The 55,327-nt window shown below is 57.6% G+C and carries 57 protein-coding genes (2 of these 57 cut by a window edge); 26 read left to right on the plus strand and 31 right to left on the minus strand.

All coding sequences use genetic code 11. The features are described from left to right. The 3 genes from ACR0LY_RS07355 to ACR0LY_RS07365 form a co-directional block, all read left to right on the plus strand. Positions 1-187, plus strand: partial view of a Gfo/Idh/MocA family protein gene (locus ACR0LY_RS07355; protein WP_170347913.1) — the end only. 848 nt of this gene lie to the left of the window's left edge; only the last 187 of its 1,035 coding nucleotides appear in the window; its start codon lies beyond the left edge, outside the window; it ends in the stop codon at positions 185-187. Next, the gene (locus tag ACR0LY_RS07360) at positions 184-1,179 is read left to right on the plus strand and encodes an ABC transporter ATP-binding protein (RefSeq protein WP_170347912.1); all 996 of its coding nucleotides are present in this window, start codon (positions 184-186) and stop codon (positions 1,177-1,179) included. Before ACR0LY_RS07355 ends, ACR0LY_RS07360 begins: the two co-directional genes overlap by 4 nt. A 203-nt stretch (positions 1,180-1,382) precedes the next feature. Then, positions 1,383-3,272 (plus strand): PhoX family protein, encoded by a 1,890-nt coding sequence (locus tag ACR0LY_RS07365; RefSeq protein ID WP_170347911.1) that lies wholly within the window; start codon positions 1,383-1,385, stop codon positions 3,270-3,272. Positions 3,273-3,311: 39 nt separating this feature from the next. On the opposite strand, the gene ACR0LY_RS07370 is transcribed toward ACR0LY_RS07365, so the two are convergent. Further along, positions 3,312-3,875 (minus strand): tetratricopeptide repeat protein, encoded by a 564-nt coding sequence (locus ACR0LY_RS07370; RefSeq protein ID WP_170347910.1) that lies wholly within the window; start codon positions 3,873-3,875, stop codon positions 3,312-3,314. A 30-nt stretch (positions 3,876-3,905) separates the two neighbouring features. Further along, the gene (locus tag ACR0LY_RS07375; RefSeq protein WP_170347909.1) at positions 3,906-4,394 is read right to left on the minus strand and encodes an Lrp/AsnC family transcriptional regulator; all 489 of its coding nucleotides are present in this window, start codon (positions 4,392-4,394) and stop codon (positions 3,906-3,908) included. A 102-nt stretch (positions 4,395-4,496) separates the two neighbouring features. Here ACR0LY_RS07375 and putA point away from each other — a divergent pair, with 102 nt between their 5' ends. Together putA and ACR0LY_RS07385 are read left to right on the plus strand one after the other, a co-directional pair. After that, entirely contained in the window at positions 4,497-7,898 is a 3,402-nt protein-coding gene (gene putA, locus ACR0LY_RS07380) for a bifunctional proline dehydrogenase/L-glutamate gamma-semialdehyde dehydrogenase PutA (RefSeq protein WP_170347908.1), read from the plus strand. A gap of 42 nt (positions 7,899-7,940) precedes the next feature. After that, entirely contained in the window at positions 7,941-8,684 is a 744-nt protein-coding gene (locus tag ACR0LY_RS07385; RefSeq protein ID WP_170347907.1) for a rhomboid family intramembrane serine protease, read from the plus strand. 3 nt (positions 8,685-8,687) lie between these two features. On the opposite strand, the gene ACR0LY_RS07390 is transcribed toward ACR0LY_RS07385, so the two are convergent. Then, a complete protein-coding gene (locus tag ACR0LY_RS07390) occupies positions 8,688-9,518 on the minus strand; it encodes an IclR family transcriptional regulator (protein ID WP_170347906.1) in 831 nt (276 codons plus the stop codon). Between the two features lie 186 nt (positions 9,519-9,704). Here ACR0LY_RS07390 and bhcA point away from each other — a divergent pair, with 186 nt between their 5' ends. From bhcA to bhcD, 4 genes are all read left to right on the plus strand, one after another. Beyond that, on the plus strand, positions 9,705-10,895 hold the full coding sequence (gene bhcA / locus ACR0LY_RS07395; protein ID WP_170347905.1) for an L-aspartate--glyoxylate aminotransferase BhcA: 1,191 nt from the start codon (positions 9,705-9,707) through the stop codon (positions 10,893-10,895). A gap of 11 nt (positions 10,896-10,906) precedes the next feature. Further along, on the plus strand, positions 10,907-11,881 hold the full coding sequence (gene bhcB / locus ACR0LY_RS07400) for a beta-hydroxyaspartate dehydratase BhcB (protein WP_170347904.1): 975 nt from the start codon (positions 10,907-10,909) through the stop codon (positions 11,879-11,881). A gap of 12 nt (positions 11,882-11,893) precedes the next feature. Continuing rightward, positions 11,894-13,057, plus strand: a complete 1,164-nt coding sequence (gene bhcC / locus ACR0LY_RS07405; RefSeq protein ID WP_170347903.1) for a 3-hydroxy-D-aspartate aldolase BhcC — start codon at positions 11,894-11,896, stop codon at positions 13,055-13,057. Between the two features lie 77 nt (positions 13,058-13,134). Next, the gene (gene bhcD, locus ACR0LY_RS07410) at positions 13,135-14,124 is read left to right on the plus strand and encodes an iminosuccinate reductase BhcD (RefSeq protein ID WP_170347902.1); all 990 of its coding nucleotides are present in this window, start codon (positions 13,135-13,137) and stop codon (positions 14,122-14,124) included. A 71-nt stretch (positions 14,125-14,195) separates the two neighbouring features. Here bhcD and ACR0LY_RS07415 read toward each other — a convergent pair whose 3' ends face one another. Both ACR0LY_RS07415 and ACR0LY_RS07420 read right to left on the minus strand, forming a co-directional pair. Beyond that, on the minus strand, positions 14,196-14,981 hold the full coding sequence (locus tag ACR0LY_RS07415; protein ID WP_170347901.1) for an inositol monophosphatase family protein: 786 nt from the start codon (positions 14,979-14,981) through the stop codon (positions 14,196-14,198). Between the two features lie 96 nt (positions 14,982-15,077). Then, positions 15,078-15,983 (minus strand): LysR family transcriptional regulator, encoded by a 906-nt coding sequence (locus ACR0LY_RS07420; RefSeq protein ID WP_170349338.1) that lies wholly within the window; start codon positions 15,981-15,983, stop codon positions 15,078-15,080. A 94-nt stretch (positions 15,984-16,077) separates the two neighbouring features. Between ACR0LY_RS07420 and metF the strand changes: the two genes are divergently transcribed. Both metF and ACR0LY_RS07430 read left to right on the plus strand, forming a co-directional pair. After that, the gene (gene metF / locus ACR0LY_RS07425) at positions 16,078-16,944 is read left to right on the plus strand and encodes a methylenetetrahydrofolate reductase [NAD(P)H] (RefSeq protein WP_170347900.1); all 867 of its coding nucleotides are present in this window, start codon (positions 16,078-16,080) and stop codon (positions 16,942-16,944) included. A 189-nt stretch (positions 16,945-17,133) separates the two neighbouring features. Beyond that, positions 17,134-17,796 carry a DnaJ domain-containing protein gene (locus tag ACR0LY_RS07430; protein ID WP_480567080.1) on the plus strand — a complete coding sequence of 221 codons (663 nt, stop codon included), beginning with the start codon at positions 17,134-17,136 and terminating at the stop codon, positions 17,794-17,796. Between the two features lie 52 nt (positions 17,797-17,848). Here ACR0LY_RS07430 and ACR0LY_RS07435 read toward each other — a convergent pair whose 3' ends face one another. Beyond that, positions 17,849-18,367, minus strand: a complete 519-nt coding sequence (locus tag ACR0LY_RS07435; protein ID WP_170347898.1) for a YHS domain-containing (seleno)protein — start codon at positions 18,365-18,367, stop codon at positions 17,849-17,851. 231 nt (positions 18,368-18,598) lie between these two features. On the opposite strand from ACR0LY_RS07435, the gene yghU reads away from it, so the two are divergent. Then, entirely contained in the window at positions 18,599-19,477 is an 879-nt protein-coding gene (gene yghU, locus ACR0LY_RS07440) for a glutathione-dependent disulfide-bond oxidoreductase (RefSeq protein ID WP_170347897.1), read from the plus strand. Between the two features lie 46 nt (positions 19,478-19,523). On the opposite strand, the gene ACR0LY_RS07445 is transcribed toward yghU, so the two are convergent. Further along, entirely contained in the window at positions 19,524-20,312 is a 789-nt protein-coding gene (locus ACR0LY_RS07445; RefSeq protein WP_170347896.1) for an SseB family protein, read from the minus strand. After that, positions 20,305-20,892 carry a uracil-DNA glycosylase family protein gene (locus ACR0LY_RS07450; protein ID WP_170347895.1) on the minus strand — a complete coding sequence of 196 codons (588 nt, stop codon included), beginning with the start codon at positions 20,890-20,892 and terminating at the stop codon, positions 20,305-20,307. Before ACR0LY_RS07450 ends, ACR0LY_RS07445 begins: the two co-directional genes overlap by 8 nt. Before the next feature lie 233 nt (positions 20,893-21,125). Here ACR0LY_RS07450 and ACR0LY_RS07455 point away from each other — a divergent pair, with 233 nt between their 5' ends. Genes ACR0LY_RS07455 through ACR0LY_RS07470 form a run of 4 tightly spaced genes read left to right on the plus strand, consistent with a single transcriptional unit; the run spans position 21,126 to position 25,687 of the window. After that, the gene (locus ACR0LY_RS07455) at positions 21,126-21,785 is read left to right on the plus strand and encodes an ABC transporter ATP-binding protein (protein WP_170347894.1); all 660 of its coding nucleotides are present in this window, start codon (positions 21,126-21,128) and stop codon (positions 21,783-21,785) included. Beyond that, positions 21,763-23,337 carry a KpsE/RkpR family capsule polysaccharide export protein gene (locus ACR0LY_RS07460; RefSeq protein WP_170347893.1) on the plus strand — a complete coding sequence of 525 codons (1,575 nt, stop codon included), beginning with the start codon at positions 21,763-21,765 and terminating at the stop codon, positions 23,335-23,337. Before ACR0LY_RS07455 ends, ACR0LY_RS07460 begins: the two co-directional genes overlap by 23 nt. Before the next feature lie 5 nt (positions 23,338-23,342). Beyond that, a complete protein-coding gene (gene kdsA, locus ACR0LY_RS07465; protein WP_170347892.1) occupies positions 23,343-24,176 on the plus strand; it encodes a 3-deoxy-8-phosphooctulonate synthase in 834 nt (277 codons plus the stop codon). Between the two features lie 14 nt (positions 24,177-24,190). Beyond that, positions 24,191-25,687 carry a phosphomannomutase/phosphoglucomutase gene (locus tag ACR0LY_RS07470; protein WP_170347891.1) on the plus strand — a complete coding sequence of 499 codons (1,497 nt, stop codon included), beginning with the start codon at positions 24,191-24,193 and terminating at the stop codon, positions 25,685-25,687. 33 nt (positions 25,688-25,720) lie between these two features. Here ACR0LY_RS07470 and ACR0LY_RS07475 read toward each other — a convergent pair whose 3' ends face one another. Continuing rightward, complete coding sequence (locus ACR0LY_RS07475; RefSeq protein ID WP_170347890.1) at positions 25,721-27,679, minus strand: AsmA family protein; 1,959 nt, start codon at positions 27,677-27,679, stop codon at positions 25,721-25,723. 96 nt (positions 27,680-27,775) lie between these two features. Between ACR0LY_RS07475 and rimO the strand changes: the two genes are divergently transcribed. Continuing rightward, positions 27,776-29,164 (plus strand): 30S ribosomal protein S12 methylthiotransferase RimO, encoded by a 1,389-nt coding sequence (rimO, locus tag ACR0LY_RS07480; protein ID WP_170347889.1) that lies wholly within the window; start codon positions 27,776-27,778, stop codon positions 29,162-29,164. A gap of 113 nt (positions 29,165-29,277) precedes the next feature. On the opposite strand, the gene ACR0LY_RS07485 is transcribed toward rimO, so the two are convergent. The 3 genes from ACR0LY_RS07485 to ACR0LY_RS07495 all read right to left on the minus strand — a co-directional run bounded on the left by ACR0LY_RS07485 (position 29,278) and on the right by ACR0LY_RS07495 (position 30,350). Next, positions 29,278-29,529, minus strand: coding sequence for a hypothetical protein (locus ACR0LY_RS07485; protein WP_480640703.1), 252 nt, complete (start codon positions 29,527-29,529; stop codon positions 29,278-29,280). A gap of 143 nt (positions 29,530-29,672) precedes the next feature. Then, positions 29,673-30,029: a diacylglycerol kinase gene (locus tag ACR0LY_RS07490; protein ID WP_170347887.1), complete on the minus strand. Its 357-nt coding sequence runs from the start codon at positions 30,027-30,029 to the stop codon at positions 29,673-29,675. A 132-nt stretch (positions 30,030-30,161) separates the two neighbouring features. Continuing rightward, positions 30,162-30,350 (minus strand): hypothetical protein, encoded by a 189-nt coding sequence (locus tag ACR0LY_RS07495; RefSeq protein WP_170347886.1) that lies wholly within the window; start codon positions 30,348-30,350, stop codon positions 30,162-30,164. Between the two features lie 229 nt (positions 30,351-30,579). Between ACR0LY_RS07495 and ACR0LY_RS07500 the strand changes: the two genes are divergently transcribed. Continuing rightward, the gene (locus ACR0LY_RS07500; protein ID WP_170347885.1) at positions 30,580-30,822 is read left to right on the plus strand and encodes a CDGSH iron-sulfur domain-containing protein; all 243 of its coding nucleotides are present in this window, start codon (positions 30,580-30,582) and stop codon (positions 30,820-30,822) included. On the opposite strand, the gene ACR0LY_RS07505 is transcribed toward ACR0LY_RS07500, so the two are convergent. The 4 genes from ACR0LY_RS07505 to ACR0LY_RS07520 form a co-directional block, all read right to left on the minus strand. Next, a complete protein-coding gene (locus tag ACR0LY_RS07505) occupies positions 30,823-31,104 on the minus strand; it encodes a DUF6455 family protein (RefSeq protein ID WP_254443020.1) in 282 nt (93 codons plus the stop codon). A gap of 97 nt (positions 31,105-31,201) precedes the next feature. Next, positions 31,202-31,453, minus strand: coding sequence for a DUF6455 family protein (locus tag ACR0LY_RS07510; protein ID WP_170347883.1), 252 nt, complete (start codon positions 31,451-31,453; stop codon positions 31,202-31,204). A 69-nt stretch (positions 31,454-31,522) separates the two neighbouring features. Then, the gene (locus tag ACR0LY_RS07515; protein WP_170347882.1) at positions 31,523-31,891 is read right to left on the minus strand and encodes a YigZ family protein; all 369 of its coding nucleotides are present in this window, start codon (positions 31,889-31,891) and stop codon (positions 31,523-31,525) included. Further along, positions 31,888-32,595, minus strand: a complete 708-nt coding sequence (locus ACR0LY_RS07520; RefSeq protein ID WP_170347881.1) for a M48 family metallopeptidase — start codon at positions 32,593-32,595, stop codon at positions 31,888-31,890. Before ACR0LY_RS07520 ends, ACR0LY_RS07515 begins: the two co-directional genes overlap by 4 nt. Positions 32,596-32,717: 122 nt before the next feature. Here ACR0LY_RS07520 and ACR0LY_RS07525 point away from each other — a divergent pair, with 122 nt between their 5' ends. Next, a complete protein-coding gene (locus ACR0LY_RS07525; RefSeq protein WP_170347880.1) occupies positions 32,718-32,966 on the plus strand; it encodes a hypothetical protein in 249 nt (82 codons plus the stop codon). On the opposite strand, the gene ACR0LY_RS07530 is transcribed toward ACR0LY_RS07525, so the two are convergent. Next, positions 32,954-33,229 (minus strand): DUF167 domain-containing protein, encoded by a 276-nt coding sequence (locus tag ACR0LY_RS07530; protein WP_170347879.1) that lies wholly within the window; start codon positions 33,227-33,229, stop codon positions 32,954-32,956. The two genes, ACR0LY_RS07525 and ACR0LY_RS07530, sit on opposite strands and share 13 nt — an antisense overlap. Before the next feature lie 138 nt (positions 33,230-33,367). On the opposite strand from ACR0LY_RS07530, the gene ACR0LY_RS07535 reads away from it, so the two are divergent. Beyond that, the gene (locus ACR0LY_RS07535) at positions 33,368-33,946 is read left to right on the plus strand and encodes a nitroreductase family protein (protein WP_170347878.1); all 579 of its coding nucleotides are present in this window, start codon (positions 33,368-33,370) and stop codon (positions 33,944-33,946) included. Then, a complete protein-coding gene (locus ACR0LY_RS07540) occupies positions 33,946-34,641 on the plus strand; it encodes an EI24 domain-containing protein (protein ID WP_170349336.1) in 696 nt (231 codons plus the stop codon). The genes ACR0LY_RS07535 and ACR0LY_RS07540 overlap by 1 nt, the downstream gene beginning before the upstream one ends. Positions 34,642-34,644: 3 nt before the next feature. On the opposite strand, the gene ACR0LY_RS07545 is transcribed toward ACR0LY_RS07540, so the two are convergent. Both ACR0LY_RS07545 and mce read right to left on the minus strand, forming a co-directional pair. Continuing rightward, positions 34,645-34,920, minus strand: coding sequence for a DUF1467 family protein (locus tag ACR0LY_RS07545; protein ID WP_170347877.1), 276 nt, complete (start codon positions 34,918-34,920; stop codon positions 34,645-34,647). A 15-nt stretch (positions 34,921-34,935) separates the two neighbouring features. Further along, positions 34,936-35,340: a methylmalonyl-CoA epimerase gene (mce, locus tag ACR0LY_RS07550; RefSeq protein ID WP_170347876.1), complete on the minus strand. Its 405-nt coding sequence runs from the start codon at positions 35,338-35,340 to the stop codon at positions 34,936-34,938. Positions 35,341-35,474: 134 nt separating this feature from the next. Between mce and ACR0LY_RS07555 the strand changes: the two genes are divergently transcribed. Beyond that, positions 35,475-36,191, plus strand: coding sequence for a response regulator (locus ACR0LY_RS07555; protein WP_170347875.1), 717 nt, complete (start codon positions 35,475-35,477; stop codon positions 36,189-36,191). A gap of 220 nt (positions 36,192-36,411) precedes the next feature. Here the strand turns inward: ACR0LY_RS07555 and aspS are convergent, their stop codons facing one another. From aspS to ACR0LY_RS07575, 4 genes are all read right to left on the minus strand, one after another. After that, entirely contained in the window at positions 36,412-38,187 is a 1,776-nt protein-coding gene (gene aspS, locus ACR0LY_RS07560) for an aspartate--tRNA ligase (protein ID WP_170347874.1), read from the minus strand. A gap of 78 nt (positions 38,188-38,265) precedes the next feature. Next, positions 38,266-38,937 carry a CPBP family intramembrane glutamic endopeptidase gene (locus ACR0LY_RS07565; RefSeq protein ID WP_170347873.1) on the minus strand — a complete coding sequence of 224 codons (672 nt, stop codon included), beginning with the start codon at positions 38,935-38,937 and terminating at the stop codon, positions 38,266-38,268. Then, positions 38,934-39,581, minus strand: a complete 648-nt coding sequence (locus ACR0LY_RS07570; protein WP_170347872.1) for an aminotransferase class IV family protein — start codon at positions 39,579-39,581, stop codon at positions 38,934-38,936. Before ACR0LY_RS07570 ends, ACR0LY_RS07565 begins: the two co-directional genes overlap by 4 nt. Next, a complete protein-coding gene (locus ACR0LY_RS07575) occupies positions 39,536-40,663 on the minus strand; it encodes an aminodeoxychorismate synthase component I (RefSeq protein ID WP_170347871.1) in 1,128 nt (375 codons plus the stop codon). Before ACR0LY_RS07575 ends, ACR0LY_RS07570 begins: the two co-directional genes overlap by 46 nt. Before the next feature lie 176 nt (positions 40,664-40,839). On the opposite strand from ACR0LY_RS07575, the gene carB reads away from it, so the two are divergent. Both carB and ACR0LY_RS07585 read left to right on the plus strand, forming a co-directional pair. Further along, the gene (gene carB / locus ACR0LY_RS07580; RefSeq protein WP_170347870.1) at positions 40,840-44,184 is read left to right on the plus strand and encodes a carbamoyl-phosphate synthase large subunit; all 3,345 of its coding nucleotides are present in this window, start codon (positions 40,840-40,842) and stop codon (positions 44,182-44,184) included. 258 nt (positions 44,185-44,442) lie between these two features. Continuing rightward, complete coding sequence (locus ACR0LY_RS07585) at positions 44,443-44,853, plus strand: VOC family protein (protein WP_170347869.1); 411 nt, start codon at positions 44,443-44,445, stop codon at positions 44,851-44,853. A gap of 18 nt (positions 44,854-44,871) precedes the next feature. Here ACR0LY_RS07585 and ACR0LY_RS07590 read toward each other — a convergent pair whose 3' ends face one another. From ACR0LY_RS07590 to ACR0LY_RS07600, 3 genes are read right to left on the minus strand one after another with little or no spacing between them, the layout of a single operon-like run. Beyond that, complete coding sequence (locus tag ACR0LY_RS07590; protein WP_170347868.1) at positions 44,872-47,913, minus strand: efflux RND transporter permease subunit; 3,042 nt, start codon at positions 47,911-47,913, stop codon at positions 44,872-44,874. A 10-nt stretch (positions 47,914-47,923) separates the two neighbouring features. Beyond that, a complete protein-coding gene (locus tag ACR0LY_RS07595; protein WP_170347867.1) occupies positions 47,924-48,961 on the minus strand; it encodes an efflux RND transporter periplasmic adaptor subunit in 1,038 nt (345 codons plus the stop codon). Beyond that, on the minus strand, positions 48,958-49,425 hold the full coding sequence (locus tag ACR0LY_RS07600; protein WP_170347866.1) for a MarR family winged helix-turn-helix transcriptional regulator: 468 nt from the start codon (positions 49,423-49,425) through the stop codon (positions 48,958-48,960). Before ACR0LY_RS07600 ends, ACR0LY_RS07595 begins: the two co-directional genes overlap by 4 nt. 165 nt (positions 49,426-49,590) lie before the next feature. On the opposite strand from ACR0LY_RS07600, the gene ACR0LY_RS07605 reads away from it, so the two are divergent. Next, positions 49,591-50,715 (plus strand): beta-ketoacyl-ACP synthase III, encoded by a 1,125-nt coding sequence (locus ACR0LY_RS07605; RefSeq protein ID WP_170347865.1) that lies wholly within the window; start codon positions 49,591-49,593, stop codon positions 50,713-50,715. 90 nt (positions 50,716-50,805) lie between these two features. On the opposite strand, the gene ACR0LY_RS07610 is transcribed toward ACR0LY_RS07605, so the two are convergent. Beyond that, positions 50,806-51,927 carry an aminotransferase class V-fold PLP-dependent enzyme gene (locus tag ACR0LY_RS07610; RefSeq protein ID WP_170347864.1) on the minus strand — a complete coding sequence of 374 codons (1,122 nt, stop codon included), beginning with the start codon at positions 51,925-51,927 and terminating at the stop codon, positions 50,806-50,808. 142 nt (positions 51,928-52,069) lie between these two features. Beyond that, a complete protein-coding gene (locus ACR0LY_RS07615; RefSeq protein ID WP_170347863.1) occupies positions 52,070-52,531 on the minus strand; it encodes a hypothetical protein in 462 nt (153 codons plus the stop codon). 356 nt (positions 52,532-52,887) lie between these two features. Between ACR0LY_RS07615 and ACR0LY_RS07620 the strand changes: the two genes are divergently transcribed. After that, entirely contained in the window at positions 52,888-53,466 is a 579-nt protein-coding gene (locus ACR0LY_RS07620) for a thymidine kinase (protein WP_170347862.1), read from the plus strand. On the opposite strand, the gene ACR0LY_RS07625 is transcribed toward ACR0LY_RS07620, so the two are convergent. The 3 genes in view from ACR0LY_RS07625 to proC are tightly spaced (each overlapping or abutting the next) and all read right to left on the minus strand, a layout consistent with a single transcriptional unit that may run on beyond the window. Further along, positions 53,463-54,413, minus strand: coding sequence for a 2-hydroxyacid dehydrogenase (locus ACR0LY_RS07625; RefSeq protein WP_170347861.1), 951 nt, complete (start codon positions 54,411-54,413; stop codon positions 53,463-53,465). The genes ACR0LY_RS07620 and ACR0LY_RS07625 overlap by 4 nt on opposite strands. Beyond that, positions 54,413-54,751: a tRNA-binding protein gene (locus ACR0LY_RS07630; protein ID WP_170347860.1), complete on the minus strand. Its 339-nt coding sequence runs from the start codon at positions 54,749-54,751 to the stop codon at positions 54,413-54,415. The genes ACR0LY_RS07625 and ACR0LY_RS07630 overlap by 1 nt, the downstream gene beginning before the upstream one ends. Then, positions 54,744-55,327, minus strand: the 3' portion of a protein-coding gene (gene proC, locus ACR0LY_RS07635) for a pyrroline-5-carboxylate reductase (RefSeq protein ID WP_170347859.1). The gene runs 232 nt beyond the window's last position; 584 of the gene's 816 nt are visible here — the last part of the coding sequence; its start codon lies off the right edge, out of view; it ends in the stop codon at positions 54,744-54,746. Before proC ends, ACR0LY_RS07630 begins: the two co-directional genes overlap by 8 nt.

Consider the following 55,327-nt stretch of genomic DNA (forward strand, 5'->3'; position numbering starts at 1 on the left):
GCCCGATGAACCCGGCCATCAGGAACTCTGCGATGCCGAACAAGCCTATATGCTGCGCGCAATCGCCGAAGACATCGACCTGACCCGTCATATGAATGACGCCGTTCAATCCCTCGCCATTTGTCTGGCCGCGGATGAAAGCATCCGCACCGGCCAGCCCGTTTCCCTTGAGGAGCCCGCAAAATGACCGCCCTGACGCTGAGCAATGTGAACAAATCCTTCGGCAATGTGCATGTCCTCAAGGACATCACGCTTGAGGTTGAAGAAGGCGAGTTTGTTGTCTTCGTCGGCCCCTCGGGTTGCGGCAAGTCCACCCTGCTACGTGTGATTGCGGGGCTCGAAGATGCCTCCTCGGGCGAAATCAATATCGGTGGTCAACAGGTCAATCTGGTGCCGCCATCCAAGCGTGGCATAGCTATGGTGTTTCAAAGCTATGCACTTTACCCGCACCTCAGCGTGCGCGGGAACATGACACTGGCGCTGAAGCAGGAAAAGCAGTCCAAAGCGGTGATAGAGGAACGCGTTGCCAATGCCAGCCGGATGCTGAACCTCGAGCCCTATCTGGATCGCTATCCGTCTGAATTGTCGGGTGGTCAACGCCAGCGGGTCGCTATCGGCCGCGCCATTGTACGGGAACCCAAGCTGTTCCTGTTTGACGAACCGCTGTCCAATCTGGACGCCGCCTTACGGATGAACACACGGATCGAGATTGCGAACCTGCACCGGGCACTGGACGCCTCGATGATCTATGTTACCCATGACCAGACCGAGGCGATGACGCTGGCCGACAAGATCGTCGTTTTGCGTGACGGGCGGGTGGAACAGATCGGCAGCCCGATGGAGCTGTACAACAACCCTGCAAACCAGTTCGTTGCCGGATTTCTAGGCTCACCGTCTATGAATTTCCTACCCGAAAGCCTGTTGGGGGATAGCGGCCAGAACATCATTGGAATCCGCCCCGAAGACCTGTTTCTGTCCGACGACGGCCCGCTGACAGCTCAGGTCAGCCACGTTGAAAAACTGGGTGGGGACACAAACGTCATCGCCAAAATACACGACCAATCCGTGACCGCGCGGCTATTCGGTCAGCACGCCATTTCCGAAGGTCAGGAATTGCGGCTCGCCTATACCGCTGACAAGGCCTATCGGTTCGACGCAGCTGGTCAGCGTTTGCGCTAAATGTCGCAGGCACGTGTGTTTTTCTGCGGAACAATCGCGCACCAGAACGCGCGGATTCCCGCAGAGAAAAGGCCTTTTCCCTTTTCATTGCACGCAAAATTCTGAAAGATCAGGCCTCTCCCTTAATGGGGTTGTTATCAAGCTGTCACAAAGAAATTCTAATTGCCTTTCATCTGCTATTTTCTGACAGCCAGGAGCTATCCATGAAAGACATTGATCCTACCACCCTGTCCGCCGACGATTGGGACGAGCTGCATTTCCCCCGCCCCGAAGAAAACGACTTTGACCGTGTTGTAGAAAGCGCCATTTCGCGCCGAGGTTTTCTGGGTGGTGTGCTAGCATTTGGATCAGGCGCTGCCGCTATGGGCGCGGGTCTGATGGGGTCGACTGCCGCTCATGCCGTCACCACGTCGCGCTTTGCATTCACGCCGATTGCTGCGCAGACCGATGGCACCGTGCATGTGCCCGAAGGGTATGAGTGGAAAATTCTGATGCGTTGGGGCGATCCACTGTTTTCCGATGCCGACGGCTATGACCTGACGGATGGCGGCCCATTGGACAAATCAGACCGTATCTTCGGTGAAAACACTGATGGGATGGAGACATTTTCGTTTCGGGGTCATGAGCTGATCGCCATCAACCACGAATACCCGAACCGCAAGATCAACATGCCAGCTGCGCAGGAAGGCGTGCCCGCCAACGCGGACGATGTTTTGAAGCTGCAGAACCTTCAGGGTGTGACCGTGATGGAGATCGCCGAAGGCCCCAACGGCTGGTCGGTTGTCAAAGACAGCCCATTCAATCGCCGTATCCACCACAATACGCCGATGAAGATCGTAGGCCCCGCTGCAGGTCACGATCTGCTGAAGACGCAGGCCGACCCAACCGGCACGGCGTCTCTGGGCACCATGAACAACTGTGGCGCAGGTAAAACGCCATGGGGCACATACCTGACCTGCGAAGAGAACTTTAACGGCTACTTCGGATCGTCCGATGAAAACGCCAGCTACGACCAGAAGGTGGCAGACGGCTTCAAGCGTTACGGTGTCAAAGCCGAAAGCTGGAACGGGTATGAGCTTTTCGATCCGCGTTTCGACACGTCAAAAAACCCAAACGAACCGCACCGCGCGGGTTGGATCGTGGAAATCGACCCAACTAAGCCGAACAGCACGCCGGTCAAACACACCGGCTTGGGCCGCTTCAAACACGAAAACGCCGAGGTGACACTGGCCGCAGATGGCCGTGTGGTTGTCTATATGGGCGATGACGAGCGCGGCGAGTACTTGTACAAGTTCGTCTCGAACGGCACCTATCAGCCGGGTGGCGAAACCGAGAGCTTGCTGAATGACGGAACGCTGTACGTTGCCAAGTTCAACGACGATGCGACCGGCGAATGGCTGCCACTGACGCCGGAAACGACTGGCATGGATGATGCTGAAATCCGGATCTTTACCCGCATGGCAGCGTCGGCCGTAGGTGGCACCACTATGGACCGCCCAGAATGGGTGGCGTCGAGCCCGGTTGCGGTCGAGGCCTATTGCTGCCTGACCAACAACAAAAACCGTGGTGTCAAACCGAACGCCGGTGGTGACGACACGTCGGTCAATGCCGCCAACCCACGTGAGGCCAACAAGTACGGTCAGATCGTCCGCTGGCGACCCTCGAATGACGATCACGCCGCAGACACCTTTGACTGGGATCTCTATGTCATGGCGGGCAACCCGACGGTGCATTCCGACGACCGCGCTGGCTCGCCGAATGTGAATGAGGGTAACCTGTTCAACTCGCCCGATGGCATGGTCATCGACTCGACGGGCCTGATCTGGATTCAGACCGACGGTAAGGACAACAACGAGGGTGACTTTGCTGGCAATGGCAATAACCAGATGCTGGTTGGCGACCCGGTGACCGGCGAAATCGTACGGTTCATGACGGGCCCCAATGGTTGCGAGGTCACCGGCCTGACCTGGTCCAACGACCTGCGCACCATGTTTGTGGGCATTCAGCATCCGGGCAGCAACTGGCCCGATGGCGGTACACCGCGATCATCGGTCATCGCCATCAAGCGCTCCGACAACGGTTTGGTTGGCTAAACGTCGAAAAAGCCCCCACTCTATAGTTGGGGCGTTTTGTCAGATATCCTCACCCGGAGGCGCCAGTGGCCCTCCGGGTGCCAGAAGATGACGCTCCGAAAGCCACGGGTTCAGTTCCAGCGCTTGGTTCAAAGCTTCGCGCGCCTCGTCGATCCTTTGCAATCCCAACAGGGTCAGGGCGCGCCCGCTGATGGCCGCCACATGGTTAGGCGACAGTTCGATCGCCTTGTCCAAATCGGGCAATGCGGCCTGAAAATCCTGCCGCAAGTAATGCGCAAAGGCGCGCTGGTTGTACCCTTCGGCATATGACGGGCAATAGGCGACCAGCTTGTTGAAATCCTCGATCGCGCCCAGCAGGTCCCATGCGTTTCGGCGCGTCATGCCTCGGTCCAGAACCGCCTGCGCGCTTTCATCAGGTGCGTCCGTCCAAAACTCCCACAATTGGTTCGACAAGAGACGGGCGGCCTGTTCGTTTTCGGCCTGTTGTATCTGGGCGATTACGCCACTGACATCGGCGCTGTGATCCGGCGCAACAGGGCATTCATCGGCATGCGCTGTTGTGGATGTTATTAACAGGATGGTGGCATAGGTGATCTGTTTCATGACCCAATGGTGACGCGTGCGGGGTTTTCGTCAACCCATCCCGTCAATGGCACCGGACACGCCCGTCTCTTTCACCGCTTCCATCGCGACGAAGGTCGATGTGTTGGCCACATGCGGCAGGGATGAGATTTTCTCGGCCAGCACCGCGCGGTATTCCGACATCGAGCCGGTACGAATTTTCAACAAATAGTCAAAATTTGACGCAATCATATGGGCTTGCTCGATCTCGGCCACCCTACGCACTGCCGCGTTGAACTCGGCCAGGGCCTTCTCGCGCGTGTCGGTCAGGCGCACCTCGACAAAGGCGACGTGATCCAGACCAAGACGGATCGGGTCCAGCAGGGCACGGTATCCGGTGATGATACCCTCGGCCTCAAGTCTTTTCACACGTGCTTGAGTTGGAGATTTCGACAACCCGATCCGCCGCGCAAGGTCGGCAACCGAAATGCGCCCGTCCTCGGCCAGAATCGCCAGGATCGACCGGTCGAACCGATCCAGATCGGGATTGCCTTTTTGCATCGCTGAACCTCGAAATTTCAGATCATTCGCCTACCATTTTCTGAACTTAAGGCGATTGTCCTGAAAAATCGACTGTATACTCCCCAAAAGCCCGGAGGATACATGACACACAGCCTGCGCACCCATATCGACGGCCCGACCTATGCTGACCAGTCTGCAGTATTGGATCAGTTGGTCGAACAGACCAACCTGCCCCAAGCCGACCGCTCGGCGATCTGTGCAGCAGCGGCTCAGTTGGTGCGTGACATCCGGTCCAGTACTTCGCCCGGCATGATGGAAGTGTTTCTGGCCGAATACGGCCTGTCCACCGACGAGGGCATCGCGCTGATGTGTCTGGCCGAGGCGCTGCTGCGCGTCCCTGATGCCGACACCATCGACGCGTTGATCGAGGATAAGATCGCACCGTCGGATTGGGGCAAACATTTGGGGCAGTCCTCGTCTTCGCTGGTGAACGCGTCAACCTGGGCGCTGATGCTGACCGGAAAGGTTCTGGACGAGGGCAAAGCGTCGCCCGTCGGCGCCCTGCGCGGGGCCATCAAACGATTGGGCGAACCGGTGATCCGTACGGCCGTTGGCCGCGCGATGAAAGAAATGGGCCGACAATTCGTACTGGGTGAGACTATCCAGTCCGCCATGGACCGGGCCGCCGGGATGGAGGCAAAAGGTTACACCTATTCCTACGACATGCTGGGCGAGGCGGCGCGCACCGAAGCTGACGCCGCCCGTTATCACCTGTCTTATTCCCGCGCTATCGCGGCCATTGCCGATGCCTGCACCCATGACGATATCCGGGCCAATCCGGGGATATCGGTAAAGCTGTCAGCCCTGCATCCGCGCTATGAGTTGGCGCAGGAACAACGGGTGATGGAAGAGCTTGTCCCTCGCCTGCGCGCCCTGTGTCTGTTGGCCAAAGCCGCCGGTATGGGCCTGAATATAGACGCCGAGGAAGCCGACCGCCTGTCGCTTTCCCTACAAGTGATCGAAGCCGTTATGGGCGAGCCCGCATTGGCCGGTTGGGATGGTTTCGGCATTGTCGTGCAAGCCTATGGTCCGCGTGCGGGGCTTGTTCTGGACACGCTCTATGACATGGCAGAACGTCATGACCGCAAACTGATGGTCCGGCTGGTCAAAGGGGCCTATTGGGATACCGAGGTCAAGCGAGCGCAGGTCGAGGGTGTCGACGGTTTCCCGGTTTTCACGCGCAAGGCGGCGACCGATATCTCGTACATCGCCAATGCCCGCAAGCTGTTGGGTATGACCGACCGAATTTACCCGCAATTTGCCACCCATAACGCCCATACGGTCAGCGCAATCCTGCATATGGCCGACGCGCAACCGTTCGAGTTTCAGCGTTTGCATGGCATGGGCGAAACTTTGCATCAGATCGTTCGCGATCAAAGCAACACTCGCTGCCGAATTTACGCTCCGGTCGGAGCACATCGCGATCTTTTGGCCTATCTGGTGCGGCGTTTGCTTGAAAACGGTGCGAACTCATCCTTCGTGAACCAGATCGTCGATGAAAATGTGCCACCCGAGGAGGTCGCCTCGGACCCGTTCGACACCATTGCAGATCCAAAATCACCGCTGCCAACCGGCCCTGAACTGTTTCAACCCGAACGGCCCAATTCTAAAGGGTTCGATCTGCAACACACACCGACGCTCGATCGGATTGACGCCGCCCGCGATGCGTTTCGCGCACATCACTGGTACGCGCAGCCGCTTCTGTCGCAAGACGCGCATCCCGACGCTGACGAAGCCGTCGTCAATCCGGCGCATCCACAGGACCGACCGGGCGCGGTCGCCCCGGCCAGCGCTCAGGATGTCGAACTTGCGTTGGCCACGGCGGCTCCGTGGAATGCTCCGGCTGAACAACGGGCGCAGGTATTGAATACAGCAGCTGATCTGTACGAAGCACATTATGGTGAGCTTTTCGCTCTGCTGGCGCGAGAGGCTGGCAAATCGATTCCCGATGCGGTCGCTGAACTGCGCGAGGCTGTCGATTTCCTTCGTTATTATGCTGCTAATATCCCGGCGGCTGAACCGGCGGGCACGTTTACTTGCATCAGCCCCTGGAACTTTCCGCTGGCAATCTTTACCGGGCAGATTTCGGCGGCTTTGGCCACCGGCAACGCCGTTCTAGCCAAGCCTGCGCCGCAAACGCCGTTGGTCGCGCACCGGGCTGTCCAACTGCTGCACGAGGCCGGAGTACCGCGCGACGTTCTGCAACTGCTGCCCGGTGGGCCGTCCGTCGGGGCGGCGTTGACGTCAGACCCGCGCGTTTCTGGGGTCGCCTTTACAGGCTCGACCGCCACCGCATTGAAAATTCGTTCAGCAATGGCAGAGAACCTGAAACCTGGCACGCCTTTGATCGCGGAAACCGGCGGATTGAACGCCATGATTGTGGACAGCACCGCACTGCCTGAACAAGCCGTGCAATCCATCATCGAAAGCGCATTTCAATCTGCGGGTCAGAGATGCTCGGCCCTGCGCTGCCTCTATGTGCAGGAAGATATCGCCGACGACTTGCTGACCATGCTGACCGGCGCGATGGAGGCTTTGCAGGTCGGTGACCCATGGCTTTTGTCGACCGACTGCGGCCCGGTCATTGATCAGGACGCGCTGCAAGGCATTGCGGACCACATCGCGCAAGCGCGCGCAGAAGGCCGGGTGGTGAAGGAACTGAACACGCCCCCCGAAGGGACTTTCATCGCCCCTACCCTGATCGAAATCCCCGGTATCAGCGCACTGGAGCGTGAAGTGTTTGGCCCGGTCCTGCATGTCGTCCGCTTCAAGGCTGCTGAGATTGATCAGGTCATCGCCGACATCAATGCCACGGGTTATGGGCTGACTTTCGGCCTGCACACCCGCATCGATGACCGGGTGCAGCACATCACCGAGGCCGTTCACGCGGGCAACATTTATGTCAACCGCAACCAGATTGGTGCGATCGTGGGATCTCAGCCCTTTGGCGGCGAAGGTCTGTCGGGCACCGGACCCAAGGCGGGTGGGCCGAACTACATGGCACGCTTCTGTGCTCCGGATCGTCAACACAGCACGGCGAATTGGAAAAACACGATGGGCGATCTACCCGATCCGCAAGGCCAGCCTGCTGCCGTACGCACGCAATCCCTGCCCGGCCCGACCGGCGAATCCAACCGACTGAGTGAATTCCCCCGCGCGCCATTGTTGTGCATGGGGCCAGGACCCGAGGCCGCACAAGCGCAGGTCGAAGCAGTCGCAGCCCTGGGCGGCACCGCCATTCTAGCGACCGGCATGGTGGACCTGCACAGGCTAGAGAACATCGTCAATATCTCAGGAGTTCTGTGGTGGGGAGATGACGAAACCGCGCGCGAGATCGAACTCCACCTGGCCCGCCGTGATGGCCCGATCCTGCCGCTGATCCCCGGTCGGCCTGACCGGGCGCGGGTTCTGGGCGAGCGTCACGTCTGCGTCGACACCACCGCCGCCGGAGGCAATGCGGCCTTGTTGGGAGGTGCGGCGTAACCGTACCTTGACGCTGGGCCGGGAAAAGCCCAGCGTCCCCCCATGTTTCCGATCCGTGACCACAATCCGTCGGGGCGCACGCCCTATGTCGTTTACCTACTGATGGCAGCCAATATCCTGATTTTCTTCAGCTATGTGGGGATTATGGATAATGCACCGCTGATCAACAGGCTGTATTTCGACTATGCTATAATCCCGGCGCGGATCACCGATGGATTTGCGTTCGAAACCCTTGTGACGTCGATGTTTCTGCATGGTGGTTGGATGCATCTGGCCGGGAACATGCTGTTTCTCTGGATTTTCGGGGACAATCTTGAGGATGAGATGGGCCACCTGCCCTTCCTGCTGTTCTATTTGCTGGCTGGTGTCGGCGCAGGCCTGATCCACGTTGCCACCGCGCCGGATTCGGTGGTGCCGACCATTGGAGCCTCGGGTGCGATTGCCGGGGTGATGGGCGGCTATCTTTTGCTGTTCCCCAAAGCGCGCGTGGACGTTCTGCTGATTCTGATCGTCTATTTTCGGATTTTCACCATCCCGGCTTTCATCATGCTGGGCATCTGGTTGGGCCTTCAATTCATGGGCAGCCTTGCAAGCAACCCAGACGAAGGTGGAGTTGCCTATTGGGCGCACACGGGGGGCTTTTTTGTCGGCCTGGTCCTGTGCCTCCCGCTTTGGCTTAAACGAGGTGGCCCCGCGTATTGGGGCCGCACCCACGGCCACCCGCCCCACCCCGAACACAAATACAAATTATCGCAATCCCGCATTCCACGGGTCCCGCGAAAATAGGCGCTAGTCCTCAGGCGGCTTCGGTAATCGACCACCGCTGAGGTGAGTGATCTCTTCTGCGGCGTCCCGAACCAACGTACCCAGTTCTGTTGCCCGGTCGGCAACGAACCGGACAGACGGCCCAGACACGGAAATCCCGGCACAGGGTTCGCCCCGGTCATTGTAGATGGCGGCACCGATACAGGACATGCCTTCGTACCGTTCCTCATGATCATGCGACCAGCCGCGGGCATGGGTTTTAGCCAAATCCGCCTCTAACCCTTCGTTCGGCAGCAACGTATGTGAGGTGAAACGAACAGCGTCAGCCGTCAATGCTTTGCTGACCGCAGACTCGCTCATCGCGGCCAATATCGCTTTGCCTGTGCCGGACGCGTACATCGGCGTCCGCGCACCCGGTGGGAAAAACGCCCGGATCGGGTTCGGCGTTTCAACCTGTCCGACAAAAACCACTTCGGACCCGTCTGGCACGGCCAAATTCGCGGTTTCGCCACTTTCTTGCATCAAACGCCGCAAGATCGGTCGCCCGATTTCAATCACGCTGTTTCGACGCAGGAACGAAGCGCCGGTGCGATACGCTTCAATCCCGATCATCCATTCCTGCCGCTCGTCATCGAAGGCGACAAACCCATGTTTCTGCAACGTCGCCAGAATACGGTGCGTAGTGGCTGTAGGTACATCCACTTCGCGCGCAAGATCGCTTAGCGCAGAGCGTTCCATTCGTGCCACTGCGGTCAGAACAACCAGCGCCCGATCCAGTGATTGCATGGTCCCGGCCGAGCTTTCCTTGAACAGCGATTTGGGCCTGCCGCGCGGCCTTTTGGGGGTGTCCGTCACTGATTTCTCCTTTCAGCCCGGCAAAGTTTTTTTCATCCCGCTTTCTGAAACTCAAAAATGAAAAACGGAAAATCACATCTATTCAATGGATTATTTATTTAATTGCAAAAATGAAAATATTTTTCAAGAAAATTGCACCAAGAAGCGATTTCTACAACACTCTTCTTCAAATCGGAGGATCTAGAAATGTCCAATCAAAACCCGGTATTCATTCCCGGCCCCACCAATATCCCGGATCGGTTGCGCCTAGCGATGCAGGTCCAGACACAGGACCACCGCGCGCCTGATTTTGTCGAAACCTTTGCCCCTGTGCTGGAAGACACCAAAAAGGTGTTTGGAACCAAAGAAGGGAACATCATCACCTTCCCGGCCAGCGGAACAGGCGGCTGGGAGGCATCGGTGACCAATACGCTCAGCCCCGGCGACAGCGTACTGGTTGCGCGCTATGGCATGTTCAGCCATCGCTGGATCGACCTGTGCCAACGGCACGGCCTGGATGTCCGCATTATCGAATGCCCCTGGGGCAGCGGCGCGCCCGCCGATAAGTTTGCCGAAGCTCTTGCCGCAGACAAAGAGCATAAGATCAAAGCAGTTCTGGTAACGCATAACGAAACGGCGACCGGCGTACGCTCGGATATCGGAGCGGTGCGCAAGGCAATGGATGCCAGCGACCACCCGGCGATGCTGTTTGTGGATTGCGTCAGTTCACTGGCCTCGATGCCGTTCGAGTTTGATGGCTGGGGCGTCGATATCGCGGTGTCGGGTTCGCAAAAGGGCTTCATGCTGGCAACCGGTATGGCGATCCTGTGTGTCAGCCCCAAGGCGCTGGCTGCGATGGAAACGGCCCAACTGCCGCGCACCTTCTTTGATTTCCGCGACATGATGAACGCAAATGCGTCGGGCGGGTTTCCCTATACCCCACCACTGCAGCTGATCTATGGTATGCGCGAAAGCCTGAAGATGCTGTTCGAGGAAGGGCTGGACAACGTATATGCCCGCCATTTCCGTCTGGCCGAAGGGGTCCGCAAGGCAACTGCCGCCTGGAGGCTGGAGTTGGTGGCGCAATCGCCCGACCTGTATTCCGATACCGTCAGTGCGATTTACGTACCTGAAGGCTTTGACAGCAATGCGCTGACCGATCACGCCTTTAATGCCTATGGCGTAAGCTTTGGCATCGGGTTGGGCGAAATGAACGGCAAAGCCTTCCGTATCGGCCATCTGGGCAGCCTGACGGATGTAATGGTTCTGTCCGGTCTGGCCACGATTGAAATGGCGATGGCTGATCTGGACTATCCGATCACGTTGGGCAGCGGTGTTGCAGCAGCGCAGGAGTACTTCCGCAGCGGTAGCGCCACACCGATGCAATCCGCAGCTTAAGGAGGAGCTTGATGTTGGACGCACTCACCACAGCTGAAAGCCTGACGCTGGCCGACATGCGCGAAGCGCACGAGCGGATTCGGCCACATATCAACCGCACCCCAGTGATGCGTTCGGACTATCTGGACGAACTGACCGGCGCACAGCTGTTCTTTAAATGCGAAAACTTCCAAGAAGCCGGGGCCTTCAAAGTGCGCGGGGCATGCAATGCGGTTTTTGGGCTGGATGACGACGCTGCAAAGCGCGGCGTGGCCACCCACTCTTCGGGCAACCATGCGCTCAGTTTGTCATATGCAGCCGGACGGCGGGGTATTCCCTGTAACGTCGTGATGCCGCGCACGGCACCGCAAGCCAAGAAAGACGCGGTGCGCCGTTATGGCGGGATCATCACCGAGTGTGAACCTTCGACCACCTCGCGTGAGGCGGTGTTTGCCGAAGTGCAAGGCCGGACGGGCGGTGAGTTCGTTCACCCCTACAACGACCCGCGCGTAATTGCAGGGCAGGCAACCTGTTCGGCCGAACTGCTTGAGCAAACCGACGGTGTGGACGCTGTAGTCGCACCCATTGGTGGCGGCGGCATGATCTCGGGCACGTGCCTGACCCTGTCGAACGCGGCCCCCGAGGTAAAGATATACGCCGCCGAACCGGAACAAGCCGACGACGCCTATCGCAGCTTCAAGGCCGGGCACATCATCGCCGACGACGCGCCAGTCACTGTCGCCGACGGTCTGAAAGTGCCGCTGAAGGAAAACACCTGGCACTTCGTGTCCCGCTTTGTCACCGACATTCAAACCGCCAGTGAAGACGAAATCGTCGAGGCGATGAAGATCACCTGGAAATACCTGCGTGTTGTGATGGAACCAAGCAGCGCCGTGCCATTGGCCACCATCCTGAAACACCCCGAAGTGTTCAATGGCAAACGCGTCGGCGTGATCATCACTGGCGGCAACGTGGATTTGGATAAATTGCCCTGGATCAAGGGCTGAGGAGGAAGAAGTATGAACAAGCCTGTGAATATCGATCAGCTTGAAGTTGGCTTTGACATTCCTGCCGCGATTGGCACGGACGAGGCCGAAATTCAGACGCCAAGCCTGGTGCTTGATCTGGACGCCTTGGAGCGAAATATCAAAAAGATGGGTGACTATGCCAAGGCCCATGGGATGCGTCACCGGGTGCATGGCAAGATGCATAAATCCGTCGATGTGGCAAAGCTGCAGGTCGAACTAGGTGGGGCCTGTGGGGTATGCTGCCAGAAGGTTTCAGAGGCCGAGGTCTTTGCCCGCGGCGGTATCAAAGACGTTCTGGTCTCGAACCAAGTGCGCGACCCGGCCAAGATCGACCGCCTTGCGCGCATGCCCAAGCTGGGCGCACGGACGATCTGCTGTGTCGACGACATCGACAATGTCGCCGATCTGTCCGAGGCGGCACAACGCCATGGCACCCAGATCGAATGTCTGGTCGAGATTGACTGCGGCGCAGGTCGCTGCGGCGTGACGACGACACCCGAGGTAATCGCCATCGCCAAAGCCATCGACGCGGCTCCGGGGCTGAAGTTCTCTGGCATTCAGGCTTACCAGGGCGCGATGCAGCACATGGACCTTTATGAGGACCGCAAGGCCAAGATCGACGTTGCCGTGGCACAGGTCAAAGACGCAGTGGACGGGTTGGCCGCAGAAGGTCTGGAGTGTGACATTGTCGGCGGTGGCGGCACCGGGTCCTACTATTTTGAAAGCACTTCGGGCGTATACAACGAACTGCAGTGCGGTTCCTACGCCTTCATGGACGCCGATTATGGTCGTATCCTTGATCAGGACGGCAACCGCATCGACCGTGGAGAATGGGAGAACGCGTTCTTCATCCTCACCAGCGTCATGAGCCACGCCAAGGCCGACAAGGCCATTGTCGATGCAGGCCTCAAGGCGCAGTCGGTGGACAGTGGCTTGCCGGTGATTTTTGGGCGCACCGATGTGGAATACATCAAGTGTTCGGACGAACACGGTGTTGTCGCTGATCCCGACGGTGCGTTGAAGGTGAACGACAAACTGCGTCTGGTGCCGGGTCACTGCGATCCCACCGCCAACGTCCATGATTGGTATGTTGGCGTGCGCAACGGCAAGGTCGAAACCCTCTGGCCAGTATCCGCTCGCGGTAAGGCGTATTAAGCCGAACCGCATTGATCCGGGCGGCGGTTCTTCCCTTCCCTGCCGCCCGGACCTGTCCTCAAGCTAAGGAAAAGGTCATGAAAGATATGTCGGAAAAACCCTTGCTGATCGTCGGAGAAGATCTGTGCCAGCAACTGGTTGGCCGCAGCGACGCGTTTGACGCGGTGCAGGACGTGTTCGCCGCAATGGCGCGCGGAGATGCTTACAACTTTCCGGTCATCCGTGAAGCGATTGGCTATGCCGATGCGCTTTATGGATTCAAATCCGGCTTTGACCGGGCCGGTCAGGTGCTGGGTGTCAAATCTGGCGGCTACTGGCCGGGCAATCTGGACAAAGGGTTGACCAACCACCAATCCACTGTCTTCCTGTTCGACCCGGACACCGGGCGTCTATCCGCACTGGTCGGCGGCAACTACCTGACCGCCGTGCGCACGGCGGCATCGTCTGCCGTTTCCATCGCCCATCTGGCCCGAAAGGACTCCAAGGTTCTGGGCATGGTTGGCGCTGGCCATCAATCCGCCTTCCAACTGCGCGCCGCAGCCGAGCAACGCGACTTTGAAAAAGTCGTTGCCTGGAACCCCCACCCCGAGATGCTTCCGCGTCTGGGTGAGGTCGCGAAAGAAATCGGCCTCGACTTCGAAGCTGTTAGTCAAGAAGAGCTGGGCGCACAGGCGGATGTCATCATCACCATCACGTCGGCGTTTGAACCTTTGCTGATGAAAGACTGGATCAAACCGGGCACCCATCTGGCCTGCATGGGCACCGATACGGTAGGCAAACAAGAAGTCGATGCCGCTCTGGTTGCCAGTGCAACGGTTTACACTGACGAAGTAGCCCAATCGGTCACCCTTGGCGAAGCTCAGCATGCCATCGCAAACGGCTCGTTGACCGAAGATCAGATCACCCCAATCGGTGCCGTCATCAATGGCGACCATTCGGGGCGGGCAAGCGCGGATGAAATCACCTTGTTCGACGGAACCGGTGTTGGGCTACAGGACCTGGCGGTTGCATCTGTTGCTGCACGGCTGGCGGATGAAGCCGGGCTGGCGCAGCGCGCAACCCTCTGAATCCAGGCTCTTTGAAACAACAAAGCGCGCCTGTAACAGGGCGCGCTTTTCTTAATGGATTTGCAGGAAGCTTAGCCCCGGATCACCTTGGCGAACTGGTCAAAGATCGGCTCATTGGCGCAGATCACCTCGCCATCCTCAAGCACGTTGCCTTCGGGGTTCAGGGCTTGCACAAAGCCACCGGCCTCTTTCACGATGATGATCCCAGCGGCCACGTCCCAAGCGTTCAGGCGACGCTCCCAGAACCCTTCATAGCGGCCTGCGGCCACATAGGCCATGTCCAGCGCCGCAGCGCCCCAGCGGCGCACACCAGCGCAGGCAGGCATCAGCCGGGCCAGATCCTGCAACGTGGCAGGCAGGTCCGAGCGGCCCCCGAATGGCAAGCCGGTCGAAAAGATGGACTCGATCATGCGATGACGGCCCGAGACACGGATGCGGGTATCGTTCATCCATGCGCCTTCACCTTTTTCGGCAAAGAACATCTCATCCTTGGCGGCGTCATAGATCACTCCGGCCACGATCTTGCCCTTGTGTTCCAGCGCAATCGACACCGCCCAGTGCGGCAGGCCGTGCAGGAAGTTGGTTGTGCCGTCCAACGGGTCTACAATCCAACGGCGGGTTGGGTCCTCACCATCAATCGCGCCGCCCTCTTCGGCCAACCAGCCATAGGTTGGGCGCGCACCCAGCAGTTCCTCTTTCAGGATTGCCTCGGCGGCAATATCGGCCTTGGAGACAAAGTCGCCCGCGCCTTTCATCGACACCTGAAGGTTCTCGACTTCACGAAAATCCTTGACCAAAGAACGCCCCGCCTTGCGCGCGGCTTTGATCATGATGTTGAGGTTTGCACTGCCAACCATTGTCCAAAGGCTCCTGTCCGGTCAAACCGCGCGTATACTGGTGCAACGCGCCCTTGCCAAGAGGAATGATGCGCATAGCAGACCCGCGTTTATTACCTATTGCTCTTGCAGCTTGCGCGCCTCGGTTCCCGCCAGTTCGATCAGTTCCTGCACGTAGGGTTTTTCAAGGTCTTCCGAGCGCACTGCCGCGTACAATGTGCGGGTAATTCCGTTTTCCGTCAGCGGGCGGGTGACATAGTCCGAGTTGTATTTTACCTCGCGCACGACCCAGTCAGGCAACGCAGCAACGCCCCGGTTCGAGGCCACAAGCAACAGGATCACTGCCGTCAATTCCACCTGCCGGATTGCGGCCGGTTCAACGCGTGCCGGGATCAGCAATTGGCTGAACACATCCAAACGTGTGCGTTCGACCGGGTATGTAATCAGGGTTTGCCCTCGGAAATCCTCGGCCTCGATGAACTCTTTCTGCGCCAAGGGGTGCGAGGACGACGCGACAAAGACCGCGTCATAGTCAAACAGTTCGATGAATTCTATACCCGGCAGCTCCTCAGGGTCGGACGACACCACCAGATCGACCTCTTCCTTCTGCAGGGCAGGCAAAGCGTCAAAGGCCAGACCCGGGCGGATATCGACATCTACATCGCCCCAGGATTTGCGGAAAGATTCCAGCACCGGGAACAGCCATTCGAAACAGGCGTGACATTCGATGGCGATATGCATCCGCCCCGTGCGCCCGTCCCGCAGAGAGGAAAATTCCTGTTGCGTCGCCTCAAGTTGCGGCAGAATCTGCTCAGCCAGCCGTAACAGACGCAAGCCCGCCGCCGACAGTTTCATCGGCTTGGACCGGCGCAGGAACAATTCGACCCCCGCCTGATCCTCCAACCCCTTGATCTGATGGCTCAGCGCGGATTGCGTGATGTTCAGCTGATCCGCCGCACGGGCCAAGCCGCCGCATTCATGGATGGCCTTAATCGTACGCAGGTGTCGGAATTCGATGTGCATTGTAGTGTGACTCATGTTGTTCTTGAGTAATATGAGTTTGTCTCACAATGCGCAAACTGGCACAAGAGCCACAGATAGGACCAGTGAGGCAGCCATGACGAAACCAGAAATTTCATTCGAGTTTTTCCCGCCGCAAACGCTCGAGGCCTCATTCCGCCTGTGGGATACGGTTCAGACGCTGGCCCCGCTTGAGCCGCGCTTTGTCTCGGTCACCTATGGGGCGGGCGGCACAACCCGCGAACTAACCCGCGATGCCGTGGCCACCCTGCACAAATCATCCGGCCTTCCTGTGGCAGCGCACCTGACCTGCGTGGACGCCTCGCGCCAGGAAACGCTGGAGATCGCCGATACATTCGCGCGTGCCGGGGTTCAGGACATTGTCGCCCTGCGGGGTGATCCGCCGAAAGGTCAGGTTCGGTTCCTGCCGCATCCCGATGGGTTCGCAAACTCGGTCGAGTTGATCGAAGCCCTGGCTGAAACCGAAATGTTCAGCATCCGCGTCGGCGCCTATCCCGACAAGCACCCCGAGGCACAGGATTTTTCGGCTGATGTCGACTGGCTCAAGGCCAAGCTGGATGCCGGTGCGGACGAAGCCCTGACGCAGTTCTTCTTTGAGGCCGAGACCTTTTTCCGCTTCCGCGATGCCTGCGAAAAAGCCGGGATCGACAAGCCCATCGTGCCCGGCATCCTGCCCATCGAGAACTGGAAAGGTGCCCGCAATTTTGCCCGCCGCTGTGGTGCGCATATCCCTGACTGGGTCGAAAACGCCTTTGAAAAGGCGATTCGCGATAATCGAGAGGATCTGCTGGCCACAGCACTATGCACCGAACTGTGTTCGGACCTGATCGACGAAGGCGTGGACAAGCTACATTTCTATACCCTGAACCGGCCTGAACTGACGCGCGACGTGTGTTTTGCACTGGGTATTACTCCAAAGGCCGAATTGCAAAACGTCGCCTGATTTGATCCCTGTTGATTACTTTGCCCGGACTCTACCAAGGCTCCGGGCTTTTTTGCGGGATCACAAGTGCAACCGGGATGTGAACAATAGCGCGACCCCTTTCGAACTGTCCCCCAAATAGCGATAAATTTTTGATAAAGTTTGACAAATTCGTGAGCCTCCACACACTGAGTTCGTAGTGTTTGTTTAATGAGTGTTTTGGCTATGGAGCCTGTTGAAAAGATAAATGCACGCGTTGACGCGCTCGAAGCTTTGGGCTTGGACCAGAATGCAGGGTCCGACGATATCCGAGATGCTTGGCGCCACATCGCATTTCACGCACATCCAGACCACAGAAACGGCGATTGCACACATTTCGCGCGCGCCAAAGAGGCGTATGATTTTTTACGCCGCGAAGGGCTGACCGTCAAAGGACGTGCCACCGGCATGCCGCGCCGGCCGAAGCTACGCAAACGTGTCATTGAATTGGAAAGCGCTGATATCGACGCCTGCCGCGTGTTGCTGAACACAGCTCTGGCGCACAGCCCGGATGGCGCAAACCCGGATTCTCAGACCTCAATCGAAGCAGACCATGTCCCCGAAGCCGTTGGGTTCTATGGCCGTCATCTGACTTATTTTGTTCCAACACCGGTTTGTGAGGGGTCCAACCGGGTGGCGCTGCCAACCTCGGTTCTTGCCTCGGCCCGGCGGACGGAAACCGAAGTTCTGAGCTTTCAGTCGAACGATGCAGGCGCCGGTGAAGTCGTGGTTCCCGACACGATCACCGAACGAAAGTTTCCCGGCGCGAAAAGCGTTCGCATCAAGTTCGACGCGGGTCAACAAATGCGCGACGACTTCTGGCTGGCTGGCTAACAGCAAAAACCCGGCCTAGTGTGGACCGGGTTTAGCTTCGGTGAGTAGCGTATTAGTTTGCGACCGGACCTTCCGAGGTGAATTTCGGAATAACGCTGGTCGATGCGTCATCACCTTCGATCCCCGGCCAGTTGCCTTCGGCCAGATTGATGTTGCCGGGGATATCCTCTTCAAAAAAGCCGACAACAACATCAGTGATGTTCAGGTACAGCTTGTCATCGACAATCCGCCACAGGTTCGGGTTCGCCGGAACCTTGCCACCACGCGATACACCGTAAGCGCAATGCCCATCATAGGCCGGGGCGTAATAGGCGGGGTTTTCAAGAAACTTATCGCGGTTCTCTTCGGTCGAGAACGCCCAGGTGGCACCGTTATAGTCCGCTGTAATATCAGAACGGCCACGTACGGCCTCGGGCTGGGCTTGGCCAACCGGCGCCTGATCCAGGCCACGATAGGCGACAACGTCGTAACCCGACACGGCAAAGCCGGTGCCGTCTACATACTGATCACCGGCGAAAGCCGGCACGGCAAAGGCCAAAGCTGTCACGAAAGTCAGGGCAAAGCGTTTCATGTGGTAAATCCTTTTGTCCTCGGGGTTGGGCACTTGCTGAGAGAATAGATATTTTCGCCCCAATGGGCAGTCCTGCTCGCGCCGCTGTGACATCGCATGAAGAAATGTGAGAGGTCCGATCCCGAATGTTACAAAACTGCCCCAACATCCGGGGTTGGACTCGGGGCTTTGCAACATTAGCTGTTGAAACGGACATAAACTTTACCAGAATGTAGCTGAGAAAGACGACAGATGAGCGAGCAATCCCCATACACGCCCCCCGCAGTCTGGACATGGGACAGCGAAAGCGGTGGTCGATTTGCCAATATCAACCGACCCATTGCCGGGGCGACCCACGACAAGGACCTGCCGGTCGGAAAACACCCATTGCAACTTTATTCACTGGCCACCCCAAACGGTGTCAAAGTCACAGTGATGCTGGAAGAACTACTGGCGCTGGGTCACGAAGGTGCCGAATACAACGCATGGCTGGTTAATATCGGCGAGGGGGACCAGTTCAGCTCGGGCTTTGTCGACGCCAATCCGAACTCAAAAATCCCTGCGCTTTGGGACCGCTCGGGTGATGCGCCTGTGCGTGTTTTCGAAAGCGCCTCGATCCTGTTCCATCTGGCCGAAAAGTTCGATGCTTTCCTGCCGAAATCGGGTCAGGAACGCACCGAGGTGATGAACTGGGTGTTTTGGCAGATGGGCAGTGCGCCTTATCTTGGCGGCGGCTTTGGCCATTTCTACGCCTATGCGCCTGAGAAATGGGAATACCCGATCAACCGCTTCGCGATGGAGGCCAAACGGCAGTTGGACGTGCTGGACCGGCAACTGGCTGAAAACGCTTATATTGCAGGCGAACACTATACCATTGCTGATATGGCCATCTGGCCCTGGTATGGCCAACTGGTGTTGGGCCGCCTCTACAGCGCCGCCGAGTTCCTGGATGTCGAGTCCTATAAAAATGTGATGCGGTGGGCCAAGGCGATCGACGCGCGCCCCGCTGTTCAGCGTGGCCGCATGGTCAACCGTGCGTTTGGTGAGCCGCATACGCAGCTGCACGAACGCCACGACGCAAGCGATTTCGACACCCGCACACAAGACAAGCTGGAAGCAGCAGCAGAATAGTCGCGACGCCCCGCGGTTCGTTGGATCGCGGGGCTTGCCTGACCACCTATTTCAAAATTGGTGGCTTATCCGGGTTACTGCCCGGCGTAACCTGTTCGATGACCCGCGCCTCGGGTTGTGGCAAGTCGAACCGTAAGCCAACCCGTGCCAGTGCCGCTGATGCTGGATCATGCGGGCCAAAAAAACCAACATCCATCGCCCCAGCCTCGATCCCGGAAAAGGTCAGTGCCTCGGACGCGGCTTTGGCCAGTGCGGGCTCAGCCCCCTCAACCGCGCCGACAAAACCAAGAAGGTGGCCCATGCCGCCCTCTTCCGTCTTGGTCCCAACAAGAAACGCAGCTTCGGCCAAGCCGACGGCTGTGGCCAGCTTCGTGTCCAGCGCTGTCAACAGATCATCCGGCATGCCCTTTGGCGGCAGGAACTCTGCCAGACGTTGCTGTACCTCTTCTGGTGCATGTTCCAACGTGGTGGCCAGCCAGCCCAGCGCTTCGGGCGGGATCAGCATGGATGAAGGTGCGACCTCAAGGTTCAGACCCAGCCCGATCCCCTGCCCTGCCAGCATCGTCGACAGCACCCGCCCCGACAGCGCGACGTAAGGCACGGGACGTTCCGCAAATCGGGCCAAACGGTCGTGGCGATCAAAGGCCAGTACAAAGCGGCCATCCGCAACATCGAACAGCTCGGGCGAGATATTCTCGTCCTGCGCTTCTTCGGCCAGCAACAGAAACAGCTCAGAGTCTGCCAGGCGCTCAAAAAACCGCAGACGCGCCGCGTCATCCTGCGGACTGGCCTCCATCGTGGCATGGGCGGCGTCAAGCGCCGTGGCGTTAGTCATTCAAAACCTCTTGCACCCGCGCACGCAGAACCGGCAGCAGTTCAGCTTCGAACCACGGGTTTTTCTTTAGCCATGCCGTATTCCGCCAAGACGGATGAGGCAAGGGAAAGACGCGCGGCGCATGGCCTCGCCAGTTGCGCACGGTTTCGGTCACGGTCGTACGTACACCCAAGTGATATTTGTGCGCATGCCCCCCGACCAGAACCGTCAGCGGTACCTCCCCTAACTCATCCATCACCCTGTCATGCCATGTCTTTCCGCAGATGGGCGGCGGTGGTAGGTCGGCTTTGCGCTCGTTATATCCAGGAAAGCAAAAGGCCATCGGAACGATCGACACGCGGGCGCGGTCATAGAATACGGCCTCGTCAATCCCCAGCCAGTCCCGCAGACGGTCGCCAGAGGGATCGGTGAACGGACGCCCCGAGGCATGGACCCGCGTGCCAGGTGCCTGCCCTGCGATCAACAATGGCGTACCAGACCGAAACCAGACCACCGGACGCGGCTTATGCGCGGTAAACGTGGTCTGAAACCTGTCTGCGCAAATACGGCAGGCCTCAATTTCTTTCTGTAGCGAATTCATCAGATCGCAAGACTTCCTGCATCAAATTGGTTGACGGTCGAAAGGAAAGATAGTCAACGGACACCCCAAGGCCAACAGATGCAAAAGTCACAAAACCAACAGCACAGCGACGGTACGCATTGATCATTTGTTTCACAATTCGACATAATGTAGCCAACATGGACCAATAAATTTGTCGATGGTTTACCAACCTGGGCGGTGTACCAAACAAACGCCCGAGCAGCAGGCCGTGAATGCTTGAGTTTGAGAATGTCAGTAAGTCCTTTTGGACCGGGACCCGCCGCAAGGTGATCCTGGATCGGGTCTCGTTCCAGATCGAACTGGGCCGGTCGATTGGCATATTGGCCCCAAACGGCACCGGCAAGACGACATTGATCAACATGATGGCCGGGCTGGAAAAACCGGATGAGGGTGTGATCCGCAAATCCTGCCGCATCTCGTTCCCGATGGGGTTTTCCGGCGGTGTGGTCAAAAAGCTTTCGGCCCTGGAAAACGCCCGCTACATCGCCAAAATCTATGGAATGGATCCCGACTATGTCGAGGCGTATTGCAGCTGGCTGTGCAATCTGGGTGAGTATTTCAACCAGCCTATCGGGACCTATTCATCCGGCATGCGGGCTCGCTTTACCTTTGCCCTGATGCTGGCGCTGGATTTTGACATGTACCTGATTGATGAGGGCATGCCCTCATCCACGGATGTAGAATTCAATCGAAAAGCAGGTGACATCCTGCGAGAGCGTTTGCGGACAACCACACTGGTGATCGTGTCCCACAATCCCGACGTTCTTGAGAAATTTGCACAGCAGGCGGCAGTTCTATTGGACGGTCAGCTTTACATGTTCGACACCTTGGAAGAGGCACGACAGTTATATGACTACCAAACCCAAGGCTAAAAAATATCGCTGGCGCCGCAATCGTCAGGGCTCGGATTCCGCAGACGCACGGGCCGACGCTATTTCGCGCATCAGAAAAGCGACGCAACCGTCTGAGGCGGCAAATAACCCGTCTCCCTCGACCGATATTGAGGCGATCAAGCGCGAAGGTCTAACCGGTCGCCAACTGCGTGTGGCACGTCGTCTGGCCCAGAAAAACGGGCTTGCTGCAACGTCGGATTACGACGCGGTGCGGCTATTACGTAAAAAGGGCATCGATCCGTTCGAACGTGCCAACTTGCTGGATTTGGCAGCCGAAAAAACAGGTTCGAATGATCAAGCAAAGGACAAGATCAAGATCCAGTTGCCGCAGACGATTTCGGACTCTTCCCAAGGCCTTACCGGTCCGGAGCTAACGCCAGCCGAGCGGCGAAATCTTGAAATCGGTGAAATTCAAAAGGACATCGCACGCCGCCGCAAACGCAAGCTGTTTGCGCTGTTTGCGCGTCTGGCAGCCTTTGTACTGCTGCCGACCCTGATTGTGGGCACCTATTTCTATCGGTACGCAACACCGATGTACGCCAGCGATTCCGCCTTTTCAATCTTGCAGGCAGACGGCGGCGGGGCGTCCTTTGGTGGGTTTCTTGCAGGTACTCAATTCGCCACTGCACAAGATTCCGTCGCCACGCAGGAATTTTTGGAATCCAAAGACGCGCTGGTGCGACTTGAGAACGACACCAATTTTTCCGAAATCTTCAAGCAGGATTGGATCGATCCGATTCAACGCCTGCCGCAGGATGCATCTCTTGAGGATACCTATAAGCTTTACAAGCGGATGATTACCATTGGGTACGACCCCAGCGACGGTATCATCCGGATGGAAGTTGCGGCACCAAGCCCCGAGATTTCAGTCGAACTTTCCAATCTTCTACTGTCCTATGCCGAGGAAACCATCAACGGTCTGACCGAATTGAAACGCGAAGACCAAATGCGCGATGCCCGGGCCGGTTTTGAATTGGCTCAGAACGAACGTCGAAAAGCTCAGGAGGAACTGATCGAGCTGCAGCTTCAGGGGGCGGTTTTGGACCCAGAAAACGTCCTCCTTGGCCTGCGCGAACGGATCAACGTAATCGAAATCGAGTTGCAGGAAAAAGAACTGCAGCTGGCCGCACTTTTGGACAACTTGCGCCCGAACCAAGCCAAAGTGGATGGTGTCCGTGCGGACATTCAACGACTTGAAGTTGCCCTGGCAGAACTGAACGCCGAAATGCTGGACGCGTCAGCAGGCGAAAACTCGCTGGCGCGTTTAAGCGTGCGAATTCAGATGGCCCAGGCCGACCTTGTGGCTCGTGATTTGATGCTGCAAACCGCAATGGAACAGATGGAAACCACACGAACCGAAGCCAACCGCAAAGTGCGTTATCTGACGGTTTCAGTGAACCCGGTCGCCAGTGAGGAACCCAGCTATCCGCGCAAGTTTGAAAATACGATTTTGGCTTTCCTATTGTTTGCTGGTATCTACCTGATGATCTCGCTTACCGCGTCGGTCCTTCGTGAACAGGTATCCTCGTAAGACACATGAAACATGTAAAAATCTCCGATCTCACGGTCGGTAATGATCTGCCTCTGACGATCATTGCCGGCCCCTGCCAACTTGAAACCGCCGATCACGCCCAGATGATCGCTGGCAAAATGAAAGAGGCCTGCGACGCCGCCGGTGCTCAGTATGTGTTTAAAGGCTCGTTCGACAAGGCTAACCGCACCTCTGTAAACGCAGCTCCTGCACTGGGCCTCGACAAAGGTTTGGCAGTGCTGCAATCGGTAAAGGACAGCATTGGCGTGCCAGTCACTACGGATGTGCATGAGAAAGAACAATGCGCGTCCGTTGCCGAGGTGTGTGACATCCTGCAAATCCCCGCTTTCCTTTGCCGTCAAACCGCCCTTCTAAAATCCGCAGGCGCAACAGGCGCTGTGGTCAACGTCAAAAAAGGTCAGTTCCTGGCCCCTTGGGACATGCAGAACGTCGCGGCCAAGATCGAAAGCACCGACAATCACAACATCATGCTGACGGAACGTGGTGTCAGCTTTGGCTACAACCGCCTCGTGGTGGACATGCAATCTCTGCCGGAAATGTCTCGCACCGGGTACCCGGTGATAATGGACGCCACCCACACTGTGGCTCAGCCCGGTGGATTGGGTGGTGCATCCGGTGGTCAGCGCGAATTTGCGCCCGTTATGGCACGCTCGGCTGTTGCCGTTGGTGTAGCCGGTGTATTCATGGAAACACACCAAGATCCGGACAACGCCCCCTGTGATGGCCCCAACATGATCTATCTGGATCAAATGCCTCAATTGATTGACACATTGATGCGCTTTGATGCATTGGCCAAAGCCAACCCGATTCAGATTTAAGCAAGAGCGATAGTATGACCAAACCCATCCCCGAGGTGACTCCGAACACCTGGAGTTTTCTGCGCGACCCGATGATCAAACCCACCGGGTTTCGCGAATATGACGCCCGTTGGAAATACCCCGAAGAGATCAATCTGCCGGGCATGACGGCGCTGGGGCTGGGTTTGGGCACTCAGATGCGCAAGCGTGGAATCGCGCCTGTGATCGCGGTCGGCAACGACTATCGCGACTATTCGCTGGCAATCAAGAATGCGTTGATCCTGGGCCTGATGCAGGCTGGAATTCAGGTCAAGGATATCGGCCCGGCACTGAGCCCTATGGCCTATTTCGCCCAGTTCCATCTGGACGTTCCCGCCGTGGCCATGGTCACCGCCAGCCACAACCCGAACGGCTGGACCGGCGTGAAGATGGGCTTTGAACGCCCGTTAACTCACGGCCCGGACGAGATGTCGGAATTGCGCGATATTGTTCTGAATGGACAAGGCGCCCCCCACGAAGGGGGTTCGTACGAATTCGTGGACGGCGTGAAAGAGGCTTATATCGACGACCTGGTTGGTGACTTCAAAATGTCCCGGCCCCTGAAAGTTGTCTGTGCGACGGGTAATGGTACAGCGTCAGCCTTTGCGCCCGAGATTTTCGAACGGATGGGGGTCGAGGTCGTGCCCAGCCACAACCGGCTAGACTACACCTTCCCCAACTACAACCCTAATCCTGAAGCCATGGAGATGTTGCACGACATGGCCAACACCGTGAAATCCAGCGGCGCCGACATGGCGCTGGGATTTGACGGTGACGGAGATCGCTGCGGTGTTGTCGATGACGAAGGTGAAGAGATTTTCGCCGACAAGGTCGGCGTGATCATGGCCCGCGATCTGGCCAAGCTGTACCCCAACGCGACCTTTGTGGCGGATGTCAAATCAACCGGGCTGTTTGCCAGCGACCCCGAGTTGCAGGCCCACGGCGTCAAAGCCGATTACTGGAAAACCGGCCATAGCCACATGAAGCGCCGGGTTAAAGAAATCAATGCTCTGGCAGGGTTCGAGAAATCGGGCCACTACTTCCTGGCAGAGCCGATCGGGCGCGGCTATGACTGCGGCATGCGAGTCGCGGTTGAGATCTGCAAATTGATGGATCGCAACCCGGACAAAAGCATGTCGGACCTGCGCAAGGCGTTGCCAAAAACTTGGTCGACGCCGACCATGTCGCCCTATGCCTCTGATACCGAGAAATACGACATTCTCAAACGGTTGGTGGACAAGCTGGTTGCCAAGGCAGATGCGGGTGAAACCCTGGCAGGCCGCGCGGTCAAAGAGGTCGTCACCGTCAATGGCGCCCGCGTCATTCTGGACAATGGCAGCTGGGGGCTGGTGCGGGCGTCCTCGAACACGCCAAACCTGGTTGTGGTCTGTGAAAGCAGCGAAAGCGAAGAAGAAATGCGCGCCATATTTGCCGATATCGACGCCGTCATCCGGACTGAGCCCGGCGTTGGCGATTACGACCAAACCATCTGATTTGGGATCGGGGCGCCTAAGGCGCCCCGCCCTTTAATTTCCACCCAACAGTTTGAACAAGCCTTTCTTGGCCTCTTCTTCCAGCTTATTTTTCAAAGCATCCTCGACACTTTCACTGTCAGTCACTGCCGTACCCAGTTCATCACCCACTTTGTCCAGAACCTTTTGCTTGGCGTCGTCCTCAAGGTCTTTTAGCTGACCTTCGGCGGCGGCCTCGATCACTTTGGACAAATCGGGTTTGATCGAAGGGTCGCTCCACGGCCCGACAATCCGCACTGGAACCGAAAGACCCTGCCCCGAGTTGGCCCGCAGCGCGGTTGGGGTAAACAGATAGTCGATCCTGCGCGCGCCGATATTGACCTTGCCCGTCCCATCTGCACGGAAATTGTCCAGTGACATCAGCAGGTCGTTATTGGTCAGCACACCCTGATCAATGGTAAAACTGGCTGTCAGGCTGTTGAACACGGTTGTCCCACCCGAACCTTTGCCGCGCCCCATCAGGCGATCCAGATCAAAACCCGAAATCACGCCCTGCCCCACATTCAGATTGCCCGTGCCACTGAGGGATCGCATGATCTGGTCTTCGGTCTGCCCGACGCCTAGAAATTCAAACTCACCCGTTCCTGTACCCGTAAAACGCTCAATCCCCGCGAGGGTGGACAGGGCTTGTTGAACGTTCATGTTTTTCGCCTTCAGCTTACCGCCGACTGACAGGCCATTGCGGTTGTTGGCCACCACCTGCCCGTTAACCTGACCCGAGAACAAAGTGGCCGGGTTCATCTGCAACACAGCACGGGACCGGTCGAGTATCAGCGTCAGGTCGCTGGCTCCCAGTTCTATGTCGGGCAGGACAATGGACGAGGCCGTCAGGCGTATTTCCCCATTGGCCAGCGACAGGGCCGAGGCATCAATCGGGGCCTTGGACCACCCACTGTCGGGCGAGGACGCCGTTCCCGACCCACCCCCGCTCGACGCCGGCGCGTCATTGAAACGTGACAGGTCAATATCCCCACTCTTGAGCCGCGCGGTGATTTTCGGCGGATCCGAAATCTCGATATCCGTTTCTCCGGTAAAGCGGTTGTGGTCCAACTGCGCCACCATGTTGCGCAGTGAGATACGGCCCTCGCTGGTATAGGTCATCTGCCCAGACACATCGGCCTTGCGGCCCAATCCCAGCGGCACCCCGACACCCGCCTGTCCAAAAGCGGCCATCATTTCCTCGGTGTTCCTGGTTTTGACCGCAAGCGCGCCGTCCATTTCTCCAGCAAGGTTGACGCGGCCATCGAACCCAACCTCGCCGCCCGGCGCGGTCAGAGCCAATTTCAAAGGTGCGACAGCCCCGGATGCATAGGTCGGCAGGTCCGGTATTTCGAGGTCAACTTTCACGTGGCCGCCCGGCACTGCCATCCGCGCCTCCATGACCATGGGTGAGGTCGGCCCCGGCCAGCTGGCCGACAGATCAACGTTTGAGAAGTTGAATTTCGTTGCGCCATTTTCGATGTAAACCAACTGTGCATTGGTCAGTTCCAGACGGTCCAGCGTCACGGCACCTTGAGGCGATGCAGATGACGCGCTGGTATTGCTTCCGGTCGTCGCCTGCGAGGCAACCGGAGCGCTTAATTCCCAATTGCCGCGTCCATCGGATAACTCGAGCCTCAAAACCGGATTATCCGCGACAACCCGCCTTATCCGTAAATCTCCGTTCAGCAGCGCCGAAGCATCCACGCCGACGGCAAGGCTTTCGGCGCTGAGCATCGGTTCGGACCCGGCCCAGGGTGCGTTGCCAAACGTGACAGGGCCGGTCTCCATCCCCAGAACGGGCCAGAACGACAGGTTCACATCCCCCGACAAGGTCAGGTCGCGCCCCGTTTCGCTTTTGACCTGTTCCGCCAGAATCGCCGCCAGCTTATCCCCCGGCATCAGCAATAAGGCGCCGATGACCAACCCGATTGCGGCCACGAATAAGAAGAGTATGCGCACCAGCCACTTCATTTTTCTGCTCTCCGCTTATTTGGCATGCGTTGAAAAGATCATCCAAAGCCCAGCCCGTATTTGCAAGAGGAAGCGTTCCCCACTATATGCCGCGCCATGAGCACGAACCCACCAAACCTCCGCCCTGACCTGGCGCCCGCCGCCAGGATGCCTGATACGCCACGTACCAACCAACCAACCATTGGTATGGTGTCGCTGGGCTGCCCCAAGGCCTTGGTCGATAGCGAGCGGATTTTGACCCGTCTTCGTGCAGAAGGGTACGGCATTTCGCCAGATTATTCCGGGGCCGATGCCGTAATCGTGAACACTTGCGGGTTCCTTGACAGCGCCAAGGCTGAGTCTCTGGACGCCATTGGCGAGGCTTTGGTAGAAAACGGCAAGGTCATTGTGACCGGCTGCCTGGGGGCCGAGCCCGACTATATCCGTGAACACCACCCGCGCATTATGGCCGTGACCGGGCCGCATCAATACGAACAGGTGCTGGATGCGGTGCATTCAGCAGTTCCCCCCGATCCTAATCCATTCGTTGATCTACTGCCCGCCGCCAGCGTGCAGTTGACCCCGCGCCATTACAGCTATCTCAAGATATCCGAGGGCTGTAACCACAAGTGCAAATTTTGCATCATCCCAGACATGCGCGGGAAACTGGCCAGTCGTCCCGCCCACGCCATATTGCGTGAGGCCGAAAAGCTGGTCGACAATGGCGTGCGCGAATTGCTGGTGATCTCGCAGGATACCTCGGCCTATGGGCTGGACCGGAAATACGATGTGAACCCGTGGAAGGACCGTGAGGTGCGCAGCCACATTACCGATCTGGCGCGTGAGCTGGGGCAGCTGGATGCCTGGGTTCGTCTACACTATGTCTACCCCTACCCGCATGTGCGCGAGCTGATCCCCCTGATGGCCGATGCCAGGTGCAACATCCTGCCCTATCTAGACATTCCGTTCCAACATGCCCACCCGGACGTTCTGAAACGCATGGCCCGCCCGGCGGCAGCGGCGAAAACACTGGACGAGATCGCAGCATGGCGCGCGACCTGCCCTGATATCACCCTGCGCTCGACCTTTATCGTCGGCTATCCCGGCGAGACCGAGGCTGAGTTCCAGACGCTTTTGGACTGGATGGATGAGGCGCAATTGGATCGCGTGGGATGCTTCCAATACGAAAACGTGGATGGCGCACGCTCGAACGATCTGCCCGACCATGTTCCGGCCGAGATCAAACAAGAGCGCTGGGAACGGTTCATGGAGAAGGCACAGGCGATCTCCGAGGCAAAGCTGGCCGCAAAGGTCGGCCAGACCATCGAGGTGATCGTGGACGAGGTCGATGGCGAAGCCGCCACTTGCCGCACCAAATCCGACGCGCCCGAGATCGATGGGAATCTGTTTATCGACGAAGGGTTTGAAACCCTCAACCCTGGCGACATCGTCTCGGTCGAGGTCGATGAGGCTGGCGAATATGACCTTTGGGGCAAGCTGACCTGATCCAGTCACCCCTGCTGGGCAAAGCGTGAGGCAAGTTTATTGGTGTTTTGCGCCAGACTCGTGGATTATGACGGGACATACCGCCTTATAGGAAGGAAGTTCCAATGTCCTGCCTACGCCCCTTTGGCCTGAAATGCATAACGGTTATCCTTGCTGCCCAGCTTTATGCCGTTCCCGCTGTTGCGGACAACGTCCGCGCGGGCGGTTTCATAATTATAGGGTCCGAACCGCTGAGCCTGCACCTGCGCAGCAAACACCATGTGCAGCGATACTATGGCGAACCTAAAGTCTATCATCGGTCCAGCAAACACAAACATCAAACCAAGCCGAAAGTGTACCACCACAAGAGCAAACCCAAGGTTCATTACGTCAAACCGGTCAAACGACACCACCGGTCAAGGCAAGCGTTCAGCAACAAACATGCCTCGCCTTATTACCTTCCACGGAGTTACGGAATTCAAAACCGAAGATATCGCTATGGTATAAAACGGCGGAGGTATTGATGGCTTCAAAACAGGCTTAGAAGCCCGATGACCCAAGCCAATCCCGCCGCCAAAGCCGTTAACGCAACAGCAGCACTGGCGGCGTCCTTGGCCTGCCCCGCCAGTTTATTGTGATCGGTCGAGGTGTGATCGACAGCGCGCTCAATCGCGGTATTGAACAGCTCGGCCACCAAAACAAGCAGGCCAAATATCAGGATCAGGGCGCGCACCCCTTCACCGAACGGCAACCAAACGGCCAAAGCAGCCGAGACCAGATTTGCCCAAACCCAGGCGCGGAACGAATACTCTTCACGCCAGGTCGCGACCAGCCCTTGCCAGCTCCAACGCGTTCGATCCTTGAGATGTGTAAGAAGGTTTCTCATCAGCCTTCAACTTTTCGGTGTACGGAACTGAAGCCGCATTGATTTATGGAGGGCAAGAAAAAACCGCCCCGAGGGCGGTTTTTTTGTCGAGAATGTGCGGGCAGCCTTAAAAACGGGCCACCCGCGGAATAGTTATTGTGCGACCGGATTACAGACGGTCTGGCCTGCTTCTGTCGTGGCCAGCTCAGTTCCTGCCGGGCAGCTAGGTGTGCCGAATTTGTCGTACTCAGGCGTGATATAAACCGGCGCCGGTTCTTCCTGCTGCGAGCAAGCAGCCAAAACAAGGGCAAATGCACCAACGGCAGCAAATTTGAGTTTCATGTCCGTCATTCCTCTATTAATTTCCTGATATTGCCCAAGAATCCGGGGCCGGTCTCACAATACGACTTGAATGGCATATTTGCAACGAATTCGATCACGCGATCGTGAAGAAAGGCGAAACAACGCCGGTAACCCCCTCAGAAACAGCGGATTTATGAGCATAGGCTACCGATTTTCGCGTATCGCTCTACACTGGTAGACTGACATCAGCAAAAGACGGAGTAGCCACATGTCTGACAGCCCCACCATCGCGCAAAAAGGTCCCTTCCCGGTCGAGGTGATCGAAGGGAAAAGCTATTTCTGGTGTGCATGCGGCCGATCCAAGCGGCAGCCGTTTTGCGATGGATCGCACAAAGACACCGGGTTCGAACCGGTAAAGTACACGGCAGACAGCAGCAAAAAAGTCTTTTTCTGTGGCTGCAAACACAGCGGGAATCCTCCGCTGTGTGACGGGTCGCATTCCAAACTGTAATCAGGTCTTCAACGCGTTCAACAGATCAGCGTTGGCACAGAATTCGGGTGCGGTGTGGGCCTCGGATTGTTGTTCAGACAACCAGATGGCACATTGGTTACTGCACTGCGATGCCCGGCAGCGTGTTACCAGTTCGGCATAGCGATCCGGTGTCAGCCGTTTCTCTGCCATGGCTTCGGTCAACGAGATTTTCATACATCGCGCCACCGAACGGGTTAGCCAAAAGTGTTTTTCGACATCCCCCAAAGAATTTCGCGCCATCAGTTTTCCTGCTTTGATCATGTTTTCAACACAGCAAACCGGTGTTGGTTTCTGCTAGTCTGTAGGTCACCTATCGCGTCCGGTGACCACTCTAATGCGGCATGAAACCTTCCTGTCGTTAAGGCTGCAGTTTTCGGAGCATTTCCTGATTGCGGCAGTATTCCGGCGTTTGGCCCGCCTGCGCGGGCTGCTGTAGGAAGCTCTGGCAATGATTGGGATTTGCACAGCCCGTACACCTCAGAACAGCATCGGAAAGCTGATCGATCGAAACATCACCTTCAATCGCGGATTCCTGCAGATCCACACCAAGTTTCGTAGCCATCTGATCCACAAGACCTGCATGGAATTTCAAGACTTCTTGATCGGGCATGAGAGGTCCTTTCCTGCCATCTGTCCGCAGCAGGATATCTCAACCCGGTGCTTGGGCCTTTGACTCACATCAAGGCCCGACGCTGATATGATCCAGATAGGCTCGGGTCGCGTCCTGCACGCGCCTAAATCGATCCCCACCCAGCTTTTTTCCGCCGTACCAGCGGGTGACGATGACCACATGACTGTCCAGCCCGGCCCGTTCAAGCATCCTTAGAATCACCATGCCCGCACCGCTTTCCCCGTCATCGGCCTTCAACGCCCCGGTCGGCAAAATGGCCGCCCAGGTGTTGTGCGTGGCTTTGGCATAAGCCTTGTCTGACTTGAGCTCCTGCAAGACTGCATTAACATCGGCCCGCGTGCCAACGGCTGCGCCTGTTACCGCGTATTTCGACCCCCGGTCCGTCAGGATCACGCCCAGCCGTGTCAAAGCGGTCATTGCGTCAAACCCAATTGTCTTGCGGTTTCAAGAACGATCTGAACTCGGTCGGTATTTGGGGGGTGCGTTCCCAGAAACTGATCCCCCGGATCGGGAAGGCGATCAAAATATTTGGCGCCAATTAAAGGGTTGTATCCCGCGTTATGGGTGATGATCGTGCCCAGTTGGTCCGCCTCAAGCTCGAACGCTTTCACGTTCACCTGCACACCCAATTCGGCCCCCAATTTCTGCGTGCGTTCAAGGTCTTTGCCTTCCTCGCCATGCAGCTTACCCAATTCGCTGAAGATCGCGGCACTTTCCTGGGCGTTTTTCGACTGCCGGGCGATGTGTCCCAAAACATGATGCGCTGCCTCGTGCCCCATGACAAACGCCAGTTCATCAGGATTCTTCGCAGATTGGATCATCGAACGCGTGAATATGATTACCGGCTGATTGTCATCATCCAGAGTCTGAAAGGCATTTGCCGGTGCGCGCGGGTTCAGGTCGACCAATATCGTGAAATCGCAATTTTTGACCTTGGCCTGGCGCAGACATTCGGCGCGGGCTTCGTCGCCGACCTGACGGCTGATTTTCCGAAACGCGGCGGCGTCGACCTGAAAATCACTCGAATCCAGCGACCATTCATTTGCCGGTTGCACGCGCAGGACACCGGCACTGCAGGCCGTCAACAACAGAGGAAACAGCAAATAGATCAGACGGCGCATTCATATTCCTTTGAAACGGTGATCCCGTTTGAAAAACCATAGCGCGACACCTGGGGGACTGCCACCTTCGGATTGCACGGGAACGGGTTGCATTGCCGCCTTGCTCCCTGCACTCTGCCTATATGTTTTCGATTGAGCATGAATTCGACTCGACAGTCATTACTCTGGTGGACGAAGGCCCCAAACCTTTGCAAGAGGATGTCGTCATCAACAGCTTCGCCGAATGTGTGACGCTTGAGCAGCTGGACCCACGCACAGACAAGATCCAGAAAATAACCTTGTCGCCCGAGCAGGTCCGCGATCTGGCCGCTGCGCTGGATTTGCCGGAAGGGGTGTATCAAATCCACGAAAGACCCAGTCAAGGCGCATAGACAAACAGCTTGTCCCGCGCAGTCTGCCCTTGTTTTAGGGTCAGCGTCGAAGGGGCCACCTGCATGGCCGTGGCCAGTATCCGGCGCACAGCTTCGTTGGCTTTGCCGTTTTCGGGCGGCACAGTGACCGTAATGCGGATTACGCCCTTGTCCATCGTAATGCTGTCCTTTGCGGCTTTCGGCGTGACCCGAACCGGAACCGCCGTGCCAGGGACGGCATGGGCGCTTAGGTCGGGTATGTCGCGCAGTTTTGGCCTGGCCATCTTTTCACCTCTTGCCTGTAAATACCCTTGCATGGGGCACCGGGGAATGAAAATGATCCGGCCTATCCAGCTGATTGCACTTGAAACGCGCCAGATACTCAACCAGATACAGACTGCTCATGTAAAGGAAGTTAACATATGTCCTTGAAAAACCCGGCTGCCCTGGAATTTCTGCAATCGCGCCGGTCCCGCCCTGCCAAAACGCTGATTGCTCCGGCCCCGACGCGGGATGAGCTGTTGCCGCTTTTGACCGCCGCCGCCCGCAGCCCCGATCACGGCAAGCTGGAGCCGTGGCGCTTTATCGTTCTTGAGAAAGGCGCAATGCCGCGCCTGTCCGGGTTGACGCACGAGCGGGGCGTTGCCCTGGGCAAGACGCCCGAGGACATCGCAAAAGCGCAAAGCCAGTTTGACATGGGCCATCTGGCCGTTGCCGTGGTCGAGGTGCAGAAACCATCCGAAAAAATCCCGGCGATTGAACAGACCTATTCGGCTGGTGCTGTCTGTCTGGCCTTACTGAACGCGGCGCTTGCAGCGGGTTGGGGGGCGAACTGGTTGTCCGGCTGGCAAACCCATGATCCAGAATTCTGCCGTCAAGCCTTTGGCTTGCAAGACAATGAGCGCATCGTTGGCCTGATCCACATTGCTACCGAAGGCACGGCCCCGCCAGAACGCCCTCGCCCGGATGTGGCAGCGCTGACCGAATGGGTCGAGGAATGATGATCCTCAACGCGTTTTTTGCGGCGCTTGGTCAGATCGGAGACTCCAAGTTCCGTGCCGTTCTTTTGCGTGGCGTTGGTCTGACAATCGTGTTGTTGATCGCGGCCTGCGCCGGTGCAATCTGGCTGATCAACAGACTGTCTGGGGATGAGATTTCGCTGCCCTGGATCGGCGCAGTCCCGTGGCTGAACGATGTTCTGAATTATTCCGGCATCTTTGTGGTGCTGATTCTGCCGGTGTTTCTGATGATGCCAGTCGCCTCGGCGATTACGTCTTTGTTTCTGGAAGGGGTCGCGCAGGCGGTCGAGGATAAACACTATCCCACCCTGCCCGCCGTTCCAGGCATCCCGTTCAACGAAGGGTTAAGGGATGCGGTTAGCTTCATGGGCGTGCTGGTTGTGGCCAACCTGCTGGCGCTGATCCTCTATGCGATGTTCCCACCACTGGCGCCGTTTATTTTCTGGGCAATGAACGGGTTTCTGCTGGGTCGGGAGTATTTCACGCTGGCCGCGATGCGAAGGATCGGGCGGGACGGCGCGCGCAAGCTGCGCGCCAAACACTCCGCCACCATTTGGCTGGCCGGCACCTTGATGGCCATTCCCCTCTCGGTGCCGCTGGTGAATCTGGTGATCCCAATCCTCGGGGTTGCCACTTTCACCCATATCTATCACAAGCTGTCAGGTCTTTCGACCTGACGCTCAGTTCCGCGGTTCCAGTTGGTTCAGCCAGTCGAAATCGCGCACCGAGATCACACCAGAGATGATAATCCCGGCAATAACAGCCCAGAGCACCACCGAAATCCCGGTGGTGATCCACATCTTTTTCTTCATGTGATGCACCTCCGGCGCACCCGCATGGGTGCCCGGAACGATATCACCCAGATCGCCTTGCGTTTTGATACGGATGGGCAACACAACCAACAGCGTCATGAACCAGATGACGGCAAACAATACCAGTGCAGCAGTGATCGTCATGACAGCCTCGCTTGATTAAACCTGTTCTAGTTCGACCAGGCAGCCGTTAAAGTCCTTGGGGTGCAAGAACAGTACCGGCTTGCCATGCGCGCCGATCTTCGGCTCGCCCGATCCCAGAACGCGGGCACCGGTTTCCTTTAAGTGATCACGGGCAGCGATGATGTCTTCGACCTCATAGCAAACATGGTGGATTCCGCCTGCCGGGTTCTTTTCCAGAAAGCCGTTGATCGGGCTGTTTTCACCCAGCGGGTACAGCAATTCGATCTTGGTGTTGGGCAGTTCGATGAACACAACGGTAACGCCATGATCGGGCTCATCCTGCGGCGCACCGACCTTGGCGCCCAGTGCATTGCTATATTGCGCGGACGCGGCCTCAAGATCGGGTACGGCAATGGCGACGTGGTTCAGACGACCAATCATTGAACTCTCCTGTGTTCTGCGTTGCCGCGGTTATGGGGGCAGTTTGGCCAAAGAACAAGTGCGCCAAATTGCCGTTAACCCTGTGTTAGCCAGAAGTTCCTAGCTTAGGGCATCTGCTGATTAGGAGTTCTGCCATGGACGATTCGAGCCCCTTCGCCTCACCCGCGCAGCCGACGGCCACGCGGCCTCTGCTGGGTCAAACCATTCTGGTTGTCGAAGACAGCCGCTTTGCCTGTGACGCGATCCGGCTGATGTGCCTGCATAGCGGTGCGCGTATCCGGCGAGCGGATTGCCTGACCTCGGCCTGGCGCCACCTGCAGATCTATCGCCCTTCTGTCATTCTGGTGGATATCGGCTTGCCAGATGGGTCCGGTGCCGACCTGATTGCCGAATTGGCCGAAGCAACCCCACGTATCGGCGCCATTCTGGGCATGTCCGGTGACGATCACGGTCAGGAGGCTGCGTTGCAAGCAGGTGCCGATGGGTTTTTGAACAAACCCCTGAAATCACTTTCTCATTTTCAGCAGTTCATTCTGAAAAACCTGCCCCAGGATCGTCGACCCAACAATCTGCGCGCCATTCGGGATGAGGTTATCCACCCGGACCCGATGGCCTATCAAGACGACATGGCCCATATCGCAGATGTACTGGCCGGGCCGAACGATCATCGCACTTTGGATTATGCGGCCCAATTCCTGATCGGCGTTGCCCGGGATGCCGAGGATACGGTTCTGGCGGATGCCGCGCAGAAACTGGCCGAAACGCGCGCAGGCGGAGGACCAGTTACGGCGCTGGCCGCAAAGGTCGCCGGCATCGTTCAGGCGCGACTGGAACAGCGCGAGGCGATCTGAATTGATAACGGCGTATTTTCTGACATCCACGATCCTGACGATCTGGGCCTATTCTCAGACCCGTGCAACAGCCCGGAACATCCGTGTTGCACGCGGATCAAAATCCTGTCCGTTGACCGACACTGAAGCAACACAGCAGTTACCGCAGAATATTAACCACAGGCTTGTGGCACCTGATCCAAAGGAAAAACCCGCCGCAGGGGCTGCGGCGGGTGATTGATCAATCCTGTGGGATGATCCGCAATCCCAATTCCATCAACTGATCCGAGGTCGGATCGGATGGCGCGTCCATCATCAGGTCTTCGGCGCGCTGGTTCATCGGGAACATCATGACTTCGCGGATGTTGGCCTCATCAGCCAATAGCATCACGATCCGGTCGATCCCCGCAGCACAACCACCGTGCGGCGGAGCGCCATAGTGGAAGGCGTTGAACAGCGCACCAAAGCGGCTTTTCACCTCATCCTCGCCATAGCCTGCCAGTTCAAAGGCTTTCAGCATGATCTCAGGCTTGTGGTTCCGGATCGCGCCCGAGACCAGCTCATACCCGTTGCACGCCAGATCGTACTGATATCCACGCACGTCCAGAGGATTACCCTGCAGCGCCGCCATACCACCTTGCGGCATCGAGAATGGGTTGTGTTCAAAGTCGATGGTGCCGGTTTCTTCGTCCTGTTCGTAGATCGGGAAATCTACGATCCAGGCAAAGGCAAAGCGGTCTTTCTCGGTCAGACCCAACTCCTCACCGATCACATCGCGCGCCTTACCCGCCACCTTTTCAAAGGCCTTCGGCTTGCCGCCCAGGAAGAACGCGGCGTCACCAACACCCAGACCCAGCTGTTGACGGATTGCCTCGGTCCGCTCGGGGCCGATGTTCTTGGCCAACGGACCTGCGGCCTCCATGCCTTCGCCCTGATCGCGCCAGAAGATATAGCCCATACCGGGCAGACCCTCTTTCTGGGCAAAAGCGTTCATGCGGTCACAGAACTTGCGGCTGCCACCAGTCGGCGCAGGAATGGCGCGGATTTCGGTGCCTTCCTGCTCCAACAGCTTCGCGAATATCGCGAAGCCAGAATCGCGGAAGTGGTCGGAGACCACTTGCATTTTAATAGGATTGCGCAGGTCCGGCTTGTCGCTGCCATACCAAAGTGCCGCGTCTTTGTAGGAGATTTGCGGCCACTCCTGATCAACCTTGCGACCACCGCCGAATTCCTCGAACACACCGGTCAGAACGGGCTGGATCGTGTCGAACACGTCCTGCTGTTCAACAAACGACATCTCAAGGTCAAGCTGATAGAAATCGGTGGGTGAGCGGTCGGCGCGTGGGTCTTCATCGCGGAAACACGGCGCGATCTGGAAGTATTTGTCAAAGCCCGACACCATGATCAGTTGCTTGAATTGCTGTGGGGCCTGCGGCAACGCATAGAACTTGCCCGGATGCAGACGCGAAGGCACCAAGAAGTCACGCGCGCCTTCCGGCGAGGACGCAGTGATGATCGGCGTCTGATATTCGCGGAAGCCCTGATCCCACATGCGACGGCGCATAGACGCCACAACGTCCGAACGCAGCGTCATGTTTTGCTGCATCGCCTCGCGGCGCAGGTCCAGATAACGATAGCGCAGGCGGGTTTCTTCGGGGTATTCCTGATCGCCGAACACCATCAACGGCAGCTCATCAGCAGCGCCCAGCACTTCCAATTCGCGCACGTAAACTTCGATCTCGCCGGTGGGCAGTTTCGGGTTTACCAGCTCAGCGTCGCGCGCTTTGACAGTGCCGTCGATGCGAATACACCATTCGGACCGAACCTTTTCCAGCTCGGCAAAGGCGGCGCTGTCACCGTCACACAGAACCTGTGTAACTCCGAAATGATCGCGCAGGTCGATGAACAGCACGCCACCGTGATCTCGGACACGATGCACCCAACCGGACAGGCGGACGGTTTCACCGACATTGGCGGCGGTCAGAGCGGCGCAGGTGTGGCTGCGATAGGCATGCATGAAAATATCCCTTCGGGCGCAGAATTCGTCGCGCCGATACACCCTGTCAGGCATGGAAAGTCAAGGCAGGTCGCGCTGTCAAAACGGCCTTTGCACGTTGCCCGAGTAGAAATAGATACCCAGACCGGCGGCAAAGATGATGTTTCCCGCAATCGCGTGCAATAAGACCGCGTAGAAAAAAGATCCGCGTTTGCGATAGGCCCAGGTGAACAGCAACCCTCCGGCAAAGGTCATGACGGCGACGATCCAGCTCCAATACATCAGATGTGCCAGTGAAAACAGCGCAGCGTTCAGCAGATAGGCCGCGCGTCCGTTTGGCAAGATTTCGTGATAGCGGCGGAAGAAAAGGGACCGGAACAAAAGCTCTTGCGGCAGGGCCGACAGCAATGGGTAACCAATCCAAATCACCAGAAGGAATTCGGGTCGATTTCGCAGTAGGAAAAACGCCGCCTCGGGTCGCATTGCCATCACAACCACGGCGCAAAAGATCGTCATGGCAAAGGTAAACAAAGCAACCTCGCGCCAGGACCAGTTGCGCCAGTTGTACCGCAGTTCAGCCCAGGCAAAGCCGGGTGTAATGTGCAGCAACACAATCCCGATGGCTGTGAAGGTGAATAATGACGGGAACATCCAGTCGGGTGGAAAGAACACCGCGATCAGCACCGGCGCAGCGATAAAAAACAATCCAAATTCCAGCCGCAATCGCAGATACGGCACCCCGCTGTCCGCCCAATCGGTTTGTTTGCTCACTGTATTGCCAACTCCGCCCGGATCAGGCCACGCAACGAATTTCCCATATAGAGTTTTTCTGCGTTTTTCAGGTCGGTCAAGGTCAGGGCGGCTTCGGTAACCTCTTTATTACTCAGTAATTCTTCGCGCAGAATGCCGGGTAGAACGCCGCTGGACAACGCAGGCGTTAGGCGACGGCCATCCGGCATATGCAGAAACAGATTGGTGATGGTGCCTTCGCACAACTCGTCGCGTTCGTTCAGAAACAGGACCTCGTCTATGCCATGAGGCAAAGTCGCCCGAGTGGTGTCGTATATGGCACGCTGTGTTGTTTTGTGCTGCAACCAGATGTCAGACGCGGTCAGGCGCGGTTCGGCAATGGCGATCCGCCAGATCGTCGGATTATCGGCCAATGCTCCGGTCGTTATATCCAGCTGACCACCTGCGGCCAGCGTCAGTCGACACCTAAGCGGCGATGAGCCACCCACGCCGTTCAACTGATCAATGGCGCGGTCCGCGTCAAAGGAAATCCCAAAAGCTTGGGCTGATCGGGCCATCCGGGCCAAGTGTCGATCTCGCCGTACAAACCCTTGCTCAGGCCGAAAGACCAGCGTTTCGATTATGCGGAAGTCAGGATCAGCTGGTGGGCAAAGCGGGCTTTCCATAACGCTTCCTCATATTCCGACGGGGCTGTGCTGTCCCAGACCAAGCCGCCGCCCACGTTCAGAGTGGCTTTGCCATCCTCAACCATTAGTGTGCGGATCGCCACGTTGAATTCAGACCGACCGTCCGGGGCCGCCCAGCCGATGGCGCCGCAATAAATGTCGCGGGCCCAAGGTTCCAAATCGGCCAAAATCTCCATCGCACGGATCTTGGGCGCACCGGTGATTGAACCACAGGGGAACAGCGCCATCAGGATATCGGACAGTTCGGCCCCCAAATGCAGATGCGCCTGCACCAACGAGACCATCTGATGCACAGTCGCATAGGTTTCGACTTTGAACAGCTCAGGCACTTTGACCGATCCGGGCAGCGCAACACGGCTAAGGTCATTTCGTAGAAGATCGACGATCATTAGGTTTTCGGCCCGATTCTTTTCGTCAATCGACAGAAAGGCCCGGCGTCGCGCGTCCTCGGCCATATCATCGCTGCGAGGTTGCGTGCCTTTCATCGGGCGGGTTTCAATCCCTCGGTCCGCATCGGTACGAAAGAACAACTCGGGCGAGCGGCTCAGCAAATCAGGCAAGCCGTCCTGCTGTACCAGCGCGCCGTGACCCACCGCTTGCCCGGAAGCCAGAGAGGCATAGAACGCGGCGCTGTCGCCCTGGATGGTTAGGTCGATAGGAAAGGTCAGGTTGGCCTGATAGATATCCCCGGCCCCGATGGCGTCATGAACCTGTTGAAAGGCGCGCGTATACCGTGCCTCATCCCAGCGGGGCTCAAATCCGGTGACGCCACCAGCTGCCGAGGGAAGATCGCGTTGCACTGGGGCCTCATAAACGCCAAAGCATAGCAAAGGCAGACGGCGATCCGCGGGCAGTCGGTCAGCCAAGCGCGGCTCAAGCACATAGCCCAGCTCATAACTGGCATAACCGGCAAGCCACGCACCGTCGGCGCGCGCCTCATCCAGCGCCACCAGGGCCTGGGGCACGTCGTCCGGCTTGTCCGCACGGATCACACTGGCTGGCCGGTCGAAACTTGTTCCGGGTCCGGCTGGCCCCTGATCGAAACGAATACGCAATTGCATCCTCATTTGTCGTGCTGCGCGGTATAGAGAATACGACGGCAAGGGAAAGAGGGGAAAGCGGCAATTTCGTCACCGTTTCCGATACCCCTTGAACCTTTTCGCGCGGTCCCTATAACGCAGGACAATTTGGGCGCATGGGGGCGCCCTGACTCGCAGTTAACCGAAGGAACCAGGCCATGCCCAGAAGAACCGACATCCAGTCGATCATGATCATCGGAGCGGGGCCCATCGTCATCGGTCAGGCCTGCGAATTTGACTATTCCGGCGCACAGGCCTGCAAGGCGCTGCGGGAAGAAGGATACCGGGTCATCCTGGTGAACTCAAACCCGGCCACCATCATGACCGACCCGGGGCTGGCTGACGCCACCTATATCGAACCGATCACCCCCGAGGTTGTCGCCAAGATCATCGAAAAAGAACGCCCCGACGCCTTGCTGCCCACCATGGGCGGGCAGACCGGCCTGAACACCTCGCTGGCGCTGGAAGAGATGGGCGTGCTTGAAAAGTTCGGGGTCGAGATGATCGGCGCCAAACGCGACGCCATCGAAATGGCCGAAGACCGCGCCCTGTTTCGCGAGGCGATGGACCGGCTGGGGCTGGAAAACCCCAAGGCAACCATCGTGACCGCTCCCAAGCGCGAAGACGGTTCCACCGATCTGGATGCCGGTGTGCAGATGGCGCTGGATGAGCTGGAAGAAATCGGCCTGCCCGCCATTATCCGCCCTGCCTTTACCCTGGGCGGCACCGGTGGCGGCGTGGCCTATAACCGTGAGGATTATATCCATTTTTGCCGCTCGGGCATGGATGCCTCGCCCGTCAACCAGATCCTCGTCGATGAAAGCCTGCTGGGTTGGAAAGAGTATGAGATGGAGGTGGTGCGCGACACCGCCGACAACGCCATCATCGTCTGCTCCATCGAAAACGTCGATCCGATGGGCGTGCATACCGGCGACTCGATCACCGTGGCCCCTGCCCTGACGCTGACCGACAAGGAATACCAGATCATGCGCAATGGTTCGATCGCCGTTCTGCGCGAGATCGGCGTTGAAACCGGCGGTTCGAACGTACAATGGGCGATCAACCCCGATGATGGCCGCATGGTTGTGATCGAGATGAACCCACGTGTATCGCGCTCCTCGGCGCTGGCGTCCAAGGCGACCGGTTTCCCGATTGCGAAGATCGCCGCAAAACTTGCCGTGGGTTACACGCTGGACGAGTTGGATAACGACATCACCAAGGTCACCCCGGCCTCGTTCGAGCCTACGATCGACTATGTAGTCACCAAGATCCCGAAATTTGCCTTCGAAAAATTCCCGGGGTCCGAACCCTACCTGACCACTGCGATGAAATCGGTGGGAGAGGCCATGTCCATCGGCCGCACGATCCACGAATCGATGCAAAAGGCGCTGGCCTCGATGGAATCGGGCCTGACCGGGTTTGATGAGATCGAAATCCCCGGGCTTAACGTCGGTGTCTGGGAAGAAGCCAGCGACAAAGCTGCCGTCATCAAGGCGATCAGCAAACAGACCCCCGACCGTCTGCGCACCATCGCGCAGGCCATGCGTCACGGTCTGACCGATGACGAAATCTTTGGCGTCACCAAATTTGACCCATGGTTCCTGGCCCGTATCCGCGAGATCATCGAGGCTGAGCGCGTTGTCCGCAAAGATGGCCTGCCGGTGACCGAAGACGGCATCCGCAAGCTGAAAATGCTGGGCTTCACCGATGCTCGTCTGGGCAATCTGACCGGCCGGGATGAGGACAACGTCCGCCGCGCCCGCCGCAATCTGGGCGTCAACGCCGTGTTCAAGCGTATCGACACCTGCGCCGCCGAGTTCGAAGCACAGACGCCTTATATGTATTCAACCTACGAAGCGCCCATGATGGGCGAGGTCGAATGCGAAGCGCGCCCGTCTGACCGCAAAAAAGTTGTCATCCTTGGCGGTGGCCCGAACCGGATCGGTCAGGGCATCGAGTTCGATTATTGCTGCTGCCACGCCTGTTTCGCACTAACCGAAGCGGGATTTGAAACCATCATGGTCAACTGCAACCCCGAGACGGTCTCGACCGACTATGACACCTCGGACCGGCTGTATTTTGAACCGCTGACCTTTGAACACGTCATGGAAATCCTGACGAAAGAGCAGGAGAACGGCACGCTGCACGGTGTGATCGTTCAGTTCGGCGGCCAAACCCCGCTGAAACTGGCCAACGCGCTTGAGGCTGAAGGTATCCCGATCCTCGGCACCACGCCGGATGCGATTGACCTTGCCGAAGACCGTGAACGCTTTCAGGCGCTGGTCAATGATCTGGGCCTGAAACAGCCCAAGAACGGCATCGCCTCGACCGATGAACAGGCGCTGGAGATTGCCGACGAGATTGGCTTCCCACTGGTCATCCGCCCCTCTTACGTTCTAGGTGGCCGCGCGATGGAAATCGTGCGCGATATGGAGCAGCTGAAACGCTATATCAACGAGGCTGTAGTGGTCTCGGGCGACAGCCCGGTTCTGCTGGACAGTTATTTGGCCGGTGCGGTTGAGCTGGATGTGGATGCCATTTGCGACGGTGAGGCCGTACATGTCGCCGGCATCATGCAGCATATCGAAGAGGCTGGCGTTCACTCGGGTGACTCGGCTTGTTCGCTGCCGCCCTATTCGCTGTCGAAAGAAATCCTGGATCAGATCAAGGATCAGGCGTTCAAGCTAGCCAAAGCTCTGAATGTCGTCGGCCTGATGAATGTGCAGTTCGCCATCAAGGATGGCGAGATTTATCTGATCGAGGTCAACCCGCGCGCCTCACGGACCGTACCGTTTGTCGCAAAGGCGACCGACAGTGCCATCGCATCGATTGCCGCGCGTGTCATGGCTGGTGAGAAGCTGGCGAACTTCCCGCAGCGCCCGCCTTATCAGGACGGTCAGGACACCAAGATCGCAGACCAGATGACACTGGCTGATCCGGACATGCCGTGGTTTTCGGTGAAAGAGGCGGTGCTGCCCTTTGCTCGTTTCCCCGGCGTCGACACTATTCTGGGTCCGGAAATGCGCTCGACCGGTGAGGTCATGGGCTGGGACCGCGACTTCCACCGCGCTTTCCTAAAGGCACAGATGGGTGCTGGTATGGTACTGCCGTCCTCGGGTCGTGCGTTTATCTCGATCAAGGATGCCGACAAGACCCCCGCGATGCTTGAGGCCGCGCAGGTTCTGACCGGGCAAGGTTTTTCTCTGGTGGCCACACGCGGCACCCAGTCCTGGCTGGCTGAACAGGGTGTAGCCTGTGATGTGGTCAACAAGGTCTATGAAGGCCGCCCTGACGTGGCTGACATGCTAAAAGACGGTCAGGTGCAATTGTTGATGAACACCACCGAAGGCGCACAGGCGGTCGAGGACAGCAAGTCCATCCGTTCAATCGCGCTCTATGACAAGATCCCCTATTTCACCACCGCGGCCGCCAGCCATGCTGCCGCGCTGGCGATCAAGGCACAGGCCGAAGGCGATGTTGAGGTGAAGTCGCTGCAGGGCTAACTCCCCTGGGGTGAAACCCGCGCATTTTGAACCAAACACACCGCGCCCGTTGACCCCGTGTCTTCGGGCGCGCATCTTTTTTGCAAACGAGCAGAAGGAAAACAAAATGCGCAGGTTTATGGTTCTCGCCGCTTTGATGACGCTTGCCGCGTGTGATGTGCCGCTGATCCCACTGATCTGACGCGAACCGCAGGGCCGTTTTCGCTTTCCCTGTGTTGTCGCGGGCAGCATGATGCTGTTCTGACAACCGGTGAAACCATGCGCCTTTACACCACATACGGAACCAATGACTTGTCCCGGGCCATCCGGTTCTATGACGCGATCTTTTCTGTACTGGATCAGCCGCGCCTTCCGGGTTGGTCAAAGGATCGCGCGGGCTGGGGAAACCATCCCGATGCCGGGACAGGGTTTTGGGTCTGTACGCCATTTGATGGTGAGGCGGCCTGCGTGGGCAATGGAACGATGATTGCTTTTCCGGCCAGCAGCGCAGCGCAAGTTCGGCGTTTTCACGTGGCAGGTCTGGAATTTGGGGGCACGGACGCAGGTGCGCCGGGCATTCGGGACTATTACGCGCCTGATTTCTATGTCGCCTATCTGCGCGACCCGGACGGAAACAAGCTATCCTGTTTTTACTATCATTATGATCCGGAAAAGGACCCGGGCGACTGAAACGCCGCCCGGTACCAGTCAGGCCTGTGCAACCTCGCGTTTTTCATCGCGTGCAAAGAACACCATGTAAAAGACCGGAGCCGCGACCATGGTCAGGATCGTGGCAAAGGCCAAACCGCCCATAATCGTCACCGCCATCGAGCGGAAGAACGCGTCCGTCAGCAACGGTGCCATCCCTAGTATGGTGGTGATCGCCGCCAGCATCACAGGGCGCAAACGCGAGACAGAAGCTTCGACAATCGACTCGCGCAGGGGCTTGCCGGTGGCGCGGACCAGATCAATCTCTTCGACCAGAACGATCCCGTTCTTGATCAGCATCCCCGACAGGCTCAGCAGCCCCAGCAGCGCTGTGAAGGTAAACGGCAGACCCGTCCCCAACAGCCCGATCACGACGCCGTTCACCGACATCGGCACCAACAGCCAGATGATGATCGGCTGGCGTATCGCGTTAAAGATCAACACTGAGATCAGCACCATGATCAGCAGGCTCAGGGGCAACTGACGTCCTAGGCTTTCGTTGGCCTCGCCAGCGTTTTCGAACTCTCCCCCCCATTCCATGCGATAACCGGGTGGCAGGTCCATGTCTTCGATGGCCGCGCGTACCTCAGAATGGACCTGTGCCGCCGTCATGCCGGGCGGGATATCAGCCCCGACGGTGATCGTCAGCACGCGGTCACGACGATGCACCAGCGTGTTGAGCGGCTTGTATTCGAACCCATCGACCATTTGCTCGATTGGAACGAACTTTTGCGATTCTTCTGAAAACACCACCTGATCGACGATCGAATAATCCCCGTCCGCGGGACGGCGTATGATGATGGGGATCAGACGGTCCCGCTCACGGAATTCTCCGGCGGTGATCCCGTCCGTGGAAAACTGCAAAGTCGCGGCAATATCTTCTCGGGACACACCTGCGGTCTGCGCCCGCTCGGTCGCATAGATCGGCTGCACTGCCAGCTCCTGCTCGCGCCAATCATGATAGACGTTCAGCGCATTAGGGGAAGCCTCGCGCATTTTCAACACCGCCTCATCGGCTAGCTGGCGCAATACCTTCGGATCACTGCCCGAGAACCGGGCTTGGATTGGGTCTCCGCCGCCCGGGCCGAAGATCAGGCGTTTGGTACGGAATTTGCCCTCGGGGAATTGTGCCTGCCCAAACGCTTCCAAATCCGCCTGCAAAACTGGAATGTCATCCAGCGTTTCAGTACGAATGATCATGTGCCCATAGCTGGGGTTTGGTTTTTCGGCCGAATAGGTCAACAGGAACCGAGTTGCGCCCTGCCCGACAAAGGTGGTGACGGACACGACATCGTCGCGCTCGGCCAGCCAGTCTTCGAAGACCGCCATATCCTCAGCCGTGCGCGCGATGGGCGTGCCTTGCGGCAGGTTGTAATGCACGAAAAACAGCGGTGTGTTCGAGTCAGGGAAAAACTGCTGTTTCACCAAACCAAAGCCAGCGAAACAGGCCACCGTCACCCCGACCAGCGCGGCAATCACCAGCCAGCGCATCCGCAAGGACCACCGCAGGATCGCACCGTAGACACGGAACATGATGCCGCCATAAGCGTCCACCTCGCCCTCTTTTCCCTGCTTGAAGAAGTAATGCCCCAGCATCGGCGTCACCGTAAGCGCCAGAACCCAACTAAGCAGCAGCGAGATACCAATTACCGCAAACAACGAGAACAGAAACTCACCCGTCGCATCCGGGCTAAGGCCAATACCGGCAAAAGCCATGATGCCGATGACCGTCGCCCCCAACAACGGGATTTGCGTTTTCGACGCCGCCTCATCAGCCGCATCGCGGGAATTTTTACCGCGCAGCATGGCGATCTGCATTCCCTCGGCCACCACGATGGCGTTGTCCACCAGCATCCCCATCGCAATGATCAGGGCGCCCAGCGATATTCGCTCCATCTCGATCGAGAAGATCGACATGAACAACAGTGTCCCAACTACGGTCAGCAGAAGGGTCGAGCCCACGACCACCGCCGCGCGCCAGCCCATGAAGATAGCCAAAACCGCTACAACGATGCTGACTGACATGGCCAGGTTCACCAGAAAGTCGTTCGAGGCCTGTTCGACCACCACATGCTGCTGATAGATCGGCAGGATTTCGACCCCAAAGGGAATCTGAGGGTCCAACTCGGCGAATTTGGCATCGGCACGCTGGCCGACTTCGACGATATTCTCGGTCGACAGGCCCGCGATTCCCAGCGTAAACGCCTCGGTCCCGTTGAACCGGATCATGACCTCGGGGTCGGTCTGACGGCCACGAAAGACGTGCGCCATGTCGAATAGGTTGATCACCTGCCCCTGCGACCCCAACGACAAACCGGCAATGGCAGAAACTGTATCTGACCCTTCGGCCGTCAGGATCGTGGTGCGGTCATTCTCAGTTCGGACCGATCCAGACGCATTAACCGAGTCCGCGTTGGCAATGGCCTCGTTGATGGACGGGATAGGCACGTTCTGGTTGACGGAAATGGCCAGATCGGGTTCGACAAAGATCGCCTCGTCCGGCAGGCCCATCACCTCAACATCCGCGACACCGGGAACGGTCAGCAATTCGCGCCGCAAAAAAGTGGATAACTCATGCTTTTCAGCGTCCGAAAACCCTTCGGCCGTGACAGCGTAAAACAGGCCGAACACATCACCGAACCCGTCATTCACCATTGGTTGGCTTACGCCCGATGGCAATGCACGCGATGCGTCGCGCACCTTGGCGCGCAGCTTGGTCCAAATTTCAGGCAGTTCTGTACCGTCATAAGTCGATTTGATCTCGACCTCGATCAGCGAAAATCCCGGTTGGTTGACCGAGGTGATCGTATCAACCTCGCCCATCTGCTGGATGGCAGATTCCAATGGTTCCGAGACCTCGAGCGCCACTTCTTCGGCTGTGGCGCCTGGGTATTGCGTTGCTATGACGGCATTCTTGATGGTGAAGGCCGGGTCTTCCAGACGACCCAGCGACAGGAAGCCCCAAATTCCCCCAAACAGGGCAATCAGGATGATCAGCCACGTATAAATCGGCCGGTCGATCGAGGCGCGCGCGATGTTCATCTGTTTGCCCTCAGTTCGCAAAGCCAGCAAAGCGGCGTACGGCCTGACCGTCGGTCAGCGCACTGCCGCCAGCGACAACGATTTCGTCACCGTCCGACAGACCGGTCAGCACTCGGACCTCGCCGGTCTGGGTGGGCTCGATGGTGACAGGAACGTATTGAACGGCGCCTTCGTCGGCGCCAACTGGCGAAAACACCATGACGCCCAAAGCTCCATCAGCGCCTGCAACGATGGCCGCGGCCGGAATGACGATACCGGTTCGGCCATCCTCTACCTGAACAGTCACAGTCACGGACGAGCCCGGCAGGATTTGCAAACCCTCCGGCGGGGTTAGGCCGAACTGAATGCGGAATGTCTGCCCCACGGTTGAGCTTTCGGCATCAAACTCACGAATCTGAAGGGGGAATACCTCGTCACTGGTCGGGAATTTCGCGGTGATCGTATAGCTTTCTTCCTGACCCGAACGCTGAAACAGAATCTCGGGCACATCGACCTCGATCCGCAATTCCGACATGTCGTGAATGCGCACGATGGGGGCGCCAGCTGACACGGTGGTAAAGGCTTCGACCGCCCGGCTGGACACTAGCGCGTCGAATGGCGCGGTCAGAGTCGCATGTTCAAGATCGTATTCCGCATCCCGCACGGCGATATCAGCCAGTTGCGCCTCTGTCTCCGCATCGTCCACGGCCACTTGGCTGGCGGTGGTACCCCGCAATCGAGACAAGCGAGCCACGGTTCGGTCCGCCTGATCCTTTTGCAGGACCGCGCGGTCGTACCGGCGCTGGAAAGGTGCTTGATCCAGCTGCGCGATCAACTCACCCTTGGGGATCACAAAACCTTCGGTCACCGGCATCTCAACAATCTGACCCGAGACCTGAAAGGCCAGATCAACGGTTTGTCGGGCGGCCACGCGCCCAAAGAACTGGCGTGAAAAGCCCGGTGCGGTTTCGCGCACCTGCATCAGCTTGACCGGCTTGGCGGTTTCTTGAGCCAGAACCGGTGTCGTCAGCGCGATCAGGGTCGCACTCAGAACAGAGAGGAGTTTCATTTCGTCAATCCCTCGGGAATTCCTGTTTTCAGGATGTTGTCTCGGATTTTGCGCGCCAATCGCGCGAATTCGGCAGTTTCCTTTGCATCCAATCCGGATGCGCGGTGAAAAAGGTCACCGGCTTCGGACACCAGCATATTCCGGGCCTCTTCGCCCTGCTCAGTCAGAACCAGCAACCAGGCACGGCGGTCTTCGGGGTCACGTTCACGCGTCAGATAGCCAGCTTTTTCCAAACCGTCCGCCGTGGCGGTTATGGTCGAAGGGACACTCAGCATGTCGGCCGCCAGAACGCCCATACGCTTGGGTTGATCCAGTTTGATCAACATGTGGCATTCCGGATGGCTAAGTTCCGTTTCAATGCAATCGAACGCCTCTTCCAGCTTCCAGTACAGGGCATACACACCCATGATTGACTGGATTTCAGGGCTTAGGCGGCCAAGCCTGTCGCTTATGTTGTCTGGCATTGGGAGCTCCGTGTGTCCGTGGCGTCATATACTTCAGATTATGAACCATTCAAGTTGTGAAGCAGTAATTTGACTGGTTTCGCTGCATTCCCTTGGGTCACCTTCTCTTGATCAAAACCCGCAGCGACTGCATTTTAAGCGGATTCGAAACATTCAGGACCCGCCATGTATACGCCCGCAATCACCGGCACCGGTGTTTTCACGCCCGAGAACGTCATCACCAACGCCGAGCTTGTCGCCGCCTTCAACGCCTATGCCGACACGCAAAACGCCAAAAATGCCGACGCGATTGCAGCGGGTGAGATTGAACCGATACAGCATTCGTCCGTAGAATTCATCCTCAAGGCATCGGGTATCGAGAACCGATATGTGATGGATAAATCCGGTGTGCTGGACCCAGACGTGATGCATCCCCTGCTTCGCCAACGCGGCGATGACGAACCCGGCATCATGACCGAGATGGCCGTGGATGCCTGCAAAAAAGCGCTGGCTCAGGCGGGTCGCAGTGCCGAAGATGTCGATCTGGTGATCTGCGCCGCGTCAAACCATGAACGCGCCTATCCTGCGATCGCGATCGAAATTCAGCAGGCGTTGGGCACCAACGGCTTTGGCTTCGACATGAATGTCGCCTGCTCCTCGGCTACGTTCGGTATTCAGGCAGCGGCGGACATGGTGCGCTCGGGCTCGGTCCGGTCAGCGCTGGTGGTCAACCCCGAAATCTGTTCGGGTCACCTGGAATGGCGTGATCGCGATTGCCACTTTATCTTCGGCGATGTGGCCACGGCCACCTTGGTCGAGCGGATCGAAGACGCGACGGGCCCGCATTTCGAAATCCTCTCGACCCGCTGCGCCACATCCTTCTCGAACAACATCCGCAATAATAATGGCTTCCTGCGCCGCTCGCGCCCTGATGGGGTGATCGACCGGCGAGACATGCAATTCATGCAAAACGGCCGGAAAGTGTTCAAGGAAGTGCTGCCGATGGTCAGCAAACACATCTCGGATCACATGGAATCCGAAGGGGTTGGCAGCAGCGACCTGAAACGCCTGTGGCTGCATCAGGCAAACAAGACGATGAATGATTTCATTGGCAAAAAGGTACTGCGACGCGAACCCGAAGCGGGTGAACAGCCCAATATTCTGCAGGACTATGCCAACACATCCTCAGCCGGGTCGATCATCGCGTTTTCCAAGTATTCCGATGATCTGTCGGATGGAGATGTTGGTCTTATTTGTTCGTTCGGCGCTGGGTATTCGGTGGGATCGGTGATCGTGAAGCGGCACGGGTAACGGCCTGTATACAGAAGCCGCGTAAAAGAGTTCGCCTGTCCGCTTTGAGCCCAATTTGACCAATGCCGCAGGTTGCGTAAATGTCAGCTTTTAGGATTTTTGATATTGGGACAGTACGTCTCTAATTCGATCCAGAACTGTGTCGATTTCTTCTTGCGTAAGTTGGACTAGCTCCAACACTATCTCCGACTGGTGGGTTAAATGGTCCATGATCCAGATCGAAGGTTCACCGGCTTTCAAAGCTGCTGCCATTTGTGCCGCATCAGGAAATTCTGACGACTTGGCAATGCAGAGATGCGCTCGATCAAATGGCAGATTTGTAGGATCAGGATTTGCATTGGCCGTGATACCTTCAATCGTGTTCGCTACTGAGACAAATCGGGCAACCTTTTCCTTTTGTTGTGACGACCAAGCCTCTTTGTTAAGCTGTTGGCGAAGCTTCAAAGCAGTAAGGACACCGAGGAGAGCTTCCTTTGATGCCTTCATGCCGCGCCCTATTCCTTTTTCCTGTGCTCTGACTGCTGAAACCAGATCGGGCTTTCCAAGAACCAAACCTGATGTTGGGCCAGCTAAGTATTTTTGGCCGCTAATGAGAACCACGTCAGCTCCGGTATCCAGCAAGTCTTCAATTCGAAAATCCTGGGCCGCGCCATCAATCACCACTGGCAGATCATGTTCATGGGCCGCAGAGACTGCTTTTCGAAAATCCAGCATTTCGCCTCCAGTAAGTCTGGAGGAAACAAGCACTAAACAACACGCATCCAGTTTTGAACAAGCGTGAGCAAGGTCCTCAATGCCGCAAGCCGAATTGTCGCCCACAAGCTCCGGTTTCGCACCTGCAAGTCGGATAGCTTGCTCAATGGGATGACCGTAATTTACTGCGTGTTTTGCAGGCAAAATGACTCGGCTCTTGAGACCGCTTGCATCGGGAAGCTGTTTAATCGCGCCTGGGGAACAACCGGTCATAGAGGCCGCTACAGCCAATGTAATCGCAGCCGCACTGCAATGTACGACAGTGGCCGCGCTCGCATTGGTCATTTCGGCAATTTCTCGACACACTGCATCATGGAGATCATCCATAATGAAGTGACGCCCTAAAGCATCGGAAACAGCTTCACAGACTTCTTTTGAGGATCGAGAAACACCAAGAGGTGTAAAAACACCTCTAACATTGATCACTTCTGAGAGCGTGTTTTGCGTTCCAATCAGCATATGGCAATTCTAGACTAAGTATCTGCCAATGCATAGGAAGCTGACCTTCAAATCGCCGGCAGTAAAGTCCGGATTGTCCGCAAAGCAGACCTTTGAAGCCCGACTCTGCAGGTATTATTCGCGGGAAGGTTAACGATCAGAGTTAGCTCACGCTTTCCTCTTCCAGATGCAGCTTCATCTCGATCAGCACCTGTTGCAGCAGGCTGGTTTCCTTCAGAAGGCGTTTGGCCTCGTTCACGGTTATGATGCCGTCTTCGATGGCGGCCTGATATTCGGTCATCAGCATGGCGAACCGCTGGCTCAACGCGATCACGTCCGAATTCACCCCACCGGTGCGCGGGCTTTCGGTGTTGCGACCGTCATACGACAGCGTGATGTTTTTCAGATCGGCCAGCGCCGAGGTCACATGCGGGTAGTTTGACACAGCCTCAAGCCGGGCCACGGCGTCCACGGGCATGAACCGGTCGGCGTGTTCGGCATTGTCTGAATAATACCGCCCCAGAGTCGCCTTGGATTTCCCGGTGATCTCACACGCGGATTCAATGCCGACGTCTTTGACCAACGCCTCTGTGTGCTTTTTCAGGTAGGCCCCGATATCTGCCATGTTTGTACCTTTGCTGCCTGTGCCCTCCACAACATCTGCCACTGTGGGGGAAAGGGACAGGAAATTTCCCATATTCGATTCATAATTGAAATGTCATAAATTGGCTATCCCTCAGATATGCAGGGGTTTTGTGAGTGAGTGGCGGCCGTTCCGGCCGGTAAAGAGTGATTGCGGGGCGCAATTTAAGCCTCGTTTGGTATAGGCCGCATGTTGGCCGACGGCGTCGCTGTTGTAGGCGCGGGGGATCCATCCCCTTTGAGCGTACGCTCTGTCCCTGCAATGACAACGGCGACGTCGCTTCCTTAACGAGTTTTGATGCCTTGCCCAGGCAGGTCTTGCCAATTAGACCCGGGTGCATGGCAAAGCTCTACTTCAATTATTCCACCATGAACGCGGGTAAATCGACCGTGTTGCTGCAAGCCTCGCATAACTATCGTGAGCGGGGCATGGACACCTATTTGATGACCGCTGCCCTGGATGGGCGCGCTGGTGTCGGGAGAATTGCGTCGCGGATCGGGATTTCCGCAGACGCCGATACGTTCACAACCGAAGATGACGTCTTTGCCATGATCCGAGCTCGGCTGGATCAGGGTAATATCGCCTGCGTTTTTATAGATGAGGCGCAATTCCTGACGGAAGATCAGGTCTGGCAACTGGCCCGTGCGGTAGATGACCTAAACGTGCCGGTATTGGCTTATGGGTTGCGAGTGGATTTTCAGGGGCGTCTATTTCCGGGCTCAGCAGCGCTGTTAGCTCTGGCTGATGAAATGCGTGAGGTGCGCACCATCTGCAAATGCGGGCGCAAGGCGACAATGGTGATTCGTCAGGATGAGAACGGCAACACCATCACCGAAGGTGCACAGGTGCAGATCGGCGGGAACGAGACCTATGTCTCGCTCTGCCGCAAACACTGGCGCGAGGCGGTCGGATCTTAGACCGGATTTGGCAGCGGCTGTCCCTCGACAAAGGCCGCCACGTTGTCCAGTGCCATATGGCCCATGTCGCTGCGCACTTCCTCGGTGGCTGTGCCAAGATGTGGTAACAGGGTCACGTTATCCATATCACGCAGCGCCTGCGGAACGGCGGGTTCGAATTCGTACACGTCCAGCCCGACGCCCGCGATCTGGCCGGACTGTAGGGCGGCGATCAGGGCGGTCTCGTCAATGACCTCACCGCGGGCGATGTTAATCAGAATGCCTGATGGGTTCATTGCCTCTAACACCTGTGCGTTGATCAGGTGACGGGTTTCAGCCCCGCCAGGTACGGCAGTCACGAGGAAATCGACCGACGCCGCCAAAGACGACAGGTCCGGGATATATTCAGCAGGAAACTCTACCTCCTTCAGCCTGCGTGACTGATAGGCCACCTGCATCGCGAACCCGAAATGACAGCGCCGGGCAATGGCCTGACCGATCCGGCCCATACCAACGATTCCGACGCGCTTGCCGGTAACGTGGTGGCCCAGCATCTGCGTTGGATGCCATCCTTGCCAGTTGCCCGCGCGGACCAGCCGTTCGCCCTCGCCCGCGCGACGGGCCGTGGATAACAACAGGGTCATGGCGATATCGGCCGTCGCATCGGTGACTGCACCGGGCGTGTTGGTGACCGCGACACCAACGGTACGCGCGGCGTCGACGTCGATATGGTTGTAACCGACACCAAAATTGGCCAGGAGTTTGCACCGAGGGTTGGGGGCATCCGAGAAAATCTGGGCCGAAAACTGGTCACCCAATGTGGGCACGACCACATCGAAATCCCTTAGTGCGCGTAGCATTTCCTCGGACGTCATGGGCAAGGTGTTGCTACGGATTTCCACATCGAACGCGCGGCGAGCGCGGGCCTCGACGGAGTCAGTCATTGGGCGGGCAATTAGCAGTTTCATCAGTGCATCCGCCCGCCGATAGGAACTTCGCCATCCGGGCCGATCAAGACCACTTCACCGTTTTCATCGGGCAAGCCTAGTACCAGAACTTCAGACATGAACCGACCGATCTGGCGCGGGGGGAAGTTCACGACGGCCATCACCTGCTTGCCCACCAGCGTCGAAGCATCGTAATGCGCGGTGACCTGGGCCGAGGTTTTCCGCTCACCAATCTCATCCCCAAAATCGATCCACATCTTGATCGCAGGCTTACGGGCCTCTGGGTAAGGTTCGGCCCGGATCACCTCGCCCACGCGGATGTCGACCTTGAGAAAATCGTCGAATGTAATCTCACTCACGGGACAGCTCCTTGGATCGATCTGTCGCAGCTTTAACTGCACGGTGCAGCAGGTCGGGGAAACCTTCTTCCTCGTGCATCAGCACCTCAAGCGCGGCTTGGGTTGTGCCGTTAGGCGATGTGACATTGACGCGCAGTTGCGAGGGGTCTTCTTCGGCCGCCATGGCCAATGCCCCTGCCCCGGCCACAGTGGATTTGGCCAGCTTCATCGCCAGCTCATGTGGCAAGCCCTGTGCCTGACCAGCGGCGGCGAGGGTTTCAATCAGGTGAAAGACATAGGCCGGGCCTGACCCGCTGAGCCCGGTGACGGCGTCCATCTGCGCCTCATCTTCCAGCCGAACGGTCTCGCCGATGGCAGACAGCAGGTTTTCAGCCAATGCCACATCGGCGTCCGAAGCCTTCGCATTGCCGATAAGCGCCGTGATTCCCTGCCGGATTGCGGCTGGCGTGTTCGGCATTGCGCGCACGATCGGGGTGTCTCTGCCCAGAACGGCCTCGAACGTGGCAATCGATGTCCCCGCTGCGATCGAGACAAACAGGCTGTTACCTCCGCCCAACGTTTTGATCGCAGGCAGCG

It is taken from the genome of Ruegeria sp. BC5, from assembly GCF_056539205.1.

Bases quoted from the DNA above. Each gene is read 5' to 3' on its own strand.
- ACR0LY_RS07505 (WP_254443020.1), bottom strand. From the start codon at position 31,104: ATGATCAAAGCAGGAAAACTGATGGCGCGAAATTCTTTGGGGGATGTC.
- ACR0LY_RS07570 (WP_170347872.1), bottom strand. From the start codon at position 39,581: ATGGAAAGCCCGCTTTGCCCACCAGCTGATCCTGACTTCCGCATAATC.
- ACR0LY_RS07600 (WP_170347866.1), bottom strand. From the start codon at position 49,425: ATGCCAGACAACATAAGCGACAGGCTTGGCCGCCTAAGCCCTGAAATC.
- ACR0LY_RS07490 (WP_170347887.1), bottom strand. From the start codon at position 30,029: ATGAGAAACCTTCTTACACATCTCAAGGATCGAACGCGTTGGAGCTGG.
- ACR0LY_RS07385 (WP_170347907.1), top strand. From the start codon at position 7,941: ATGTTTCCGATCCGTGACCACAATCCGTCGGGGCGCACGCCCTATGTC.
- kdsA (WP_170347892.1), top strand. From the start codon at position 23,343: ATGAAACATGTAAAAATCTCCGATCTCACGGTCGGTAATGATCTGCCT.
- ACR0LY_RS07515 (WP_170347882.1), bottom strand. From the start codon at position 31,891: ATGACCGCTTTGACACGGCTGGGCGTGATCCTGACGGACCGGGGGTCG.
- ACR0LY_RS07420 (WP_170349338.1), bottom strand. From the start codon at position 15,983: ATGCACATCGAATTCCGACACCTGCGTACGATTAAGGCCATCCATGAA.
- metF (WP_170347900.1), top strand. From the start codon at position 16,078: ATGACGAAACCAGAAATTTCATTCGAGTTTTTCCCGCCGCAAACGCTC.
- ACR0LY_RS07530 (WP_170347879.1), bottom strand. From the start codon at position 33,229: ATGGCCAGGCCAAAACTGCGCGACATACCCGACCTAAGCGCCCATGCC.
- ACR0LY_RS07475 (WP_170347890.1), bottom strand. From the start codon at position 27,679: ATGAAGTGGCTGGTGCGCATACTCTTCTTATTCGTGGCCGCAATCGGG.
- ACR0LY_RS07485 (WP_480640703.1), bottom strand. From the start codon at position 29,529: ATGAACCTTGGGTTTGCTCTTGTGGTGGTACACTTTCGGCTTGGTTTG.
- ACR0LY_RS07590 (WP_170347868.1), bottom strand. From the start codon at position 47,913: ATGAACATCGCGCGCGCCTCGATCGACCGGCCGATTTATACGTGGCTG.
- mce (WP_170347876.1), bottom strand. From the start codon at position 35,340: ATGATTGGTCGTCTGAACCACGTCGCCATTGCCGTACCCGATCTTGAG.
- ACR0LY_RS07625 (WP_170347861.1), bottom strand. From the start codon at position 54,413: ATGAAACTGCTAATTGCCCGCCCAATGACTGACTCCGTCGAGGCCCGC.
- ACR0LY_RS07430 (WP_480567080.1), top strand. From the start codon at position 17,134: ATGAGTGTTTTGGCTATGGAGCCTGTTGAAAAGATAAATGCACGCGTT.
- ACR0LY_RS07500 (WP_170347885.1), top strand. From the start codon at position 30,580: ATGTCTGACAGCCCCACCATCGCGCAAAAAGGTCCCTTCCCGGTCGAG.
- ACR0LY_RS07585 (WP_170347869.1), top strand. From the start codon at position 44,443: ATGCGCCTTTACACCACATACGGAACCAATGACTTGTCCCGGGCCATC.
- ACR0LY_RS07455 (WP_170347894.1), top strand. From the start codon at position 21,126: ATGCTTGAGTTTGAGAATGTCAGTAAGTCCTTTTGGACCGGGACCCGC.
- ACR0LY_RS07610 (WP_170347864.1), bottom strand. From the start codon at position 51,927: ATGCTGATTGGAACGCAAAACACGCTCTCAGAAGTGATCAATGTTAGA.
- ACR0LY_RS07605 (WP_170347865.1), top strand. From the start codon at position 49,591: ATGTATACGCCCGCAATCACCGGCACCGGTGTTTTCACGCCCGAGAAC.
- ACR0LY_RS07360 (WP_170347912.1), top strand. From the start codon at position 184: ATGACCGCCCTGACGCTGAGCAATGTGAACAAATCCTTCGGCAATGTG.
- ACR0LY_RS07445 (WP_170347896.1), bottom strand. From the start codon at position 20,312: ATGACTAACGCCACGGCGCTTGACGCCGCCCATGCCACGATGGAGGCC.
- ACR0LY_RS07540 (WP_170349336.1), top strand. From the start codon at position 33,946: ATGATCCTCAACGCGTTTTTTGCGGCGCTTGGTCAGATCGGAGACTCC.
- ACR0LY_RS07595 (WP_170347867.1), bottom strand. From the start codon at position 48,961: ATGAAACTCCTCTCTGTTCTGAGTGCGACCCTGATCGCGCTGACGACA.
- ACR0LY_RS07370 (WP_170347910.1), bottom strand. From the start codon at position 3,875: ATGAAACAGATCACCTATGCCACCATCCTGTTAATAACATCCACAACA.
- bhcD (WP_170347902.1), top strand. From the start codon at position 13,135: ATGAAAGATATGTCGGAAAAACCCTTGCTGATCGTCGGAGAAGATCTG.
- ACR0LY_RS07365 (WP_170347911.1), top strand. From the start codon at position 1,383: ATGAAAGACATTGATCCTACCACCCTGTCCGCCGACGATTGGGACGAG.
- ACR0LY_RS07520 (WP_170347881.1), bottom strand. From the start codon at position 32,595: ATGCGCCGTCTGATCTATTTGCTGTTTCCTCTGTTGTTGACGGCCTGC.
- ACR0LY_RS07545 (WP_170347877.1), bottom strand. From the start codon at position 34,920: ATGACGATCACTGCTGCACTGGTATTGTTTGCCGTCATCTGGTTCATG.
- ACR0LY_RS07470 (WP_170347891.1), top strand. From the start codon at position 24,191: ATGACCAAACCCATCCCCGAGGTGACTCCGAACACCTGGAGTTTTCTG.
- ACR0LY_RS07510 (WP_170347883.1), bottom strand. From the start codon at position 31,453: ATGCCCGATCAAGAAGTCTTGAAATTCCATGCAGGTCTTGTGGATCAG.
- ACR0LY_RS07535 (WP_170347878.1), top strand. From the start codon at position 33,368: ATGTCCTTGAAAAACCCGGCTGCCCTGGAATTTCTGCAATCGCGCCGG.
- ACR0LY_RS07555 (WP_170347875.1), top strand. From the start codon at position 35,475: ATGGACGATTCGAGCCCCTTCGCCTCACCCGCGCAGCCGACGGCCACG.
- ACR0LY_RS07525 (WP_170347880.1), top strand. From the start codon at position 32,718: ATGTTTTCGATTGAGCATGAATTCGACTCGACAGTCATTACTCTGGTG.
- ACR0LY_RS07415 (WP_170347901.1), bottom strand. From the start codon at position 14,981: ATGGTTGGCAGTGCAAACCTCAACATCATGATCAAAGCCGCGCGCAAG.
- ACR0LY_RS07375 (WP_170347909.1), bottom strand. From the start codon at position 4,394: ATGCAAAAAGGCAATCCCGATCTGGATCGGTTCGACCGGTCGATCCTG.
- ACR0LY_RS07495 (WP_170347886.1), bottom strand. From the start codon at position 30,350: ATGAAACTCAAATTTGCTGCCGTTGGTGCATTTGCCCTTGTTTTGGCT.
- ACR0LY_RS07460 (WP_170347893.1), top strand. From the start codon at position 21,763: ATGACTACCAAACCCAAGGCTAAAAAATATCGCTGGCGCCGCAATCGT.
- carB (WP_170347870.1), top strand. From the start codon at position 40,840: ATGCCCAGAAGAACCGACATCCAGTCGATCATGATCATCGGAGCGGGG.
- ACR0LY_RS07620 (WP_170347862.1), top strand. From the start codon at position 52,888: ATGGCAAAGCTCTACTTCAATTATTCCACCATGAACGCGGGTAAATCG.
- yghU (WP_170347897.1), top strand. From the start codon at position 18,599: ATGAGCGAGCAATCCCCATACACGCCCCCCGCAGTCTGGACATGGGAC.
- aspS (WP_170347874.1), bottom strand. From the start codon at position 38,187: ATGCATGCCTATCGCAGCCACACCTGCGCCGCTCTGACCGCCGCCAAT.
- ACR0LY_RS07575 (WP_170347871.1), bottom strand. From the start codon at position 40,663: ATGCAATTGCGTATTCGTTTCGATCAGGGGCCAGCCGGACCCGGAACA.
- bhcC (WP_170347903.1), top strand. From the start codon at position 11,894: ATGAACAAGCCTGTGAATATCGATCAGCTTGAAGTTGGCTTTGACATT.
- rimO (WP_170347889.1), top strand. From the start codon at position 27,776: ATGAGCACGAACCCACCAAACCTCCGCCCTGACCTGGCGCCCGCCGCC.
- ACR0LY_RS07435 (WP_170347898.1), bottom strand. From the start codon at position 18,367: ATGAAACGCTTTGCCCTGACTTTCGTGACAGCTTTGGCCTTTGCCGTG.
- ACR0LY_RS07450 (WP_170347895.1), bottom strand. From the start codon at position 20,892: ATGAATTCGCTACAGAAAGAAATTGAGGCCTGCCGTATTTGCGCAGAC.
- putA (WP_170347908.1), top strand. From the start codon at position 4,497: ATGACACACAGCCTGCGCACCCATATCGACGGCCCGACCTATGCTGAC.
- bhcB (WP_170347904.1), top strand. From the start codon at position 10,907: ATGTTGGACGCACTCACCACAGCTGAAAGCCTGACGCTGGCCGACATG.
- bhcA (WP_170347905.1), top strand. From the start codon at position 9,705: ATGTCCAATCAAAACCCGGTATTCATTCCCGGCCCCACCAATATCCCG.
- ACR0LY_RS07615 (WP_170347863.1), bottom strand. From the start codon at position 52,531: ATGGCAGATATCGGGGCCTACCTGAAAAAGCACACAGAGGCGTTGGTC.